Source organism: Megasphaera cerevisiae DSM 20462 (assembly GCF_001045675.1).
GTDB lineage: Bacteria > Bacillota > Negativicutes > Veillonellales > Megasphaeraceae > Megasphaera > Megasphaera cerevisiae.
This window is the reverse complement of sequence record NZ_LEKT01000008.1, coordinates 1-55081: the sequence shown is the minus strand read 5'-3', so window position 1 is coordinate 55081 and position 55081 is coordinate 1. Positions and strand designations below refer to the sequence as shown.

Genomic DNA, 55081 nt, shown 5'->3' with positions numbered 1-55081 from the left:
AAGTCAATAATTTTAAAAGCTCTCCATCCAATATATCTTTCAAAAAAACTATTAATTTTTATTATGGTTTTTAGATCAAATTGATCATTAAAATAAAACGACTCTGTAGAATTTAATAGGTTTTTATTTATATTTTGGATTTGACCTATGATTTCCTCTACCTGCGACGTAGTATAAATCTTGTGATATCTATACAGAAAACGTATATAATTAACAAATCCCGCTAATTGTGTAACAGTATTATATAAATCACTTTTAAATTTTTTCTTATACTGTCTTCGATTAAAAAGATACACCATAACAGATGCCGCTACAGAAAAACAAGCCGCGATAGCTGAATATACTGCTGGTTCCCAAGAACAAACAATGTTCCATATAAAATTAACCATGATATATGATCACCCCAATTGCATTATATCAGAAAAAAAAAATATTTTCACAAAAACATAAATTTCCCCTGCACCGGAATATCCCCAGGCCCAAACATCATGCCGGACAGTACCTTCAATATATTTTCACTGCGCTTCCGGCAGTATCCCTCTGAGCAATGTGCCGCTCGCGCCGTGATATGCCATGAGAAGGCTTCCACATACTTGCTCCATATGATTGCCCTGTCCGTCTCTCCTAAAGCGTCAAGCGACCGATTGAGGCGATTCATGACCGGTTCTATTTGAGTGAGCTCTGCCTGCAGCATCCTGATTTTCTTTCCCATTTCTTCCTTGCTAAAATAGTCCCGTTCCTGTTGGCTTATAGTATCCCCACTGCCACCGGGGGCAAAAGATAGGCTGGGAACCTTGGGCGCAGCACTCAGCGGCAGCCGGGCCTCATAGTCTGCTATATCAGCCTTGATATTGTCTATATAGGTCGTAATCTCCCGGTACCGTGTCAGATATTCTTTTACCGCTGCTGCCTGTTTGTTTAAGTCCATATCCTATCTCCTCCGCTCTCCCTATCTATCGTAATCGTATCGCCTTCCGGTATGCCGCCTCCGCTGCTGATCGGCGTTGCTGGTAGCAATCCCGTTCGTCATTGCACTTCCGGACACGCTGTCCAAACTCGTCCCATATCCAGTGCCATTCATAAGCGCCCAAAAGCCGCCCACAAAATGCGCAGCGGCTCCGGTCGTCATGCCGGCCTTGATTCGTATTTACTTTTATTGACGGCAACTTTTTAGGCTTGCCGCGAATCCTCCTATTTTTTCGGCTCATATCGTTGCCACCTTTACGTAATTTCTACAAAATTGATATCCGGATGCTTGAATAGCAGCAGCTTCCGCCGCAATACATAGTCCCGTGTCTTAAATCCTTTTACTTCAATGACTTCTTTCCTGCCGTTTGCATACAGCACCATAAAATCGGCTTTATACGTAATGGCCCGCTGCTTTTTACCTTTGTACGTAAATGCCGGCTGTAATTCAAATTGGGGCTGCAGCATAATCGTCTTGATTTCCCCGGCTTGCTGTAGAAGCATGAGCCGCTCGTATTCCCGCAGCTCCTTATGGCTATCCCATATATGGCCGTGCTTTTCGATTTTCCGGGCGTGATACTTAGAGCGATTGATAGGCTTGACCGGCCTGTGAATAGAGGCCCTGCGCTGTACATAGGCTTGGTAGTCTTCCTCTGTCCAATTCATGAACGTCCTCCTTACTCATGTATTTTTCCTGTCCGCCGGTTTTTCAACGCGATTCTTCCGATTACCTCAAAACCAGCAATAGAAAGAGTCCGCTTTGCACTTTTGATCGCCTTGTCCATACGACGGGCATCATCAATATCGGCTTGGCTGATTTTAGGCCGCAGCGCTTCATATGGCGTCAAATCCGCATACCCTTCTATGTTTCTCTTATCCATGCCCTCACCTCGATGCAATGTATGCCAAATATCCTACCGTGATCCAAAATCCTATACACCATACAATGATCACACGCCATACGATGGCTCTTGTTCTGTTCATTTCTTACGCTCCTTTTAATCGTTCATTTTCCCCCTCGACCTTTAGGCCATATGGTTCAACCATTTCAAATATTCGGCTGCCGATTGCCCCATCCACTTTTGAAATATCCCCTACCGTGTATTCACTACTAAAAAATGTGGTAGCATGGTTGAGATACCGGGCATTGATAATATCAAACATCACTTTCAAATCGTCCTGGTCAATATTAACTAAACGGCCATTTTGCACCTTCCCGGAAAATTTAAAAAGATCATCAATATACAAATTTTTACAGGTTTTCCATTTTTCTATCTGCTTACCGTATTCAGCAGTAAAAGATCTCATGCTTTTAATCAATTCTGGCATTTCTGCCCGATACGAAAAATAATAATGTGGTTCATCGTATTTCCGTGTCAAACTCTGGCAAATAGCAATGCATATATGCGTCTTTCCCATTCCGGAACTGCCAAATACGCCAAAACCATGCCCATTGGTTACGTGTTCATGTAAATATTTCTCCGCAAGTGCTTTCATTCTGGCACTCATTTCACTTCTACCGCCGTCAAAGCTGGCAAGAGTATATCTGTCATAATCTTGTGGTGAAACCCCACTGTGCCGTAATCGGCGTGCAATTTTCCGTCGTTCATAGCATAAAGGGCAAGGTTCCATTATTTCATATCCTTCAGGATGCACGCCTTCAATGTATCCGGTATTACCACATTTTTCACATTTGATTCCATCCGGCGGTGTAGACAACGTCCGTACTGCATTTGGTCGAACCTGATTCATTTCCGATTGAGACAAATGATGAATATATCCTACTTTTTGCAGTATCCGTTCCTTATCTGTTATTGCTTTTTGCATGATTTTTTTCACCTCACATCAAAAATCAATCTTATCGTATTGGCTTATTTCCATATGATTCCCATTGTCTGGATCAAATCCGGATGGATCATCATACCCATTCTCCTGCCAGCGTCGCAGAATACCGCCAATATATCCAATATTCATCAGTCCCCGTAGTACAGCCCGTTCAATAGCTTTTAGACATGCATCTAGTCCATAAGTTTTCAACAAATCCAGTAATTTATCTTTTTCAATATCATTGGCAATTGGGTGAACATTATTTTGATAAGACTTAACCAGTTTTCCAAAGTCGGCAGCCGTTTTTTTCGTACTGCTGCTACTTTCCTCTACTTTACTTTCCTTTACTTTACTTTGTGTATTATCGTCCTCATTAATGGAGTTATTGCATGCATTAATGAGGTTGTTGTATGCAGAAACGTTTATAAGCAGAAATCTTGCGTCGTAACGGACTGCACTTCTGCGGGTTACTGCATCAAAAAAACGATGTTGTATTCCTTCTGAAGTTAGTACGCTGTGTTTTTGAAACATATTGGCGTTAAAGAAATCCACCTGCACCGCCTTATCGACAGTCGCGGTAACTGCGCCCTCACTAACCCCAAGTTCGTCAGCAATTAGAAAAGGCATATCGTTGCCCCACCGAAGGAAATACCCGTCATTGCGATAGATATTAGCCAGCAGGCTGATTAGCACCGGGATGGATTGTATTCCGCACGCTCTCATTATTCTACGTATCTTTACGTCCTGCAAAAAACCGACATCTAAAGGAAAATAATCCAATCCTTGCTTTATCGGCCTTGCCATAGCATCACCACCTTATAGGGACTGGGGAGCAGCCTCTGCCACTCCCCGCGTCACCAAAACTTATAAATTCAGTGATGCTTCCAAAATCTTGTCATCTTCCGACTGCGGTTGGTCGCCGTGATCAGCCGGCAGTACTTCCCCGGTTTCCATATCAATCGTTTGCTTAGGTGTCAAATCTTCATCGTCAAACTGCCCTTGTGCAATAGCCGTAGCAGCCGCAATTGTTGAGGAATCTGCCGTTTGATAATTGACCGACATGATACCCCATTTACCGATTAATTTCCGAAATACGGTTTTGCAGGCCATTGAATCGTAATCTTCCCGCCAGACTTTGCCCATATACTGACCTTTCCGGAATTTCTTTTCGTGCTGCTCAATCTGCTTTTTTGTCATGTAAATCGTTTTCTCCATGCCGTTGATCAGCTGGAAATATCCGCAATACCCAATAATGGCCCGCTTTTCTCGCTCGTCATCATCTTCAATGAAATCAAATTCGATTTCTTCCGTAAGACGGTTATAAGACTTCAATTCGCCGTCCCGAACATCAATGACATTGATTTTTTTATAGGCTCCGGAACGCAAAGCTAACTGATTCATCCCCTTATATCCCATAATAAAGGTCGCCTCATATCGGGATGAACCATCCTTCTGTTTGTTTTTAAAGGGAACGATATACGCATATCCCAAGCCCGGATCAATAGGTAAATCATAGGCCGCTGCTTTCAATGCGGCCTGAATGATTGTGATCGGTGCATCATAAAATACATGCTGTAAATTAGAATCTCCATTCATCATGGCCACAAGAGAGCCGATAAACTGCGGCACCCGTTTTCCTAACAACTCATTAAACCGCTTCTGATACCCGTCTTTACTCAACATCACATTAAATAACGCTGCAATATTCTTCTGAGTTCCATTTGTTTCTGCTGAATGATTTTTACTGGCAACAATAACGCCGCCTTTAACATTTGCCATAATATAAAACCTCCCTTATTTATACCTGAAATCCCTCTGGATACGTTGTCTGTAACGGGCGATATTCTTTATTTCCGTCAATTTCACGCTTGCCACATTCCTTGCAAGGTAATTCTGGAATGACGTTCTTATGATAATTTGCATCGTCATATCCTTTTATCTTTTCCTCATGCCCACAAAAGGGACATATAAATTCTGCTTCAAAATCTCTTCTATTTTGCCAAATAATTTTTTTTATCCTCATATTAATTTTCTCCCTATACCCGTAATACACGTGTCGGTTTACCGACTTTTTTATATTGATCGAAAATATCCGGTAGTTCTGACTTTAATTTTTTACTGTCCAGCGTGACACGGCCATTCTGCAGCTTCCATGTCACTTTACGTTCACCGGCATAGCCGATTTCATTATCACCCAGCAGCAGACAAAGTTTGTTTTCCGCTTCTTTCAAACTCGTTTCAACGATTTTCTTCTCTGTTTTATATGTATCAATCAAACTCAACAAATCCTCCGATTCGGGCGGTAAATCCACTGCTTCCAACTGTCCACCGGGAAACCGTTCTTTAAGAGCCGATTCGCAGCTTTTAGAGCCATCCACCGGCGGTATTTCGTCTCCCAGGACGTACCGAGTCCAAAAGGCCAATTCATCTTCCCGGAGTGCCCGGATATCTTTCTCGTTTCGGGGTATTTCCTTCCATACAAAATGATTTCCACCGATAAGGCAGGCAATATACCACGTTTCACACCCGGTCACCATCATATAGTGCTGGCACTGCACGTAGTATTGCGTCGGAACTTGATCATCTACCCATTCCTTGGCAACAAAACCGTTCGCCGTTTTGCATTCTAAGCCGGCATTTTCACCAACAATCATACGATCCACATTAGCCAAAATGTACGGATAGTCTGCGCTCTGCAGCATCCCCTGTTTGCGGACCTTCTTCCCTGTTACTTCACAAAACCGATCTGCTACCGCCTGTTCAAGGACCGTCCCCCAGTAGACATATTCATTGTCACTGAGATCTTCCGGCTGCACTTGCCCGGTCTTTTCCATCCACACCTGAAAAGGTGATTTCCATCGGCTCAGCCCGATTACGGCTGCTGCGTCGCTGCCACCAATCCCCGCAGTCCGCATTTTTAGCCAGTTTTCATGATTTTTCATTTCTTCAACGGTCATAATCAATTTAGCGTCCATGTCTGCTGTCCTCCTCCACTACATCCCAATGTTTATCCAAAAATGCGATAACCCAGGTTAGTACTTTTTCTTCCTTCTGGTGCCGTTCCATCGTGGCCCGATTGCGCAAATCATATAATGTAACCATATTCTTCTGTTCTTGCGTCATTGTCTTCTCCTATTTTCTATGCTATACTTTACGCATAACCTTTTTAAAAATCATTTTTCACCTCTAGGGTCTTACGGTGGCAGCCGTAAGACTCTTTTTTGTTTGCTTACATCGCTGTAATTTAATGGCCATACTAGCCGATATCAGACTTTCCAATCTTGTACAGTAGCGGTTGTACTCATCCGCTTCCTCTTTAGCAATAACATCATCCGCACATATTGTTTCAAGAGAATCATAAGCATTGCATACATTCCGGAGATTAACCCGAAGCTGCATCGCACTTGATGCAATCCCTGATAACTGAACCTTTGGCAATAGTAGCTGTCCTGTTGCCGATGCTGTTGATAAATAGGCATATCCTAGATATTTAGACCCATAAACCTGCATCATCTTTGCCACGACCTCATCGCAAGGAAGTATCTCTCCTGCCTCGTAGTAAACAAGTACTCTCCTGGAAAGACCCAGTGCTTCTGCTGCACATTCTTGAGTCAAATGCGCATTTTTGCGAGCTAAACTAATTGCTTGTGCGAAGTCCCCTTTCATGGACATTTTTCTCACCTCCTGTAAAATAAAAGAGTAATTAAAAATGTATAATCAGTTGTTGTCCTGGCTGAATTACCGCATCTCGATCAATGTCATTGTCTTCCATGATCTGATAGTAAAATTTACGGATATCGGCATTTTTATCAACGAACTGTGTAGAAATACTCCACAGCGTATCGCCTTCATGTACGGTGTAAGAAGCTGCTTTAACTTCTGCACCATTGATCTGTCCTACATAGATTCCAATAGCACTTGCCAGTAAAAATGCAACAAATATTAGTTTTTTACTTCGAACCCGCAGCATTTTTTTTGATTTGTCGACTACTTTACGCCGACAAGTAATCCTGTCGTACTGATAGACTACCTGCTTCTTCATGTTGCACATCTCCTTTTAAGTTCATCAAGGCTAATGCCAAGATATTCTGCAAGCTGGTTCGGATTAATAAAATAGTCAAACCGGGAACTTCCTTTTTGTTTCATGGCAATTCCAAACGGCAATAGATTCCGCTGAACACCGATGCGAACGAACTGCGGACCTTTGTTCATGATCTTCGCTGCCATAGTAACAGTTATTTTCATAGTCTCACCTCCCCGTAGCGTTAAGCTGCCAATAAATTATGCTATAATCATCTCTGGAAGGAGGTGATTATAATGCCAAAAAATAATAAAGTTACGTCAAGGAAAGCAGCCACAGCTGCTTCTAAAGTTCTCCGCGATGGTCGTACAAGCAAAACATCTAAAACTGCTGCCGGCAGTGCATTAGCTCAACGACCTAGCAAGAAAAAGTAACTTGTTTTCCGGCTCTGGAAGGTATTTACTTTCCAGAGTTTCGCATTTGTATTACTTTCAAGTTATTTAACCTTTTAACAATACTGACCCCATCAGTATCAATGGTGATACATGTGTCATCATTAAGTTCATCACCTAACAATGAGATAATTTCACAAGATAAATCAATTAATTTTTCTTCCACTGCTTTTTCCATCCTCTCGCCTCCTCGTGTTAATATTTTATTTTTGTATCTTTTAAAGATACTTCGTTGGCATAAAAAATATTCTCTATAGTATATCCTAAAATATCAGATACTTTTTTAGCTTCTGCTAAAGTAAACTTAGTCTGCCCTAGTTCTTTTTTATTATAACCTCCTTTGGTTTCTAACCCCATTAATTCTGCCATTTGTTCACAAGTAAGTCCTTTTTTTCTCCTTAGATCTTTTAGCCGTTCAAACATTCTATCACCTCTCATTTATGTATCTTTTTAGGATACATAAAGTATATCTCCATTTATGTATCCTGTCAAGATACATAAATAATATTTTTTAAAATAAATTTCCTATTGAGATACTTTTATTGAGTATCCAATTAAGATACTATATGATATGCATAGATGAGGTGGAAAAAATGAATAGAATCCGAAAATTAAGAGTAGATAAGGGTATTACACAAGAGGAACTTGGAAAAATACTCAATGTTCAAAAGGCTGCCGTATCAAAGTACGAATTAGGAAAGGTTACGCCCAGTCCCGATGTATTAAAGAAATTATCGGAATATTTCAACGTGTCAACAGACTATCTTTTATGTATAGATGACACATCTACTAATTCCAACACTCTTCCTGTCCTCACCCCAAAAGATGAACGTGAAATAGCCAGAGACTTAGAAAACATGATTGAGTCCCTTAAAGGCTCTGCCGCTATGGGCGACGTTGAAGATGAAGAAGACAAAGAATTATTACGCGCATCGCTTGAAACGGCGATGAAATTATCCAAACGGATCGCCAAGAAAAAATTCACTCCCAAGAAATACCGGAAGGAGTAATCGGCTGATGGATCAAGATAATCAAATACAGCTGTTTGAAAATAAGAAAATACGCTCTGCTTGGGATGAATCGCAACGAGAATGGTATTTCTCAATTGTTGACATCATCAATGCACTCGTCTCTCCTACGTCTCCGCGGAGATATTGGAGCGATTTAAAACGAAAACTAAAAAAAGAAGGCGCTAACCAGTTGTACGAAAATATCGTACAACTGAAATTACCATCAGAAGATGGAAAAAATTATAAAACAGATGTTGCTAATACATCCCAAATATTACGTATCATCCAGTCTATTCCTTCTCCAAAAGCCGAACCTTTCAAGCAATGGTTGGCTCAAGTCGGCACTGAAAGAATTGATGAAACTATTGATCCTGAGCTTGCTATCGACCGCGCTTTGGCAACCTATCTGCAAAAAGGATACAGTCGCGAATGGATTAATCAGCGATTGCAAGCCATACAAGTACGAAAAGAGCTTACGGATGAATGGCAAAACCGTGGTGTAAAGCAAGGCACAGAGTATGCCATTTTAACTAATGAAATAACTCATGCTTGGTCTGGTATGACTGCACGGCAATATAAAAACCTCAAGGGATTAAAAAAAGAAAACCTACGTGACAATATGAATACTACGGAACTTGTATTGAATATGCTGGCAGAAACCTCTACCACGGATATATCCAAAGAAGAGCAGCCTAATACCTTTGAAGAAAGCCGTCATATTGCCCGTCGAGGTGGTCATGTAGCCGGAATCGCACGTAAAGCACTGGAATCAGAAACGGGGAAACCCGTTATCACCTCTATGAATGCCATTGATTTTGCAAAACTTATCAGTGGAGTCGCTAAAAAAGAAGACTCTAAAAAGGAGTGATGCCTATGAATGTAAAACAAATCGCCACGATGACAGCTGACAAATATCATACTCATAGTCCTTTTGATATTGCCGATCGGCGTGGCGTGCGTATCATTTATTCTCCATTAAAGTCTGTATTGGGATATTACACAAGATATAAAAGAATTCAATGCATTATTTTGCAGGAAGGCCTGCCCTACCCACTACGGCGTTTTGTTTGTGCTCACGAGCTGGGGCACTCTATCTGTCACGCTGATCTCAATACCCAATGGCTTAAAGTCAATACGCTTGTATCCACAGACCGTATTGAACGAGAGGCCAGTACCTTTGCCGTTGAATTATTACTTCCAGATCAAATTCTTCTGACATATCCGGATTCATCCGTGGAATTCATGGCAAAATTATCTGGCATTCCTTTGGCTCTCATGGAGCTAAAAAAATTTATTCAATATTAAGAACGTTTGTTCCAATTGACAAAGAATAGGTAAAGATTTTAAAAATTAATGTTTATTCTAATTATAAAGAGGAGGAGTCTGCACAATGTTCGTCGTGTTTGGTTTGCTATTTTTTGCATCTATTATTGCTTTAATTATCGGACTTATTAATCCCCATCTAATAATTCGCTGGGGTCCTGAAGACAAAAGAACTCGTAAAAGAATTATGCTTGTAGGACCAATTATAATTATTATTTTATTTATTTGCACTCTAATATTTACGCCCACTATGACAGCTGAACAAAAGTCAGCCTCGCAACAAAAAAGACAACAGGAAACAAAGCAAGAGGAATTAATCACTGATGAAAATAAAAAGCAAGAATCCGACAATAAGAGTTCTTCAATATGTCCTAATGTAGGCATTGGCGATGATGTAAACATTTTCTCAGAAAAATTTGGGAACCCAAAAGAAGGTGCATTTAAGCAATATAAAAATGGTACTATATTAGTAATTGACGATGGAAAACGTGCCATAAACATCACTATTCAAAATCTCCAATATAGTGCTTCTCCTAACTTAAAAAGCATAGAAGATTTCTTGCCTAAAGACAAAAAGATAATTAAAGAATACGAAGATGAATCGCAAGGATACTTACGTTTTATAACCTTAGGGGAAAGTGAATCCTTAAAAGAAGCAGTTCCCAAAAGTGAGGGAAAATTTGTTGTTATTACTAAGCCATCAAAAAATGAAAATAAAAATACTATAATCATTAGCATTGGTGAAAGACCATAAATATAGGCAACACAAACTCACTATAAAGATTTTAAAAATTAAAAGGAGTGATTCAAATGAACGTACTAAGAAAAATTTTACCACTTACCCTGATATTTACATTGGCAATTGCCGCCATGGCCTGGGCTTATGTTGGTAATGCTAGGTCTCACATTTTTCATACTGATGACTGTCGTTATGTGTACCGCATGAATGATTCTAACAAGGTGTATTTTGATGATCGAGATGAAGCCATTAATGACGGGTATCGCCCATGTAAGGTGTGCCAGCCGTAACATTGTAGCTGGTGAAAAGGAAATAAATACTACCTAAGACATAGCCAATCACAAAAAGTAGAAAAATCCCCTGTCGAAAATGACAGGGGAACTATTTGACCTTATTTTAAGAACATTAGTTCGGAAAGGATTGTAATGCGATTACCCACAAGCTACGGATCTATTATTAAACTGAGCGGCAAACGTCGTCGCCCTTTTGCTGTCCGAATAACCACAGGTTGGACAGACGAGGGAAAACAAATTTATAAATATATTGATTATTTCCCGACACGGAAAGCAGCATTATCCTGCCTAGATGAATATAATAAAAAGCCTTACGATTTAAATAACCGCCATATTACCTTTTCAGAGTTATTCAGTAAATGGTCCGAATGGAAATATACCAGTCATGATAATGATGTGCCGAAAAGCTACAGATCTGCTTACAAATGGTGTCAGCCCCTCTATGATCGAATATGGATAGATCTGCGGGCCGACGAAATACAAAACGTTATTAATACTTGCCCCAAAGGATATTCAACAAAAAAGAATATCCGCATATTCATTGGATTGCTCTACCAGTATGCCCAACGTATAGAAATATCAGTAACCAATTATGCAAAAATGACTGATTTACCTACACCAACATTAAGCCGAATGCACAGACCATTTACTCCGAATGAAATAGATACATTATGGCAGCATACCGACCTTGACGGCGTTCGTTTGGCTCTCATATACATTTACACTGGTTTGCGCCCAACAGAGCTACTACGGACCAAAACAGCGAATATTCACCTGACGGAACGTTATCTCAGAGCTGGAATGAAAACAGCTGCTGGGAAAAATCGTATTATTCCTATTGCCAACAAAATTATGCCGTTTATATCTGAAATGTTTGACTCAAAAAATGAATATCTTTTAATCGACAAAAAAGATGGCAAGCCGGTGCTCACCTATGACCGACTACGTGAACACTACTGGGAGCATAACCCCGTCTTGAAAAAGATGAATCATTTGCCCCATGACTGCCGACATACTTGTGCAACATTACTCTCAAATGCCGAAATAAACAAAAAAGTCATACAATTAATACTAGGTCACAGCAGCAAAGACATTACGGATAAAGTCTACACTCACAAGACAGTTCAACAGTTAATTGATGCGGTAAACCTATTATAGTTTGTATATTGCGTGTATATTGTTCGTATATTTCATTGTTAATCAATATGAATTTTATTTAACTTTAAAGAAAATTTATACAACAAAAACCGGCATAAACACTGGGTTTATGCCGGATATTTGTGCATAGGTATGAAAAAGAATTAACGCTTCGAGAACTGAGAAGCTTTGCGGGCTTTTTTCAAGCCATACTTCCGACGTTCTTTTTCACGGGGATCACGTGTTAAGAGTCCTGCTTTTTTTAGAGACTGACGGAAATCTTGATCTACTTCCAAGAGAGCCCGGCTGATGCCGTGACGAATTGCACCGGCCTGACCGGACGGTCCGCCGCCCTTTACATCAGCAATAATGTCATATTGTTCAGTTACGCCTGTAAGAACAAGCGGCTGCTTGATGATCAATTCCAGCGTTTTACGACCAAAATAATCATTCAAGTCTTTTTTATTTACTGTAATATTTCCCTGACCCGGAACCAGACGAACTCTGGCAACGGATGTCTTTCTACGGCCAGTGCCGTAGTATTGTGCTACTGCCATGAAATCTTCCTCCCGGTATGATTAACGAATATCCAATGCTAACGTTTCAGGTGTCTGAGCCTGATGCGGATGTTCTGCACCAGCATAAACATTCAGTTTACGATACATCTGTTCACCTAATTTATTTTTCGGCAACATGCCACGGACAGCCATTTCCACAACCCGTTCCGGGCGTGTTTCAAGCATATGTCCCGCCTGTGTAAATTTTGCGCCGCCTGGATAACCGGAATGATGAAAATATGTCTTCTGAATCATTTTTTTGCCTGTCAACTTGACCTTTGCTGCGTTGACTACGATTACATAATCGCCTGTGTCTACATGCGGCGTAAACGTAGGTTTATGTTTTCCCCGAAGAACTTTAGCAACTTCGGCAGCAAGGCGGCCTAATGTCTGACCTTCAGCGTCAACAACAAACCATTTCCGTTCAATATTGCCCGGATTGGCCATAAATGTAGTTTTCATGCTGTATAATTCCTCCCTGATATAACTAACGAACCTAAGCTTTTAGGTCTTTTTCTCCGGGGCTAAGTGGAGTCCAAGTGAAAAGCTTACCTACTTATTTTACAGATTCTCCCTTTCTTTGTCAAGTTTTTTTTACAGAGATAGTGTCAAATTATTGTGGGTATCTTTTTTGAAGGCATTCTTTTTTTGTTCAGCTTACATCAATTCATAAAACCACTGTGTTCTTATCACACATCCAACGATGCAATGCTGATGCACTTCCCGGCATACTATACCGCTTAACCGCCTGGCTGCAATACAAATGACTGTGACTGGAAATCTTTTTTTCAATACAGCTTCCCATACTGTCGGGAGGGGGATTGATGGGTACGCACTATCATTCTTTCTTCGACGTATGCCGCTATATTGCCGCCATTGCAATCGCATCGCCCGCAGCTCTGCGATCTGTTCCGAACCTTTTTTACTCCACCCCATGCCCCGCGAGCTCAATCATTCGAATAAGAAATAGCTGACATGGCATCCCATACTGCTCGATATATTCGGATCGTGCAACGTCCATTGTATACTGTCCCAATGGGCTTCAATATATCGCTGCTCTTCTTGAATGACAGCTTTTTTCCTTTGTCGCTTCCCTTCAAATGAATGACATATCATTTTAATTTGTACCTTGCTTACATATAAAATAGCGGTCAATCAGAAACCGTTCCATCCCCCATTATTTTAAAAAAAAATTGACAAATCGTTTTTCCAGTGATACACTAGCGTCAATAACTTGATAGTGTTGCAATGAAGAGAAGAGTACACGAAAAGGATTGGCACAGAGAGTTCCCGTTTGGTGAAAGGGAATACAAGATAGTTCGTGGAAGATGGACTCCGAGCAGGCTGGCCGAATAATTAGGCCGCCCGGGTGCACCCGTTATCGTGCTATGGTATTTAAGGCATATGCCTGCGTACCTGAAGAGATCTGATCTGCGAAGATTAGGTAAAATTGGGTGGTATCACGGTGCTTCCGTCCCTTGTATAAGGGATGGGAGCTTTTTTTATTACAACACAGCCTTTCAAGTTTACAATTTATTTTGACTGGGAGGATTTATAATGAGCAAAAATACAAATTACAAATTCGAAACATTGCAGCAGCACGCCGGACAGGTTCCGGACCCGGCAACGGGAGCCCGGGCGGTTCCTATTTATCAGACAACGTCTTACGTTTTTAAAGATACGCAGGAAGGTGAGGATCTTTTTGGACTGCGCAAGCCGGGCTTTATTTACAGCCGTCTGACCAATCCCACACAGGAGGTACTGGAAAAACGCATTGCTGCTCTGGAGGGCGGTACAGCAGGATTAGCCACCGCCAGTGGTGCCTCGGCAATTGCTTACTGCATACTCAATGTAGCTGGTTCCGGTGATGAAATTGTAGCGGCTCCGACATTATACGGCGGTACGATCGAATTATTCACGGAAACATTCAAGCATCTGGGAATTGCTACCCGCTTTGCTGATCCCGACGATCCGGCATCCTTCGAACAGCAGATCAATGATAAAACCAAGGCCGTTTATATTGAAAGCCTGGGCAATCCGGCTATCAATATCCCCGACTTCGAAGGGATTGCCGCTGTCGCTCATAAGCACGGCCTGCCGGTCATCGTGGATAGTACCTTCGCCACTCCGTACCTGTTCCGTCCTCTCGAACATGGCGCAGATATTGTCGTCCATTCGGCCACAAAATTCATCGGCGGCCATGGCACAACATTAGGCGGACTAATTGTGGAAAACGGCAAATTCGATTGGGAAGGTTCGGGACGTTTCCCGGAAATAGCGTCTCCCGACGCGTCTTACAACGGCGTGAATTTTGCCACAGATGTACCGGGAGCCGGTTTTGTCACCCGTATCCGCGCCAAAGCGCTGCGAGATTTAGGTGCCTGCATCAGCCCTTTTAACGCATGGCTTCTCATTCAAGGTTTGGAATCCTTATCACTGCGTATCGAACGACATGTGGAAAATGCACAAAAAATCGCAGCGTATCTGGAAAATCATCCCAAGGTATCCAAGGTCAACTATCCGTCTCTTCCTTCTTCTCCCTATTACGCACTGGCCCAGAAATATTTTCCAAAGGGCGCCGGTTCCATTTTTTCTTTTGAATTGACCGGCGGCTACAGTGCTGCTCGTAAGTTCATTGACAGTGCCGATATTTTCTCCGATCTTGCCAATGTCGGCGATTCCAAATCCCTTCTCGTGCATCCTGCTTCGACAACACATCAGCAGCTCACGCCGGAAGCGCAGAAGGCTTGTGGAATCACCCCCGGCACTGTCCGCATTTCCGTTGGTTTGGAAAATGTCGAAGATCTGCTAACCGATATTGAACAGGCACTGGCACAGGTCTGATACCCAAAATTTTAGTATTAAAGTACATTCGTAAAGGAAGTAACGCCGTATGCCAATAAAAATCGCTGACGGATTATCCGCAAAAGAAAAACTTCATGAAGAGGGAATTTGTACGATCGATAAGGGGCAGGCTATTCATCAGGATATTCGTCCCCTGCGCATTCTCATCCTCAATTTGATGCCGTTGAAAAAGCCGACGGAATTACAGCTTCTCCGTCTGCTGGGCGACTCTCCACTGCAGGTAGAAATTGATTTCTGCCACACGACGACGCATGAATCCACCCATACAGATCCCTCCTATCTGGAACAAAACTATTATACCTTTGATGATATCAATGATAAATATTATGACGGGCTTATTATTACAGGCGCTCCTGTAGAAAAAATCGAATTTGAGCAGGTCGATTACTGGCAGGAAATCGTGACCTATCTGGAGTGGGCCAAAACGCATGCCTATTCATCTCTTTTTTTCTGCTGGGGAGCGCAGGCTGCTTTATACCACTATTATGGTATTGAAAAGCGCCTATTGCCGGCTAAATTATTTGGCATTTACGAATACGCCCTCACACAAAAGAATCATCCCCTGCTGCGCGGCTTTGACGATCGGTATTTTATTCCACAATCTCGTCACACTGCCATCAATGACATCCAGGTTTATAACACGCCGAAACTCGATATTTTATCCCGGTCTACCCAAACAGGAATCAATATCATGGGGACCCCCGATCGCCGTCTATTCTTTGTTCTGGGTCATTTTGAATATGACCGACGCACATTGGAAACCGAATACCTCCGTGACAAAGAAAAAGGGCTTCCCATCGCGATTCCCGAGCATTATTACCCAAAAAACAATGATCAGAACACACCTGTTTTTACATGGTGCAGTTACGCACATTTATTTTATCACAACTGGCTCAATTTGGTGTACCAGGACACACCGTACCAGCTGGAAGACTTGGAGAAGACCGAATCGGCTAATCTTTGGCAGCATACAGTATCTTCTCCGTATGCCGCTACACGGCTATAACCGAAATACAAAAAAGACAGATTGCTTTGATTTACAGAGCAGTCTGCTTTTTTTGTACTTACAGCCAAATCTCTGCTGCCGAAAACAAGAGCATCATCGCCAATACAGCACTGCACCACTTTTCATAGCGGTTAAAAAGACGACTTAATCCAGCACCGGCCAAAGCCCAAAGAATATTGGACAAAGATGCTGCCAAACACATCACGGCTCCCAGTATAGCAATCATAAATATACTCGCATAGGCAGGGAGTATAAAGGATATATACCCCATGATCATGTACAAGATAACCTTTACATTAGTCAGATTGAGAAGTATTCCTGACATAAAAAGCGTACCGCTTCCGGGCTGAACTGCTGTTTTTTCTCCAGACGGCATTGCCGTTTTATATGTCAAAAACAAAATATACACAGTTCCTGCCACCTTAAGCGGTACTTCTATACGCGGTAAAATCCCCTGCAGTGACTGCAGGCACAGAACGACAAGGGCATCAATAATAAAAAAGCTAATAAAAAGGCCTGCCAAAAAAGGCAGCGCTCCGAAAAATCCCAGGCGCCGGCTTTGTGACAACGCCATAAGGTTATTGGGTCCCGGAGTAAAGGACATGGTTGCAACGAATGATAAAAAGGCGGCTAGTTCCATTGTTTCCCTCCAAGAAAGACTACCGCCGCATGCTTTCGAAACAGAAAATATGCGGCGGCAATCTATATGTATAGCAGTTTTATTTAGTGCCAAAAATGCGGTCACCGGCATCTCCGAGACCCGGTACGATATAGCCATGTTCATTTAATTTATCATCAAGAGCGGCGACATAAATACGGACATCAGGATGATCCTTATTAATACGCTGAACGCCCTCTGGTGCCGCAACAAGACACATCAGCTTGATATTTTCAATCCCTTTATTTTTCAGCAGCGTAATAGCCGCCGATGCGCTGCCGCCGGTAGCCAGCATGGGATCGACAATAATAAAATCACGATCAACAACATCGGGAAGTTTGCAGTAATATTCCACCGGCTCCAATGTTTGCGGATCCCGGTACAGGCCGATATGTCCGACCTTAGCCGTCGGGACCAAATTCAGCATGCCCTGCACCATGCCGAGGCCTGCCCGCAGGACGGGAACAATTCCCATCTTTTTGCCGCTGATTTGTTTTCCTGTCATCTTGGCTATCGGCGTTTCGATAACCACATCTTCCAGAGGCAGATCCCTCGTAATTTCATACCCCATGAGCATGGTAATTTCTTCCAGCAAATTGCGAAAATCCTTGGAGCCCGTTTCCTTTTGCCGCATCAGCGTAACCTTATGCTGAATAAGCGGATGATTCATGACTTGCACCTGCATGTCTGTAACACTTCCTTCCAATAGTTTTACTTGTCCATTTTTGTAATCATGGCAACACGTTCGGCATGACGTCCACCATCAAAACCGGTATTCAAAAAAATGCGAACTATTTCTCTAGCCAGTCCCGGTCCAATAACGCGGCCACCCATGGTTAAAATATTGGCATCATTATGACGGCGGCTATATTCCGCAGAAAACATATCATGACATAACGCCGCTCGGATACCGTGTACCTTGTTGGCCGCAATTCCAATCCCAATGCCCGTACCGCAAATCAGTATGCCACAGTCAAAAGTCCCGTCTGCAACAGCTTCTGCAACTTTTTTGGCAACTACCGGATAATCGCAGCGTTCCGGTGTCAACGTGCCGTAATCCGTAAAAGCAATCTGCTGTTCCTTCAAATATTCTTTAATATTTTCCTTCAGGTCAAATCCGCCGTGATCAGCACCAATCACTAATTTCATCGTTTTTCCTCCTTGGTGGGTTCCTAATGTAAGCTTTTGCTATCTCAATTATACCCCTTCCCATAGACGGTGAAAAGATATATTTTTCCTGTCAGTCCCATTGTCTTCTTACAAAAGGATAACCTGGCCGCCTGCCGCTTTTTTCATGCGGTTCATAATTGCCATCCCCAACCCGCTGTCATCTGTTCCTTCAGCAAGTATCAAATCGACAGGATCGGAATCAAAAAACAAAAGGCCCGTATACAGCTGACTGGCCAAGGCGGCCTTATCGTTGTGGCTGCCCCATATATACATATTTTCCTGTGGAAAATGCAGACCCACTTCACGACTCACCAGAAATCCCACCGTTTTCCCTTCTCCAACTGCTGCCGCATACAGCTCCTGCAGCTTATCTGTTACGGCCGACACCGTTCCAACGACCGCCATCATAGGTGCTGCCGGCGCATAATGGCGGTATTTCATACCCGGCGCCTTTGGAACCCCCTTGCCGGTTACAAGGCTCGTATCAATGCGGACATGCCCCACGACCTCCTGCAGCATATCGACGGTAACACCGCCTGGGCGGAGAATCGTCACCGTATCATCATTATTACATTCAACAATCGTCGATTCAACTCCGATATGGCAGGGCCCCCCGTCAAGGATCATATCTACCCGTCCATCCATATCATGAAGAACTTCTGCGGCCGTTGTTGGGCTGGGCCGCGTCGACAAGTTGGCGCTGGGACCGGCTACCGGTACGCCTGCATACTGCAGAAACGCGCGGGCCACCGCATGGTCCGGGCAGCGAAGCGCGACCGTATCCAGACCGCCGGTCGCCGCGTCCGGCACAGTTTTCTGACGAGGAAAAATAATTGTCAGCGGTCCCGGCCAAAATCGATCCATCAGCTTTTGGGCCGTCGCCGTAATAACCGCCGCAGCCTGCAGCACAGACTGCTTGTCCGGCACAGTAAGTATCAGCGGATTATCACTGGGGCGCCCTTTGGCTGTATAAATGCTGCGGCAGGCATCGGCATCCAACCCGTTGGCACCAATGCCATATACCGTTTCCGTCGGAAAAACGACAAGGCCACCGCAGCGTATGATACGGCCGGCTTCCCGAAGCACAGCAGCATCCTTTTCTATGTCTGTAATATGTACCAGATTAGTTCGTTTCATATACATCTACCCTTTTCGTGTAAATAAAATCACCCGTTCTATGCCGCCATAGTCTTTTACGGTACGAACGTGACCGTACATTCCAGTATGCGTAAAAACAGCGATTACCTCATTGGCCTGTCCGGCGCCGATTTCAACAGCAAAAAAGCCGTCTTGTTTCAAGTACGACCAACATTCTTCAGCCATGCGGCGATATATATCCAGTCCGTCTGTCCCACCGAATAGGGCTTGCGGAGGATCATACCTAACTTCCGGTTCCAGCTGCTCCATATCTGCCTGCGTCAAATACGGCGGATTCGAAACGATCCAGTCAAAAACCTGTGGAGACACACCGGATACAATATCGCTTTCAATCCACGTTACTCGCTCCGACAACTGCAGCGCCGCACCATTCTTTTTCGCAACCGCCAGCGCCTGCGGGGAAATATCCACGCCGCTGCCGCAAGCCTGAGGCATATACTGCAGAATACTGAGAATAACAGCCCCGCTGCCCGTGCCAATATCAAGAACAGATACTGCCCCGTCACGCCCGGCCTGTTCCAAAATTGTTTCCACAAGCAGTTCCGTTTCCGGTCGCGGCACCAATACATCTCGGTTCACACAGAAATCCATCCCCATAAACGCTTTTCTCCCCAAAATATGTGCGACAGAGAGCCGCCCGGCTCTTTGCTTAACCATATCCCGGTAAACAGAAAGCTCTTGCGGATTCATGGGTTCATCATAGTGAGAATATAAATAAATCCGTTCCTTCCGAAGAACGTGTGCCAAAAGAATTTCTGCATCCAGACGGGCTGAATCGATTCCTTTCTGGACAAAAAACTGCTGGGTCCACTGCAGAAGCTCCCCTATGGTCCAGATTTTAGTCATGTTCCTCTTCTTCCTTCATCAATTCAGACCGGCGGGCTTCTGCCAATGCTTGTATAAATTCATCCACATCGCCGTTGAGGATATTTTCCAGCTTGTATAAGGTCAGATTGATGCGGTGATCGGTGACGCGTCCCTGCGGAAAATTATAGGTCCGGATACGTTCACTGCGATCTCCCGTACCGACTTGGCTGCGCCGCGCTTCCGTTACTTCTGCATCAGCCTCCTGACGCGCCTTATCGAGAAGCCGTGCCTTTAGAACCCGGACAGCCTTAGCCCTGTTTTCCAGCTGTGATCGTTCATCCTGGCATTCTACGACAATCCCCGTGGGGATATGCGTCATACGGACAGCCGAACTCGTCTTGTTGACGTGCTGGCCGCCAGCACCGCTGGCCCGATAATAATCGACGCGGACATCATCCATATTCAAATCGATTTCCACATCTTCCGCTTCCGGCAGCACGGCTACCGTAGCCGTCGACGTATGAATACGTCCGCCAGCCTCTGTGACTGGTACACGCTGTACACGATGTACACCTGATTCGTATTTCAATCTGCCGTACACCCCGGCTCCCTCAACGGAAAAAATCACTTCTTTAAAGCCGCCTAATTCAGGCGCATTAGAGCTGATGATGCTAGCCTTCCATCCTGACTGCTTTTCAATGTACTTCATATACATGCGGAATAAATCTCCAGCAAACAAAGCCGCCTCGTCACCACCGGCTCCGGCACGGATTTCCATAATAACGCTTTTATCGTCCTGAGGATCTTTAGGCAGCATCAACAGATGGAGCTGCTCCTCCAACGCAGCCTGTGCTTTGACGAGATCACTCATTTCCTCCTTAGCCATGGCGATTAAATCTGCATCACTTTCAGGATCATCCAGGATTTCTTTATCCCCCCGAATCACTTCCGATACCTCTTTATACCTCCTAAAAGCTTCAACAATCGGCGACAGAGCGGCATGCTCTTTCGTCAGCCTCTGCCACTCCTCCTGCCGGGCAATGATATCGGGATCGCTGATCCGCTGCTCCAAATCCATAAATTTATTTTCTACTGCCTGCACTTTATCGATGAACACGTTCTTATCTCTCCTTCTCCTCTGTCTCTTCGCTTACTGACGGAATGCCCACCGCCGCATCTGTATGGGGTGTTTCTTCTGCCGGCTTGACTGCTTCCAGTGCCTTGATAGCGACTTCAATCTGATCGGCGTGAGGTTCTCGTGTTGTCAGATATTGCAGCCACAGTCCCGGTTTAAACAGCAACTGCACCCAGGGATTCCTCGTACGTCCGGCCAGACGTATCATTTCATAGCTGATACCAGCCACGACCGGCATTAGGATAATCCGGGATAAAACCCGTTCCACCAGAGTCGGCCATCCTAAAAATGCAAATACAAAAATGGAAACCACCATAACGATAAGAAGAAAATTCGTACCGCACCGCGGATGCAGGCGGCTATGCCTCTTAACATTTTCCACGGTTAGGGGCTGACCCGATTCATACGTCCAAATCGTTTTATGTTCCGCGCCATGATATTCAAAAACGCGCCGGATATCACTGGTAAGAGAGATCCCCCATATATACAGCAAAAATATAGCAAGGCGCAATACGCCCTCCACAATATTCAAACGCACAGGGCTATCTTCCACCCCGGGAATAAATTTAGCCCCATAGGTCGGAATAAGCAGAAAAAAAACGACTGCCAAAACAACAGAAAATGCCATCGTAAGAGCCATCTGCTTGCCTGTAAGCTGTTCGTCCTCCTCACCGGCAGCCTGGGCCGAATAGGACAAGCTTTTCATTCCGTATACAAGAGACTCACATAAAGCGACGCTCCCCCGAATAAAAGGCTTCTTTAAAATAGGATATTTTTCCGTAATCGAATGAACCGGATCCTTTTTGACTGTAATTTCTCCTGACGGTGTGCGGACGGCCGTTGCTATATATTCAGGACCGCGCATCATAACACCTTCAATCACGGCCTGGCCGCCTACATATGTTTTAGGCTTATTCACTGAACACCCCTCCTTCTATACATACAAATAGAGCAGAGCATTTCTGCTCTGCTGCTCGTTTGTACTGCTGCTTATTTAGCTTTTTTACCATAACGTTTATTAAACTGTTCGATACGGCCACGAGCCTGCTGATTACGCTGCTGTCCCGTAAAGAACGGATGGCATTTAGAGCAAATTTCAACACGCAGTTCAGATTTTGTTGAACCGGTTTCAAAAGTATTGCCGCAAGCACATGTGACTACGGCTGTACCGTACTTTGGATGTATACCTTCCTTCACCATTCACACCTCTTTCTTATCAATCATACAAATCCTATGCTAGGATAGTATAGCACAGAGCATAGTGAAATGCAAGAAAAAGGATGACCATTCTTATTAAAATTTTCATCCATCAGGCCAAACATTCCCATATCTGCCGTATAAATCTGCCTTTTAAAAATCTGGCAGTTCTAAAAGCGCACCTCACCGCATACTGCAAAAAAAAATGATATCAATCTAAATGAAGCATATCCCGGACAACGACTCCGGCCAAAATCATCCCTGCCGTCGCCGGCACAAAGGAAATACTGCCCGGGCTAGGTCGTTTTTCTTCACCGCTCGTGATGGCCCTGCGGGGCTGTTCCCTGGAATATACAACCTTGATATGATGAATATTCCTTTTTTTTAATTCTCTGCGGATAATTTTTGCCAGCGGATCGACGGAGGTCTTTTCTATTTCTGCTACCTCAAAGTATTCAGGATGCAGTTTATTTCCTGCTCCCATCGAAGATATGACAGGTATTCCCGCATGATAGGCTTCGTCGATAATAGCAATTTTAGCACTTGTCGTATCAATAGCATCTACTACATAATCGGCACCGGAACGAGAGATAAAGCCCTGCTGTGAATCGGGCAGATAAAAAATACAGTGGGTTTCGACATGCAGTTCCGGATTAATCGCCAGCAGCCTTTCCTTCATAACCTCAGTTTTATGCCGTCCGATCGACGGCACGGTAGCACCTAGCTGACGATTTAGATTAGACGCATCAAACACATCCGCATCGACGAGAGTCAAATGCCCAATCCCAGCGCGGCACAGCGCTTCAGCAACAAACGAACCAACCCCGCCCAAACCAAATAGCAATACTTTTTTTTCAGCCAGCACATCCACGTTATCCTGACCGATCAGGCGGGCTGTCCGCTGTGTATATTCTTGTTTCATGGCCTATCGTTCCGGGACGACTTCAAGCCAATAGCCATCAGGATCCGCAATAAAATAAATACCCATAGCCGGATTTTCATACACCACACAGTCCATATCCTTATGCATTGCCAAGGCCGCCTGAATATCCTTGACGGCAAAAGCCGTATGAAATTCATTTTCACCAAGATTATACGGCTCCTTACGCCCCTTCAACCAAGTCAATTCCAACCGAAAATCAGAAATACCATCACCTACATAGACAATCGTAAAATCAGGCTTTTCAATACGCCGGACCTCGGTCAATCCCAATGCTTCTTTATAAAAAGCTAAACTGCGCTGCAGATCCAGAACGTTAAAGTTCGTATGTTTAAATATAAATTGCACAGATATATCCTCCTTATACGTTTTCCTGCCAGTCTTTGGATACATCTACCCATTCTTTGGCATGCGAATATTGTTCTAATTCAGGAATTGTCAGCTCGATCGCGCTGTTAGCCGTACCGCAAGCCGGAAACACCGTATCGAATCGTTTCAGTGATTCATCTAAAAATACATCCACACCAGGTTTAATGGCAAAAGGACATACACCCCCCACAGGATGCCCAATAAGACGTTCCACATCGTCATGCTTGATCATGGATGCTTTCTGGTGAAAACGCTGCTTATACTTATGGTTATCCACCCGGGCATCGCCGGCAAAAATAACCAAAATCGGTCTATCCTCTACTAGAAAGGACATGGATTTGGCAATCCGTTTTCCTTCTGTATGCAAGGCCTCTGCCGCTTCTTGAACAGTAGCACTGGAATGATCCAGTTCCAGCACATGATTCTCCATTCCCCACTGGGAAAAATAATTTTTTACTTTCTCAATAGACATGGTCTGCTTCCTCCTACTAAAAAAGTGCATTGTTATTGTTTCATTATATTCTTTTTTGCAGGATGGTCAACTATTTTTTTAATTATAACAGCTCAAAGGCCACCGTACTGCCTCGATCTGTTTTATGAACCGCCAAGCGTGTATCGATCCGCTCCCGCAGTTCCGGCACATGCGAAATAATCCCGACAAGACGTCCCCCTTGTTTCAATTCCAGTAACGTTTGCAGCGCAAAATCCAGAGTTTCTCCATCCAGGGTTCCAAAACCTTCATCAATAAATATTGTATCAAGATGAATACCGCCGGAATAGGCCTGCACAATATCTGCCAGTCCCAGTGCCAAAGCCAGAGAAGCCAGAAATGTTTCCCCACCGGACAGCGTATTGGCCGGCCGGGCATACCCTGTATAATTATCAAACACCTCGATATCAAGACCAATCTGTCTAATCCGCTTGTCATCCCAGGTATGGGAACGCTGCAACTCATAACGATGACGGCTCATTTGATCCAGACGTCCGTTAGCTGCCGTCAGCACTTCATCGAGCAGTGCCCCCAACACATACCGTTCAAAATTAACGCCAGTCTGCCGACCGCTAATCAGCTCATAGACAGCTCCCATCGTCTTATACTGTTCTGTCAGGCCGCTCTGTTCCTGCTGCCAGTTCCTGACTCTCGTCTGGGCTTCCTCGAGCTGCTTCAGCTGGCCCGCAATACGGGCAGCTTCCTCAGAAAGACGGCGGCATTCCTCATTTTTTTCGGTCAAGGTTCGTCCGTACGCTTCCATATCCGGTTCATCTTGGCGTCCTACAGCCTGTTCCTCCTGTTGGATCTGTCCCTGCACTTGCTGAACATCTTTTTCATACGCTGCCAATACAGCCTGTTCTTCCTCAATACAGGAAATATCCTTTTGCAGTTCCCGGCATTCCTGAACCGTAGCAAAGCCCGCCTGCAGAATTCGTTCCTTCAGTACCGCAAACACCTCCGTATACTGGCAACGTAACTCTGTCACTTGCTGGGCCAGCATTCTCTCCTGTTCCCCCCAGCGGGCAAATACGGTTTCAGCAGCCAGTACATCCTGTCTTACTTGACGGAGCTGCCGCTCGTACTGTCTAAGCTGGCCGGAAAGCCGTTCTATATCGCTTCGCAAATACTCGACCTGCCGGTATGCTTCAGGAAGGTCCCGTTCTGCCTGAGCTTTGGCCTCCATGGCCCTGGCCATGGCCAGGCGATCATGCTCTGCCTGCTGCCGCGCCGCCTGTACGCTTGTTTCCATCGCAGCGGCATCCTGTTGCAACTGCAGCAGTTCTTCAGAAAGCCGTGCCGCCTGACGCACTTGGGCCTGCAAAACAGTCAGTTCTCGTTCTGCTGTATGAAGCCGCATCTGCCATTCCTGGCTCGTTCCTGCGAAGGGAGACTGCCGACGTAATTCCGCATATTGGCGCTGCTGTTCCCGGAGAGCCGCTTCCTTGGTACGAACGGCCACTTCTGCCTGCTGCCGCCTGCCTTCGCTGGCAGCGGCCTGCTGCTTGCGCCGCTCGACATCTTCTTTCTGCGGCAGGTTTTCTACTGTCACTGCCAAATGCGGATGCGCTTCAGACCCGCAGACCGGGCACGCTTGTCCATCAATCAGTCCCTCGGCCAACAGGGCCGCCTGCCCTTGTAAAAACAAAGCATGAACTGATTCATAATCCACACTGTCCTGATGGGATTGAGCCGCCGCACGGGATAAAACTGCCGACGCCTCTTTACAGGACGCTTCTGCCGCCGTAATGGTTGCATGCAGACTTTCGGCAGATAGCTCCCGCTGCAGTCTTTCCCGCAATGCCGTCAACCCCGCTTTGGCCTTTTCAAACGCCGCCGCTAAATCAGCCTGTCCAGCCGCCGCAGTCTGCCGGTCCTCTAGTTTCTGTTTATACGTATTCAGCATTTGGCTAAGTGCGTTCAGACGATCAGACGACTGGTCTGATACTGCCTGCATGGCGGCTGCCGTCCGGCACAGCTGTCCATAATTCTGCGCTTTTTCCAACAGCCCTTGCAGGCGGGCCAGCCGATCCACATCCTGTTGATAGGCATCATGTTTTTTTTCCAATTCTTCATTGCTTTTTTTTACATTCATCAGCCGTATTCTGGCCTGTTCCAATTCTTTCCCGGCTTCAACAGCTTTTTTCCCTGCTGCCGAGCCTTTTTTCTGAATCTCATCTACATGCCGGCAAGGTTCAGCCAAAAGTTGTGCCCGTCGCAGCGCTTCCAGCCGCAGACGTCGGCGTTTAAACGCATCACGCTCTGCCTCCAGAGCCACTTGCCGGCCACGACTTATTTTCAAGGCCTGCCAATGGCTGAATAAAGCCTGCGCCTGCTGCACAACCGTTTGATAGGCATCACGATCTTTTCCGGCAACTTTCAAGGCATATTCTGTATGCTGCAGATTCGTTCGCAGCTGCGCTGCCTGGCAAGACAGCATCTCTGCATCCGCAGCGCCAGCAGCCTGCAGGCATTGCTCAATATGACCGGCAATCATCTGGTATTGATCTTTGATCACATCATGCTGTTCCTTGGCAATTTCCTGCAGGCGTGCATACCGCTGTGTGCGAAACAGAGTCTGCATAATCTGCTGACGATCACTGGAATTAGCCAGCAGGAGCTTGCGAAAATCTCCCTGCGGCAAAAGTACAACTTGACGGAATTGTTCCGATTTAAAACCTAAAATCCGCTCGATTTCTATATTGACATTTTTTGTAGCAATAACAGCTGTATCGTTGCCGTTTTCGTCTACTTCGTACAAAACCGCGGCTGATGCCGCTTTTCTCAGACCTGTACCTCTTTTTTTTGCAATCTGCTGCTCTGGGCTTCGTTCGATACGATACCGCTTATACCCCACAGCAAATAAAAAGACAACATACGTCGGCTGCTCCGGCGACGCATATTCACTGCGCATATGCGTTCCTGAACGACGGTCGCCGCTTGTATCCCCATATAAGGCGTAGCACATGGCATCCAAAATCGTCGTCTTGCCAGCGCCAGTGGGGCCGTAAATCAAAAAAAGCTTGCGATCCTCCAGCACTTGAAAATCAATGGCCTGCTTATCAGCATACGGCCCAAAGGCATTCATTTCCAGATAAATCGGTATCATAACAATCCCTCACCTTCTCCAGTGAGCAACTTTCTCCACAGTCCATTGACACAAGCCCGTTCTGCCTCAGTCAGCGGCCGGTCAGGCTGCATGGCGGAGGCAAAACTTTCAAATAACTGCTGCTCCGTCGATTTTCGCAAATCAAATGAACGGGCCGATCCAGACTTGCTTTGCCGGTTTGGAGTTTCCAGCGCCAGAACCTGCGGATATTTTTTTCTCAGTTTTGCCATCCCGTCCAGGATAGGATCCGTATCCAACAGACGTATCAGGACAAAGTCATCGCGCCGCACGTCATCTTTGTTCATAATATCATCAAAAAAGCCTTCAATAATACGTACATCATGACGTGGCTCAAAGGGTAAAAAGGTTGTCGACACCAGACCGCTTTTACCAATATCTACAAGCACAGCACCTTTTTTCTGCCGGACCTCACCAAAAGAATATTTCAGCAGGCTGCCCGCATAGCGGATGGACGGACTGCCGGCCTGCTGCGGTCCATGGAGATGTCCCAGTGCGGTATATGTATAGGGTGCAAAAAGAGCCGCATCGACAGCATCGGAACCACCGATAGATAATGGACGCTCCGAATCGCTTCCCATACCGCCGGCCACAAAGGTGTGGGCAATACAGACGGATCGCACTGTTTGTTCCACCCCCCGCGATTGTTGCTGTAAAAGCCGGGCCAGTGCGGTTTCATGATCCCGTATGCTATGATCTCCGAAATGATTCCGAACAGACGCCGGTTCCGCAAATGGGGCCGCAATAAAAGCGATAGGACCGTATGTATCTTCCAAAATATATGGCCCCGATAACTTATCGAGCTCACCGGCGATATATAGGTTCTGCTTTTCCAAAAGACGGCTGCCAAAGGAAAGACGGGACGCGCTGTCATGATTGCCGCTGATAACAAAAAAAGGCACCCCCAGCTCTGCCGTCACTTTTGTCGCGATTTCATCGAATAATTCTACGGCACCGGCCGGTGGCAAACTGCGATCATATACATCACCAGCTAATACGACGGCATCGACATTTTCTTCCTTCAACATAGGCAGAAATTGCTCTGTCAATACATACGCCTGTTCCTCTGTCAAATACTCCCCATAAAACATTTTCCCCAAATGCCAGTCTGCACTATGTAAAATTCGCATGCTGTCATCTCCTTACTTTTCCATATATGCCCGACGGAGCAGCTGTATTTCTCGGGCGTATCCTTCCAGATCGTTTGGAGTTTCCAAATAAAAGGGAAGCTGCCGCAGCGCCGGATGATTGATAATACGGCCAAAAGCCTCCATGCCAATATAGCCTTCACCAATTTTTTCATGACGATCCTTATGACTTCCCATATTATTTTTGCTATCATTGATATGAACAGCCTTCAGCCGATTCAGCCCGATAATACGATCAAAGGCTTCCAATACCTCGTCAAGACGGTATACGATATCATAGCCGCCATCAAAAACATGGCAGGTATCAAGACATACGCCGAGACGGTCCGCCATGCCGACTTTATCCATAACCGCGGCCAGTTCCTCAAAGTTTCTCCCGACTTCCGTTCCCTTGCCGGCCATCGTTTCTAAAAGGACAGTCGTTCTCTGGCCCTGGAACATACACTGATTCAGCATTTCTGCTATAAGTCCGATGCCGGCTTTTGCCCCTTGCCCGACATGACTGCCCGGATGAAAATTATAACGGCAGTTATCCAGATGTTCCAGACGACGCAGATCCTCAGTCATAACTTCTACAGCAAATTGCCGTGTTCTTTCCGTTTTGGAGCAGCCGTTCAGTGTATACGGGGCATGCGCCAGAACAGGAGCAAAATGATGCGACTGCAGCAGCTCATTTAGAGCTTCCATATCCTCTATATCCAACCGCCGCACGCTGCCGCCGCGGGGATTGCGCGTAAAAAATTGAAACGTGTCAGCCCCAATAGAAAGCGCCTCTTGCCCCATATGCAAAAAGCCCTGTGAAACCGATAAATGACATCCTATATGCAGCATATGCCCACCTCATAAATGAAAAAGCTGCAGCAAAGACACATGTGGTTTTACTGCAGCCGGTAACCAAGAACTATTCTATTCCTGTTTCTGACAATCCTTACATAATCCGGTAAAAGATATGTTAACACTATCTACCTTAAAGCCAGTCTGATCTGCCGCATTTGCAGCCAGCGTCTTCTGATCTACATTGACATCCATAACACGATTGCACCTGACACAGCGAATGTGTGCGTGCGGTGACGTATTGTAATCATAACGGTGCGCGTCTTCCTCACATTGCAATACCTGCACTACGCCGATCTTTGCAAAAATTTCCATTGTCTTATACACTGTAGCCAGACTCATGGAAGGATACTTTGGCTGCAGCTTCTTATAGATAGCTTCCGCATTTGGATGAGTCATATTGTGATCAATAGCCTCATATACAGCCAGACGCTGCGGCGTGACCTTGTATCCATTGTTGCGTAACACTTCAGCAATATCCATATATATCCCCCTTTCATATAAAATATATTTCAATATATTTATAGCGAATACGATAAAAGTATTCTCTATTATATTGTAACGGTTATTAAGAGAAATTTCAACATTTTAAATATTTTTTTTCAATTTGACGGATATAAAAATTCCAAGCATAATATATAATGAGAAAGAAAGGAGCTATATATGACAGACGAAAAAACCATTCACAGCATAGCAGACACACTTCATATACAACCAAAGCAGGTGCGTACCGCGCTAGACCTGCTGGAAAACGGCAATACAATTCCTTTTATCGCCCGATACCGCAAGGAGGCGACCGGTACCCTGGACGAAGTGCAGCTGCGCCAGATCAAAGAACAGGCAGAACATGAGCAGGCACTGGCAGACCGCAGAGAAACCGTACGTCAAGCAATTACGGAACAAGGAAAATGGACCGATGAACTAGCCGCTCTTTTGGAACAAGCCCGCCGCCTTCAGGAAATAGAAGATATCTATTTGCCCTATAAACAAAAAAAGAAAACCAAAGCCTCCATAGCCCGGGAAGCTGGTCTGGCACCTCTGGCAGATCATTTTTGGGAGCAGGACTCCACGGGTATGCCGCCGGAAGCAGCTGCCTGTCCGTATCTCAACAACGCCTTCCCCAGCATTGAAGACGCCATCCAGGGTGCCGCCTATATTCTCGCTGAACGACTGTCCGAGCTGACGCCATACCGCCGCTGGCTTCGGCAGGCACTATGGAAAACCGCCAAGCTGGAATGCAGCTTGCAAACAGAGGCAAAGGAAGCTTCATCGCTGCTAACATATAAAGATTTCAGCGAACGCATCAGCACACTTCCCAGTCATCGTATTCTGGCGATCAACCGCGGCGAAGCGCGCAAGATTCTCAAGGTAACCTTAGCAGAAAACACCGATGGTCATATTGAAAAACTGGTGCAAATGGCGCTGCGCAGGTCCTCTCCGTATACCCAGATCATCAAAAATGCTGCAGCAGACAGCTACAAACGTCTCATTTTCCCTCAAATGGAGAGAGAAATCCGTGCTGATCTGACGGCACGAGCTGAAAAACAGGCTATTTCTGTATTTGCTAAAAATCTCCGCAGCCTGCTCCTGCAGCCGCCCTTCACCGGACAAATCACCCTGGGACTTGATCCAGGATACCGCACAGGATGTAAGGCTGCCGTCATTGACACTACAGGACACGTCCTGACCTACGGTACCTATCATCTGACAAGTTCGGAAAAGCAATATAAAGACAGCGCTCACGCGCTCTCCAACATAATCCGCAGCTATGGCGTATCCCTCATAGCGATTGGTAACGGCACCGCATCCTATGAAACAGAGCAATTTGTATCCAATCTCATTCAAAATGACCAGCTGGACTGTCATTATATTATTGTAAATGAAGCAGGAGCATCTGTCTACTCTGCTTCTGATTTAGCCCGGGAAGAATTGCCGGAATTGGATGTTACAATCCGCGGCGCCGTCTCTATTGCCCGACGCCTGCAGGATCCGCTGGCAGAAGCTGTCAAAATAGATCCAAAATCTATCGGTGTCGGTCAATATCAGCATGACGTAAATCAAAAATCTCTGTCGGCCACGCTCGACGAAGTTGTAGAATCCGTCGTAAACTATGTTGGTGTCGACCTCAATACAGCCTCTGCTGCGCTCCTGCAGCATGTATCCGGCCTATCCGCTGCTACAGCAGCCAATATTATTGCTTACCGCAACGAAAACGGTCCCTTCTGCAATCGTCAAGAGTTGTTATCCGTCAGCCGTCTGGGACCGGCTACGTTCACACAATGTGCCGGTTTTCTGCGCATCAAACACAGCGAAGAACCATTGGACAATACCTCTGTCCATCCTGAATCCTACAAGCTAACCAAAAAAATCGTTGAACATTACGGACTGACGATGAAAGACGTAAAGCACGCGAAAACACTGCGAGAACTACAGCGAAAGCTGCAAATGAATGCCGTGCCTATATTGGCAGAAAAGCTGCAGGCCGGAGAACCTACCATTCGGGATATCATCGAAGAACTGCGCAAGCCGGGTCGTGATGTACGCAGTGAGCTGCCACAACCCTTGACACGCAAACATATCCTATCACTGGACGAACTGAAAATAGGTGCTATCGTCCGGGGCACGGTACACAATGTTGTGGATTTCGGCGCTTTTATCGATTTTGGACTGAAAACTCCGGGTCTGATTCATCGTTCAGAACTATGCAATCATCCGTTTCATCATCCAACGGATATTATACAAGTCGGCGACATTATAGACGCCATGATTATTTCTGTCGATGCCGAACGCGGGCGCATCGGCTTATCCATGAAACGGCTGCGCGATACAGAAAACGCATAAACAATTTCATAAAAAACAAAAACGCTGCGACTTCTTTACGCCAGCGTTTTTGTTTTTTATGACTATCTATACTCATGGACTTATTGTTGACTTGAATTCCCTAATCCATTAATTTCCACATGTATTAGTCACAGGCTGCCGGTCCTGCACCCATTTCCTGATATAATCAACAAAGCGTTTCATCGCTGGTGATGCCTCCGCCAGAGACGGAATGGCAATACCCAACTCTATATACCGCGGCGGATCCATTGGCAGTATTTTTACTTTGCCCTTCCACGATGCTGTCATAAGGCGGTTATTGATGCTGACTCCCAGCCCTGCTTCTACCATTCGGTACGTTGTATAGTTATCCAGTGCCGTAAATTGTATATTACGCGTAACACCTTCCCTTTGCAGAACATGCGCCACATCGGTATCCCCGCCCGGCAATGGCTCAATAAATTTTTCCTCTGTCAATGCCGCTAACGGATAGACCTTGCCCTGCGCCAGCCGGTGATCCTCCGGCAGCCATACCACCAGTTCATCATACTGCAAAAATATCCATTCTCCCTGATATTCCCGGCGGCTGATAATGCAACAATCAACTTTCTGCTCATTCAGCAATCCGTACAGCTGTTTATTGTCGCCTTCCAGAATATGAATGCGAATCTGGGGATAGATTGCCTGAAAGGACCGAATAATATCAGGAAGCCAATTGGCAGCTACGCTGTAATAAGCCCCAATCATCAATTCGCCAACTTCCAACCCCTGTATTTGAAGACCCAATTCACGAACACTATCTCCCCGACGCACAAATTCCCGAATAATCGGCAACATACGTTGACCATTTGGCGTCACATCAATTCCCTGAGAACTTCTCGTCAACACCGGAAATCCAAATTCTCGTTCCAATGCATTCACGGCCCGTGTTACTCCTGACGGGGTATACCCTAGTGTTTGCGCCGCGGCCGAAAGACTCCCCGCGGCAATAACCCTAAGCAGTATGCGGCATTTTTCTGTATCCATCGCGCCCCCTTGTTTTGACATTTCATCACATATTCCTTGATTTTTTATCGCTTCTGTCATATCTGTTTTTATACTATACTACAGGTAAACACATTACATTGCAAGGAGGAATCGCATATGAGTTCAAAACATGCTGAACTGCTCTTACTGTTGGTCATCGCTTCCCGGAGCACGTCTTACCTGCTTTCTAAAATAGGGCTGGCCACTATCCCACCCTTGGAATTGCTGGGAATCCGTTTTTCCCTGGCTTTTATCATATTATGCCTTATATTTCACGGAAAGCTGAAGAAAATTACCCGGCAAACCATGGCGGCCGGACTCCTTTTAGGTGCCGTCCTTTTTTCCTGCATGACCCTTGAGGCCTTCAGCTTGACCATGATTGATTTGTCTATGGCTGCTTTTTTGGAAAACACAGCCGTTATTTGGGTACTTCTACTGGAGGCCGTCCTGCTGCGCAGAATTCCCAGCCGGTCTATTCTGTCAGCAGCAGCCGTCATCGTTTGCGGCGTCTTCCTGCTGACTTTGCACGGCACGACGCTCTTCTTTTCGTGGGGAATTGCGCTTTGTCTCGCCGCTTCCATCTGCTATGCGATCTGGATCATTTTGACGGATCGATTTGCCCATACGCTAAATCCTCTGATAATAGGTATACTGCAAATAGGTGTACTGGCCGTCCTCAGCTGTATCAGTACAATTTTGTGGCAGGAGCCATTCTTCCCGACACAACGTATTGAATGGGAAGTAATCCTGACCCTTGTTTTCGTATGTACAATCTTGGGTTTCACATTTCAGCCTGTCGCCCAAAAATATACAAGTGCCACTCATGCCGGCTTATTCACGGCCTTCAATCCTCTCATCGCCGCCGTATTGGGACATACCGTCTTGTCTGAAAACTTCGGCCTTTCCCAGCTTTTTGGCGGCGCCCTGATTTTATCAGGTATTCTTTTCGTTCAGCTGTGTCATCCGTCCTCATCCACTACCTCATTGACAACAGACAAGATTTCCTCCCAAACTACTCTTCCAACTAAGTACTGATAAGATGGTATTTTCTTTACCTATAGGGACTTCTCACGCAAGTGCAAAAAAGGCTCAGACGCCAGCCTGAAACCTTTTTTGATTAAACCACGTTGCCCCGAAAGAGAACCATCCTTGAAAATATTTATATTCCACGATGGCATCCCAGTTGTTCCGTATCCCTACCACTGACTCCGCATCCCCGCGTGTTCTGAACTTGTAATTCTGAAAAGGATCGTCTTGATTCTCAAGAACCGCATTACCGTAGAAATTCCCTCATCCTCCGGTATGTATCACAAATTTCATCGTAGCATATTTTTTCAAAGTTGAGATAGGAATGAACCATATTCGTATAGTTATAAGTTACAGCCCGCACCCCCCTTTCCCGCAGGCGTCTCACATAATCCTGCCCTTCATCACGGAATGGGCAGAATTGTGCTGTAAAAACAAGAGTGGCCGGCATAGCCTCTGTCAATCTGGAAAAAAGAGGCGACACCTTGACTCTATCATCTGCTGGTCTAAAATACTGGCTGAAATACCAGTGCAGCTTTTCTTTCGTAAATCCGGTCTGCTGGCTGCAGTTTTCTTGAACGGAAGCCAGTGAATGTGTCATATCCAAGCACGGATAGATCAAAATCTGATGCGTAAGAGGAACAGAGTCACTGCCCTGGAAGGCAGCACTTACAACGGTAGCCAAATATCCACCAGCGCTGTCTCCGCACACGGTGATATCTCTGGCATACGGAATATGCATTGTCTCCAATTTCGGCAGTATTCGTCTGACAACAGCTTTGGCGTCTGCTTCAGCTGCCGGATATTTATTTTCTGGTGCCAACCGGTATTCCGGTGAAACGACAATATATCCCGTCGCCCTGGCAATACGGCGGCAAACAGGATCATATACGGTCACATTATCAATAGAAAAACCACCTCCATGATAATAAATTAAAACTGGCAAGGCCTTTTCTTTAGACGGTATATATATCCTGACCGGTACATCATACTCTCCACAGCTGTCAAGCACTGTATCTTCTACCCCGGCCAGTTCCACCTTCGGCAATTCCTGGCTTTGTGCCATTACCATCGATCCTTCCCGCATCGTAATCGGTGTCATAACACATTTTTTCTTCATGTTTTTTCGAATAAACGCAGCTAACTCCGGCTTGATCGAGTACATCAAACTCCCCCTGTCCCCTTTTATATTCTCATCATTTTAACATAAAAAAGAATATCCTGCCAACAGAAACCTGCTGCATATACGAATTCATAATTTATATTTTTGAATCAGAGAAATCTTATTCCAAATGGTATATAATATACCTAAGAAAGGAAGTGATAGTATGACATTTCAATCTAAAAAATGGATGGAAGAAATTGCCAATGCCGTAACTCATGGAATTGGAGCCGCTTTATCCATTGCGGCCCTTATCATCATGTTGTATACGGTCCTCACCGATCACGAGGGAATCTGGCACATTTTATCTGCTACGGTATATGGGATCTCCTTGATCCTTTTATATGTAATGAGTACGCTATATCACAGTTTTTTTAAACTGCCGAGAGTCGCACATGTGTTCAAGATATTAGATCATTCTGCTATTTACGTCCTTATTGCGGGATCGTATACACCATTTCTCTGGATTGCTCTCCGTTATTCCTCAGGTCTTGCCGCCTCTGCCATGATATGGCTGCTGGCCGCTGTCGGCATTGTATGGCAATGCTTTAATGTACATAAATTTCATATTGTATCTACACTTTGTTATGTTGCTATGGGATGGATATCCGTCTTATTTCTTCCCCAGCTAATGCACAGCCTCTCCTGGAATGCCATGCTGTGGCTTATTATCGGCGGGCTCAGCTATACAATAGGAACCGTATTTTATCTTTGGAAACGTCTTCCCTTCCAGCACGCAATATGGCATTTATTTGTTCTGGCAGGAAGCGCAGCTCACTTTTACTGCATATATTATTTTGTTCTTCCTCTGGCAGAAGCATAATACGGTTTGCTGCCATTTTTTCAAATAATGGACTTGCACTGGTTGTGATTTAAACTAAAAAACAGTCCCGCTCTGCTGGGGCTGTTTTTTTTACAGCATGACAAACGATACACTCCGCACCGCTATTCCTGGAGATACAATGAACAGCCCCATACGTGATCATTTACTATACCGATAGCCTGTAAAAATGAATATATAATCACAGGTCCTACAAATAAAAACCCTTTTTTCTTTAAATCCCTGCTTATGCATTCTGAAAGCTCATTTTTAGCAGGAATATCTGATTCTATCTGCCAGTGATGTACGATCTGTTTATCCTGTGTATATGACCACAAATAGGAAGCAAAGCTTCCCTGCTCTTTTTGTATGCGCTGGATAGCTGCTGCATTGCCTCGAACAGAATAGATCTTTTGCCTATGTCTCACAACGGTCTGCGTACGAAGAATCTCTTCCAATTCTACATCCTTCATTCGGGCACATGTAGAAATATCAAAATGATGAAAGGCCTGCTGGTATGCTTTTCTCTTCTTTAAGACCGTAAGCCAGGAAAGACCTGCCTGGGCACCTTCCAAGGTGAGCATTTCAAAAAGATAGCGTTCATCACGGCTGGGTACACCCCATTCCTTATCATGATATGTCTGCAGCAAGAGATCTCCTTCTGCCCACGCACAACGCGGTACACTGCCGGACGGTTGCATTGGCTGCTTCATTATAGATTCAACCTCCTTCTGAAAGCTATACTGATAAGATTTTTACCTTATGAATATTGTATCATATCCGGCCACCGTCATCAAACATTCGTTCTGATTGGTAAAAACACTTTCTCCTGCGCAGTTCCGGAGCTCAAAGCGCTATCACCTCTGATGTCGTTGTAATACGACAATAGGCCGCTAAAATGCTTGTGGCTGCTTTATGCAAAATGCATTCAGTAAAATCATCAGTACGTTTCGCGTTGGAAGCATCGGCAATAAATTGAAATGCAAAGCCTTTCCCATATCCCTCAATAATCGTGGCCATACAACACATCGTCGACCCATACCCGGCAATAAAAACCGATACATCCTGCAATTCCTGCATCGCTTTTGCAAAATCTAAATTTGAAAAACAAGAAAAATCATGCTTTAGAAATACCTGTTCATGTTGCTGCGGCATAAAGTCATCTATAAACCCACTGTACGGAGAATCTGCACAAAAAACAGCACGATCTGGGGCAGACTCCAGATGCCGGACATGCCAAATTTCCCAACCGGCATATCGCGCATGATACAAAAGCTGCTTCAAATTTGCAAGGGACGACTCGTTATTCTCTAAGTAGAAAGGTCTTCCCGGTATGATATATTCTTTCTGTAAATCAATAAGCACCAATACATTTTTCATTGCCATCACTCCTAATAGCTTCTTCATTTATAGTAATTTGTTCATATCTAATTATAAATTTTTTTTGACTATATTTGCAAAAGAAATTGATCTGGCAGCTTTATTTTTCAAAGAAAACACGTTACCGATATGTATAAAATAAAACCGGAACAGGAGTGATTTTTTGGATACTATCGATCAGAATATTTTAGATATGCTGCGTCAAAATTCCCGCATACCCATCAACGAACTAGCCATGCAAGTCCATTTAACGCCGCCAGCCGTATCGGCCCGCATAAAAAAATTACAAGCAGACGGCACAATCCGCAGCTTTACAATTCAATTAAACGATGAAATTGAAAATAAAGGCACTACGGCATATATCACATTATTTATGAAATACTCCCGCCACCAGGAGCTGCGCCGTTTTATTCAAGAAAACCTCTTGATCCAAGAAGCTCATCAAATCAGCAGCTGCTAACGCTGCTGGATGCACTGTCACGCTTTGGCACGCATCAGCTTGATATATCGATTGACAAAATCAAATAGCAGCAGTACCCACCCATGTCCGCTGACAGGAAACCTCGCACGAATCCGCCCATCATATATCTTCAGTACGCAGTCGCAGCTTCATAGGCACAGTCTCTGGGATTTCTTCATGAAATCCCAACTGTTGATAGAGCGGATAGCCATCGGCTGTCGCCGTCAATTCCACATAATCCAGTTCCATGCTGCGGGCATCACAGAGAAGCATTTCCATCAGTCTCTTTCCCATACCGAATCTCCTGAACTCAGGTTCGGTATATACATTTAAAATTAATCCCGTCCGGCCATTCATAAAGGCTGGACGGGGTGGTTTCTCCAGGACTAACAGCAGCGCTACGGAACATACCCTGGCAGTTTCATCGGCCGCAATATATGCCATCATATTCTTATTCAAATGTTTTTCAAAATATGCCTGTAATTTGGGAATCAATTGTCCAAGATATCGTTCTGATAATCCCTGATGATATTCATGAAGAAACTGTATCCGTTTCTGGACAATTTCAGGAATATCCGTTTCTATTGCCTGTCTGTACTCCATATTAATCACCTTCATTCATCATGCACACTGCTATATTCTCCTGACCATCCGTTTAAAAAACACCGCAGCAAGACACTGCAGGCTCCTATCGTCCTTTTCCAGAAGATAAGCAATAACCATATATGCTGTATTCTATATCCAATATACCACATAATCATTTTTTGACAATTCCCCATTTTTTATATGTATAAATTTCATATGTAACCTATATAGCATGTTATCTAAAATAAAGCGCCAGACTCTTAATGTACCGTCCGGCGCTTTCCCATTATGCTTCAATATATGCTCACATTACGATTTTAAAAGACATACGTGACCGTACTAATGAACCTCACTGCTCTTCCACTGTTCTGCAGCACCTGTAATATTGGCTACCTTCCAAAATAATTCATCAAAGAATGCAGAATTATTAGCAGTTATATCCTTTGTAATATTTTCACCACTGCCAATTACTTTATCCACCACAATAACACGATTATGCGTACTGGTATACGTCGTGTATTTAACAATATAAGAATCCAATCCGTTAATCGGTGCGTTGGAATTAGCATCCTTGCTTGCTTTGTATATTACGCATCCCAATGCAGACACACTACTCTGCGGATTTGAAAAATAGCAGCTGGACGGATCTACATAATAATTACTATCTGCGTCAGAGCCTACATACGTATATTCTCCATACAGTGGCGCTGGCGCAGATGCGACCTGACTGGCCGGAACCAACGACGTTGCCGCAAAAGCAATGGACGACACAGGGAACAACATAGCTGCGGAAAGCAATATAGCCGCCATACCTGTTTTTCTTATTTTCATAATAATACCTCCTTAAAAAAATCATATAAATCTATTCGTTATATTACTATTTGTTATTATTTTATCACATAGTGTGTTAATAGTCCAGACAAAATGAATATAATTATTATTTATTAATAATTATTAATAAATATTTTTTAACCTTCTATTTTTTACAATTCTAACCACGGCATAAAATAATTCCCAATAAATCTTTTCATAGATTCCTATCTCCTTCAGAAGATAAACCAGATAAAAATAGGTTGAGAGAAGAACCCTTATCGTTGTAATTACAACGGCTTTATAGCACTATATATGATACACTCAAATTGAAAAAATATTATCAGTGTAAAATAAAGGAGGTACTGTATTATGACCAATCCCACTTATTTAAAAAATATTGAAGCCGAAAAGATTTTGCAGTTATCACAACTGACAGAATGCCGTGAAGGCCAGATTATAAGCCGCACTCTGGCTCAAAATCAATTTCTCAGTACTACCGTATTTGCTTTTGCCAAAGGAGAAGAACTGAGTGCACACTCATCTGCCGGAGATGCTATCCTCACTATACTGGAGGGAAAATCTCAAATAATTATAAATGGAATAACTCATCATCTAACCGCCGGGCAAACCATTGTCATGCCAGCACAAATACCGCATGCCGTCACGGCAGAAGAAGATTTCAAAATGTTTCTGATTGTAGTATTTCCACAAAACACTCTATAATTTCCATACGTGTGGATGTTATGATATCAGATTCTATAATTAAATGCGGGGGTAAGACAGACAATCCATGTCCGGTCTTACCCCCATGTTGTATAAAAGGATGTACATAACAGCATCCTTCCGATACAATCAAGCAACCAAACCCGATCAAAAAGGATGATGCCGTATATCCCTAAACGCCGCTATGGCGTTCCCACTGGCGGGCTCCCGCACTACCCTTAGCGCAGCCTTACCAACGACGCCATCAGCGGCAGCATCTCGTAAACAACGCTTTACCGATATTGCCGGCAGATGGATTTAGGGAAAGGCATACTAGCAAGATAACCGTATTAAAACGGATTTGCTTTAGCATTCATAATTTCTCCCACTTTTGAAACTTCATATTGTTTATGACTGCTGCTACACAAAGAAAAAAAGGAACATCCCATTGAATGTTCCTCTAACTTATGTTTTATGACGTCACCCCAACAGTTAACATAGAACCTTAATATATGTATCCATTCATCAAAATTAGTCATTTCTATCTTGATCACAGTATCAGCATATTTAACCCTAGGCATTTTACATATACTGCAGTTACTTTTCATTTAACTCCATCATCTCTTCGGGGCTGGTACTCCATCGATGCTGAAACCATAACCATTCTGTTGGATGTTCTTTAATGAATGTTTCTGTTAACATTGCCATTTTTCGGGTTAAGCAGGCTACATCATGATCAGAATCTCCCGTATCTTCATAATAGATTGCTTCTCCTACCACAATTCGATTATTATGAAATTCATCATGTATCGCAAAAATAGGTAAAATAGGAGAATGAAATTTTTCAGCAAATATTGCTGGTCCAATTGGCGTAGACGCCATTTTACCTAAAAACATTTGTGGTATGCCATAAAAACCGCCATCTTGATCCGCTAAAAAGCCTAATATTTTCTCTTGCTTTAATGCGCGCGCTGCACAAATCATTTCATTTCCACCACGCACAAATACTTTAATTCCCATCATTTCGCGAGTTTCATTCAAAAAACGTGTAACTTGATCATTGGGCTGTTTTTTGACAATAACGGTTACCGGATATCCAAGCAAAGAAGACGCCGCCCCTAACCATTCCCAGTTGCCGATATGCCCAGTTAAAATGATGACTCCCTTTTTTTCGTTTAATGCCGCATCTATTCGTTCCGGATGATCAATAGAAACATAATCCAGAATATTCTTCTGATTCAAATTAGGAGTATAGAGAATCTCCAATACCGATTGGCCCAAATTACGAAACATGTTATCAATAATAAACCGAGCTTGCTTTTCATCACATCCCAAGCCTCGCATAATATGAAATATGCCTCTATTACGCTGTTTTTTGAGCAATTTTTTCAAAATAAAGCCAAATTTTCTCCCAAATACTTTAATAACGGGATATGGTAATTGGCAAATAATTTTGCTTATTCCTTTGATAACATGATACTGCCATTGAACAGACACAAAAAGCCCCTCCCTTATGTACTCCCGCCTAAATTCATATCCACACGGTATGCTGTACTATGATGATCACTGTAATAAATAAAAGGCTGCTGCTGAAACTGATAGAATAATCTCAGAACTTTGAAAGTATATATCAAAATCAGTTCATTGCTATACATTATATCACGTATTACAATATATTTCTCTTTCAATAATCGATACAGTATCACTAAAAAATTGTATATCATGATTAAAGCAAAATAATAGCATTTTACTTTAATCATGATATAGTACAATAAAAAGAAAAGAAATATATACTTTTATTCTTAATTCGTAACGCAAGACAACACCCATAGTCCAACCCGCAAAGAAATCGCCAATTCTGCACAATTATAAAAAAAGTCTAACATAAAAAAAAGAACCTACCGAAGTAGGTTCCATCTCATTCATGGCGGAGAGCGAGGGATTTGAACCCTCGATAGAACGTTCGTCCTATACATGATTTCCAATCTTTTGAGATAAAAACCTATTAAAATGTGTCAATACGCATATCACTTGAAAAAGATAGTGCTTTGTCGTATTGGCACATTTTCCATATTCACTTTTATCGCTATAACATATCATATATTATGATAAATCAATTTATTATGTAGTCATCATGTAGTCAAATAATTGGACAAGACATCAAGCTATTAGGATGTCAATTGTCATATTCCTTCCCATATATAATTCATTAAGATATAAAAGCAGAGTAAATATTTTCATGAGATAAAGTAAATACTATATCATATTTTTATATAAGTTATTAATTTAATGTTTTTTACTAAACCAATTTGCGTCGTAATATAATATTGCTCTTTCGATAATATCAATTATATCGACCATATCCCCATCTTTATTTTCAACAAGGCATTTTGAAACAGATCCCCTGTCGAAATTAATAATGCTATCCATATCGTCCCACTCGTCCATAGTTTCATATTTACATGATGTTTTTTTATTTAATGTATTAAAATGCTTAGAATGGTTACATAGTTCATTAATTATTTTAAAATTACTAGTATTCGTATCTTCATCTGTATTATCATAAATATCTACATAAAATTTTTCTGCATCGGTAGTACCCTTCGCGTTATTCCTAGCGTGGAATCCTGGAGCAATCCACTCCCGCAAATGATTTAACCCCATAATCATAAAAAGCAGTTTGCACATATCTTTATTGTGTTCTTTTTTGTATTTATAAAATGTTATTTTTATCTCATTAAATAAATCCTCTGCTGTAAATAAATCAAAAACTGGTTGCATATAATAACCCCTTTTATCGAATTTAAAGGCATCTTGTAAATTTTGTGATTTATTTTTCTTTGTATTACCATATTAACACGTTGGTTTGCTTTTCCCAAGCTTAATTTGATATAAAAAAAATAAGCCCCGCTCAAAAGCGAGGCAGTTAACACATTCAATGCGTTAAAAAGGTGTTAAAACGTATTAAATTAAGCTTAATGCATCCGCGCATTCCATCATAAAACGATGGCACATAGTGCGCTTTCCTTTATTCCATTCATCCGTACAACGCAGATAATAAATGCCACAAATCAGCAGCTCTACGTCTGCATCCGTAATCTTTGTAATGTCTAAGCCAACCCACTTTGATGCCTCTTGGAATAAAGTAGGAACTTTGTATGGCGAATATTGAATCGCACAAGAAAAGATCACTGCATTTAGCGCATCATTGTCTAATGTGCAGGGAATCTTTGCAAGTTGTGCTTTGGCTATATCATAATACAAGGCTTTGGCATAATCGTACTGGGCTTGCGCGAAAGATGTCTTTTCGATTTTGGCTAAGGTTTGCCATGCCGTATTGAACAAATCCGTTGACGGCGTAAACAAAAATAGTGCTGCATAGATAACGGGATATTTTCCTTTGCACCATTTCACAAAATCAGAAACGGTTCCAGCCCCGGAATAAAATTGAAATAATCCATAGCTGCAACCGTTTTTATCGTCATCATGATGATTAATCCCGCTGGGGTCATTACCGGCTTCGTACTTTTTTACTAAATAAGCTATGTCTGACATATCATTCTCCTTAATTTATTAAAACAGCGTATATATTGGCGCGTAACGAGTCTTTATTATGTCCATGATAAAGTTATCGATAGAAAATATAAAACGTCCTTAAAACGGCACAATAATCATCATATTTTTATCGTTGCTGTCATGTCGATTTCGCTTGGTGATAATTCTACTTCCAACGACACATTTTTATTTACGTTGTGATCGATCGTGATATCGTAATTGTGTTTCATGTCCTTCAGATTGTCGCTGTCGAGATTAATTTCATCCTGTATTGATGTTTGGTCATCTATATCGTGAGAGACAATCAACTTTTTATTTATTTCCATATATACCTCCTACAAAACAGTAACAGGAAAATCCTGTATACCAAATTGGATGCATTCTTCTTCCGTTGCCATATAAATATCAAAGTCAACGGAATCCGTTCCCAGTCTGTCCGTAATGACATATTCATTGCCATTGATAATCACATGGGTTCCCAGCGGAAGCCAGTTGCAAGCTGCCATGCCAACAGATACTTTAACGCCGGATGCCGTAATTCCACCGCCGGTATATGCTGTGCAGATGTATCCCTGACATGTAACAGGGGTTATTGTGAGTAATAGCACTATGGCTATTTGTATGAGCCGTCGAATAAGACCACCTCCGTTTGTGCCCGAAATCAAATTCGGGATCAAAATAATACAGACCGGCAGAAGCGCCAGTCTGCTAAAAATAAAAGCACTCACGTTTGTGAGTGCCTTTGTATATACAATATTTAATTATTTTTCTTCAATCAATACATTATCTTTTTTAATTTTCAAATTCAACGTCAATTTTGTAAATACCTATTTCGATTATTTTAAAAATATTAAAAGAAAAGCCCCGACACAAGGCCGGGGCGAAAGGGGTGTATAGGAAACGCCCGAAGGCGTATGGTATTGAATTAAGCGTTGGTTTCGGCGTAGCTTTTCGCCCACGAAACGCCCGCTTCGGACAATGCAAGAATCGCAATCCACATAGCTTTTGTCCAGCTATGCGTGGAATTGATCTTTGCTTGAATCTTTGCTTTTAGCGTTGTCCATTCAGATTCCGCTACCGTTGCAACAATTGTCGCTGCTGCGGTTTTAACTTCCGCCGAGGTATCAGCCGTCATAGTAATGTCAGCCTCTACGACCGATGCATCAACCGGTGTTGCATTGCCAGTGCCGTTTGTATAGCCATCTAATACGGTCGTAATTGCAACCGCTGTGCCGGAAGTAAGCCCGGTGAGCGTCGCAATACCGTCTGTGCCAGTCGTGCCGGAAATAGCCCCTGCTGTGACTGCAACACCGCTCAATACATTACCGTCTGCGTCCACTACTTTTACTTTTAAATTTGCCATTGTTTTTATCCTCCTGATTGATTGATAAATCTGCCATGCCTGCACAACCGCAGGCCAAATAGCTTGAAATATTGCTTTGACTTTTTTCCAGTACGGCGCTGCCCGTACAAGGAACGATAGGATTGTATTCACTTGTCCACCTTATCCTTTGTTTTTGTCACAATGAAAGAGGCTAATGTGCTGAGAGCGGCAGGCTTTAAATACTCTTTTGAAAAGCTTGTGACAGCGTTACGAATGCGTACCCATGTACTCATACCGCACCGCCAATCACCGCATCATACAGACGTTGAGGAGCCACAAAATCAACTTTAAAGTCTGGCAAGGCAAATCCGATCGGGCCACCTGCTTCGAGTATCCGCGTCCATGTTTCGCTGCACATCATTGTCAGTTCGCCATCAACGGGCGGCTCAAGATTAAACAGCATCTGTACGCCGGCTTCTATGCAACCATGGAACGAATACGGCGTTCCCAGCAATTCACGTGCCTTTTCTTCTGCCGCTGCCAGACTGTTAATTTGCAATGTGACAAACTTACAATCCTGCCCGTCAGTGTATTTGCTAGGCGGGTGCAACCAGCATCCCGGATATTTATCTCCAGCATCACATATGCCCTGTGCTTCGAGCGTGGACCCGAGGATAAGACCGGCAACGTGAGTAATCGTACCATGTTCGACGGCTTTAATGACTTCTGAGTACCACGCATCACCAGAGCAAAATATGAGTGTTATTTTATCTGCCATAAAGTACCTCCGTATCAAATAAGCGGATGATATAGTACGGAATTATCATCCAGCGAATTACAAGATAAAATACAATTATCAAAATTATATACGCCGTCATTATACACTTCATGCCCGGCAAGAAGTTCTTTAGCTTCTCCGTACTTAACTTGTTTGCCGGAAGCTACTTTCTTTATTAATTCATTAATTGTCATGCGATCCCTCCGTTTCCTGTATTTAAGAACAAGATTTGTCGATTTCCTGTACTTAGTAATAGCTAAGTGTTAGAAAATGATATGTTCTGTTCTTAATTAGTCGCCCGCAGGCGAGATATAGGATCACCGTACCTTTCTACTGCATGTCAGCAGTCGGATGATATTGATACCAGACAATGTTACCTCTTAAATTATTACCGCCAGAATATCCTTCTTCGCCTTCCCGCAATACATACAAGTCCCAGCGTTCACAGTCTGCATTCGGCCCGTATGGATCATGCGTAGTAAGCCCGTCAAAGTTATCCGCTGCTTCAGCGTGTGTAAGAACATGCTGGATATCTGGTGGTACTTCCAAGGCGTTGCATAAGACAGCTCCCACTTGTGCCATTTTATTTAGCTGTGCTTCTGTCGGCGGTTCAGGGCCTAAATCAACGGAACTACCAAGTACGGAATTATATGCCGCACATAAAGACACGGCAACGGAACCACTATTACGCATATAGGTAGCGGCTTTGATTTCAGATAAATCTTCTGTTGTGGTATACAATTCACCATCTTTATCGATCAGCAGATGGTAATCATCAAAAAACTGTCCATAATGTCCGGCTGACCAATGATAATATGTTTTGATGCATCTGCCTTGATTGACGGCGGCTTGATTCAACGCATCTTTTGCATTTTCAGCCAAAGATCGTAATTCGCTCAATGTAATTTGTCTCATAATATTCCTTTCTCTAATTTATAAATGAAAGCAGCATAGGAATTGCCGTAGCGCAAGCGTATGTCAATATGGCCATTGCTATCCCTACGCCAAGACTGCGCAACCCGCAGTGCAGCATTTCTGCTTTGGTCGTGTGACTGGTAAAGGTGCCGACCAATAGTACAGCGCATCCGCATACCATCGCTCCGTTAAATACGGCATCGTTGAGCGGGAATATCAGTAACGGAGCGATAGGAAGCATAGCCCCGATCGCAAATGAAAACAGGGAATACAGACCAACTTTAACGGCGTCAATGCGCCTGTCTCCCATTGCCATTAATGAGTTCCATTCATTCAGTGACATAGAGAATGCCCCTGATAGGATATTGACAATGCCCGTAATTAAAATAATGCGTACCGCCATGCCGGCCCCCAATGCACCCAGTACGAATGAAAAGTTCGTACAGATACCATCATTAAAAGCTAGTACAGAAGCCCGCAGCACATTTTTATCCGTGCTTGTTCGTGTCATACGTATCCCCTTTCTGTGATAAAAGATGAATCATCAAATCATCATGGGCGGCTTGCTGCTCCATAATAATCCGCAATTCTGCTTCATTTTTCACATTCACATTGTATGTTTCCTCTGCCAGCATTCTATCTTTAGCCACCTGCCGGTTTTGCGACATAAGCATAATCGGGGCTGTAAATGCAGCTTCGACGGACATACCCAAATTCATGAGTTGGTACGGATATGGGTCAAACAAGTTCCACATAATTTGGATCGTATTTACCAGTATCCATGCCGTAAAAAAGAGAGCTTGGAAAATAAAAAATTTCCAAGTTCCCATAGATTTAACAAATATGTCAGCTGTTTTCTGCCCGAATGTGAGATTTTCTTTATATTCTCGATTGACATTTACCGGCGCATCATGCTCATGGGTGTACGCTGCCGCAGGCCCTTTGTACTGATCTAAATTCATTGGGATCACCTCTATTTGAAAAGCGACGGGAAATAATGCACGATACTAATAAATGATGTGCCAATATTTAGTACTGTCAGCAATACCCCTATAGCGATGCCGATGCCTTCCATTTTGGATATTTTTTTATCATGCGTTTGCAACGTCGTTTCAATGGTTTCAAAGCGATCGTCAGAGGTGTCCTGATATTCTTGCGCATCTTCCTTTACTCCTGTGATTTCTTGCTGAAAATGCTCCTCCCGCAGCACATATTGTTTTTCCCGTTCGGACTGTCTGACAGATAACGCGTCTATCTTAGAGTTTAGTTGTGCAACGGTGCTGAGTACCTCTGCAAGCGATTTATTTGTCTGCTGCTGCCCGTCCACTAATATTTTTGTGACATCATCCACATTGGCGCCTCCTTATTCTTTACAATAATTATGTTTTAATTAGACGCGTTTGTAGCCGTCGTAGTGGTTTCTGTCTGCTCTACATATCGTGGGCATGAGCTGTTTGTGCATGACCCGTCTTCATTTTCTTTGTGCCCACAAACAAAACATCGTTTATCCATTTGTGATCGCCTCCCGTGCTGTCGTATATTCTGATTCTAGCGTAGTATAACTTTCTTTCAGACTTGTTTCTAAATCTGTGTCACCTCGTAATGTAGCGGCTGTCATAGATTGTTGCAGTGATTCAAATTGTGGCTGATATTCTTCGTCAAGAGCCGCCAATTCTTCGTCTTGCTCAGCAGTCTTTGCTTTCGACCAGTAATAATAAAAATTATTTTTTACTTCGTCAAGCAAGCCGTCCATCGTACGCATTTGCAGTGTATAACAAGTAGCTGTAATGGATTGTGTACCATCCGAATTTGTGGTTGTAACAGCATTTTTATAGAGAGATACCAAAGATAACCCAGTCCCCATATCTGATACTTCCACACCGCTATCTGGCATTGCCGTTATTCCTATGTTCATATTGCCATCTCCTTTATCCTCTGTATTCCAATTCCCTTCACATATTTTTGGCTAAAATGATAATTGTTAAAATGCTTAATCTGCCCTAGCCGAGATAATAAGCTCCTAGCTTTACGGGGTGTTGGATTCTTCCTGTACTTCCGTATGGCTCTCATGATAGCTAAAACATTCCTTTTACGCATAAGCGTATATCTGCCGAAATAACGATAACCCAACATGTCTATGCCCCGCACTCGTACCGGAAATATCTGCCAGTTATCTTTTAAATCGAGCCCAAGAGTGCGTAGCGTGCGAATAATACTGAGAACTAATCTGTGAAGTTTGCGTTTGTTGCTGCCAAGAACAATAAAGTCATCGACGTATCGCAAATAGTGGGAGCATCCTGGACTTGATCGGGCCGTCTTGTCTAACTCTGATAGAATAAGATTTGCAAACCATCCTGATGTATAATTTCCTAGTGGTAACGATGGATGACTATATGCAATCTTTTGTATTAAGCTTAAATAACGATTATCTTTAATAAATTTTCTCATTGTTATCATGATTGTTTTTGGCTTAATACTATCGTAGCATTTTCTGACGTCTCCTTTTAAACAATACTTTGTATGTTTAACATCGTCTCGTAGCCATCTCTTAATGGTGTTGTGCCCATAATGTATTCCCTTTCCCTCGATGCCTCCAATACAATATGGATCCAGCCTTTTTAAAATCCTTCCCTTGATTAAATTTATAGCTAAATGATGTACGCATTGATCAGGGAAGAAGACCGGCTTTTCCAATATTCGAGCTTTTTTACTGGGCCTGTCGACGACATGGCATTCCTTATACGGTTTGGGTTGATATGTGCCATCTAATACCATGTTTTTTAGGAAGATGGCATGGATATCAATATTTTGTAAAATACGTTTTACTGATTTGCGGTGATGCTTGCCCTTTGCGGCATCTATAATGGCTCTCCGGCAAGCATCATCCGTGACGGTCTGTTCCGTCAATATATATCCAATTCGTTTCATTCGTGTTATGTTTCAACTCTTTTCGAGGCGTTATACCCTACTAAGCGTTCCGTTTTCAACATTTATTTTTGCCAAGGGGCATGGGCCGTATCAGCTATGTATAACATTCCAAGGGCACCATAGTTCCAATTCGCATTGCCCACATCGTTGTTGAGGTTAGCGTAGAACGGGCCTGCATTCGACCCATTGTTCAGACTCCCGCCAAACAGCACGACTGCTGATACGGCCCGTTTATCTTCTAAAAGACCGTGGGAGCTGATCGCCCCCACCGCCTCTATTACGGGATAAACACGCCAAGGGCACCAAAGTTCCAACTCGCATAGCCCACAACGCCGTTGAGGCTAGCGCAGAACGGGCCTGCACCCGACCCACTGCCCAGACACCCGCCAAACAGCACGACTTTAGCGTTCGTGTCTGTATTAGTGTAGTAATAATCTCCTACCGGAACTGCGCTTGAGCCGCCGACGGTTGCCGGCAGTAATATATGGGGATAATTACTATCATAGCCAAATGTACTGATATATCCAGATGATGAACAATATGTCCCGTCATATTTTACCCACCCTTTGGACAATGCATCACTATCAGATGATGGCCATGCATACTGCGTATCTGGTGTCGGATTGATGTATATATTGGAACCAATACGGCAAGCGCCAGATAATAATTTATAATCGTTTCCATAAAAATTTTCAATTCCCATTGTGAGGATGGAGCGTTTTCCGTCTGTGCCTGCACTTACAGCTCCGTCTTGCCCTAACACGGTATCTGTGCCGCCAGATTCAAAGCAACTTGTTTCAATAGTGGTTGAGCCGGACGTCGTATTAAAAGTAGTCCCTGAGGTTACTGTAATCGCCATATTGCTGGTATCGTATGTTGCAATGGCACTAATAGGCCACCAGTAACCCGATCCAACGGATGATATATGTACTAGCGTTCCCACAGAAAATTTAGCCGCATCTGTGTTGCTGACAATGATACGAGATGCACCGGATTCTGTCACGGTAGCTGTCCCTGTCGCGTATATATTGACAACACCTTGACCCACTGAATTTTGCCAGTTAAGGGAATTGTATTTAATGCATCCAATATGCTGTAACCATGACACGTCATTAATCCCGCCAACTCGTAATCCTTTGGCACGTGCCAACGTTTCAAAATTATTCTCCGTGATGCTGATTTTCGGCGGTTTACCTGATCGAGAGCAAATACCGCCGTTCCCATCGTCACACCACCCGTATTTTGTAATGCCAATATAATCATGCAGTACGCCGCCTCGATAGTGCATCGGAGACGGGCTAAAATTAGCGTATTCTTTTGTAGATACTAGCTTTGTCTCGGCACCCACGGAATCCGTTGCGATACGTTGGAAGTATCCTTTCGGGAACATATGGAATACATCCGCCCCGTAAGAATCGTCATTTTTGTAGGTATCAAATGCACTCGTGCCTTCGTAGGCTACAATCTTTGCTGTACTCGATGCACTGTCATATTTCACTAATACATCAAATCCGTTCCAGACGGATTTACCCGTAAATTGATCTGTCCCCGCTGCCGCATCCGTAGAAGGTGCCCATGATAGCCCAGAAGAAGCATACAAGCGTGTCCCCGTATAGTTAACTCCGTCAAAAGAAGACCCGTATATATTCTTATCTGCACCCACCAGCGCGTCTACTTCCGTTTTGGTATAGTAATTATTCCAATTCACCTGATAGCGTTCTATGACCCAATTTGTCCCATCGCTCAATAATCCACATACTACACCGGATGGTAACGACATTGCACTTAAAGAGGTTCCATTCGGCCCGTCAAAGATTCCAGACGGTGTACTTAGTGTCATAGCAACAGAACCAGCATTACGTACCAATAGCGTATGCCCTGGCGCTGTAGGAGCGGGGAGTGTTACAGTATACGTTGTGCTACCAGACAGTACCACGCAGCTTTCCAACTGATAGTCTGCGATTGTTGCCGCTGCGGATACAGAAATAATCGGCATCAGGTCATAGGCATTTTTAATCTCCCATATAACTGTACCATCCGTGACTGTTGTATTAACTGCTGTCCATGTAGGTGCTGCACTTGCTGTTGTGCCAGCTGTTTTACATACAAGCCTTAGGGATTTAGATAAGCCATCTGCACCCAATACTACGTCCCCAACGGCATAGGCTGTGGCGTTTTGACGATACAATTTAGCTACGTTTGCCGCTGCGTTCGCACTGGCAGCTGCTGCAGCAGCGGAACTTGCGGCGTTTGTAGCGTATTGACTTGCAGCTTGCTCTGCCGCCTCTATGGATGGAAAATTAACGGAATATGCAAGATTAACCCATGATGTTATTCCGTCTCCTATTTTAATGTTTACTAACGTTGTTCCGGTAAGTATTTCCGCCGCCCATTCTCCGGATGCTAATACTGGATTATTAGCTGTCCAATTCGCTGTCGTATCGCGGCGAATTCTAATCGTAACATTAGCCATTACTCACTGCGCCTCCTCCGTCTAAAATTATTTGAGTTCCCACTGTAGAATCGCCGCCATCTATATCATAAAATATGGAATCGGCATATGATTTAGCTTCTTCTGCACTATTAGCAGCATTTTGTTCCGAAGTTTGAGCCCCTGATTCGGCTTGTTGTGCTCCTGATTCAGCCTCTTCTGACCTTACTTGTGCAGCAAGAGCCGCGTCCTTTGCAAGGGATGCTACAATGTCCGATGTGTTAATTGTTAGATCAATTGTTGATCCATCCGTTAAATTAATCGTAATCATTGCGTCACTTCCCTTACCATCCGAATAAATAGGGTTTCACTGCTTATAATAATTCCATCTGTCGTTGTATATTTAAAATCAAGATATGCACCTGCCAATGGCCAGTTTTCTGTGCTATCGGGAGAAACCATTGTATATGTTCCTGCCGTAGCTGTTTCGGCGATGACAAGTGTACTTAATAAAGCACCCGCGCTATCTCTAACCTGCGCTTTTAATTGATTGGCAATGCCAGTAATAGGCGTGGATCCGTCTTGGATTGAAAAGCTGTTGGCAAGTGTAGCTCCCTGCTTTAACGTGATTTGTTTTAGACATGTCATATATGCCACCTATATTATTACGTAATACTAATTGAGATAGCAGTTACTTCAGCCGCCGTAGTGCAAGCGTTAATCTTAGACTGTAATGCCCATACTTGCGCTTTGATTGCTTTATATCGGGTAATCCAATCAGTACATAATGTAATAAGCTGTGCTGCCGTAAGGTATATTTCTTCTTTTGATGCTGTTGCAGATGCTTTGGCTCTAATTGGAAAACCGCTCGCAAACTGCGTATTAAATTCTGTCACATTGGCAGATGCTAATGCTGCCGATGTCTGTATCTCGGTCTGAGTATATGTATCGCTGTCATAAATCAATGCCGTCCCATTTGCTGACGATGTGAATCCTGATACATATGCCGTACCTGCTACTGAATTAATGCTTGCTAATGCTGTGGCTTTGGCACTTTCCAATTGTTCAGTATCAGAAGCTACGTACTCGACGGGCTTTCCGGTAGTCATATCCCTCACGCAGCCGGAAAGATACTGATTGTAAACGTCCGCTGTCACAATCTCAACTACAGCGGTGTCCGTAAACTTGTTTTTGGCACTGGCTATTATATCTGCAGCTTTGCTGTCATCCGGACCACAAGAGGATATATCGCATCCTATGCGCTTCCCGGCACTGTCAAACGCACATACATAATATTTAACGTTACTTGTAAAACCCATATCGTCATCTCCTGTATAATTAAAATAAAAAAGGTGTGTGATACTATGCGTAAGCCTAACGGCTACGGCAGCATCAAAAAATTATCCGGCAACCGGCGGCGGCCGTTTGTTTTTTGCGTGTCTGAAGACGGACGACAAAAGCCGGTGGAATATTTTACCAACCAAGTGGACGCGGAAATTTATCAGGCAGATTACAACAAAATCCATTATCATCGCTCCCTTCCAGGCCATAAAGTTACATTTGCAGAATTATATCATCGCTGGCTCCCGGCCCATATTGAACATTACAATCCATCAACCAGTGCAATTAACAGTTATCATAATGCATATCGTCACTGTCAAACCTTGCATTACATGCCCTATTCGGACATCAAATATCAGCACCTGCAGATGATTATGGATGGCATGCGAAAAAGCGGGCTCTCTTATAGTAGTTGTAAAAAAGTCCGCTCTCTAATATCTTTAATCTCAAAATATGCAATTAAACTAGAATATACAAATAAAAATTATGCAACCTTGCTTAATATTGGCCGTAATAAACCTGCTCGACCACACAAACCCTTTACCCGTCAAAAAATCAACCGTCTTTGGCAGCATGTTGATATCCCCGGCGTCGATACAATTTTAATTCTACTTTATACTGGAATGCGTTGCGGTGAATTACTGGCTCTTGAAAAGCAATATGTCAATCTACGTCAACGTTATATCCGAATTGTAAAGAGTAAAACCAAATCAGGGCTACGCATTATTCCCATTCACGATCGCATATTGCCGCTCATCGAAAAACGTATGGCAATGAGCGGATCAACTCTTATTAGTGATCCAGACGGGCAACCATACAATTATAGCCGGTACTGTACGCTTTGGAACAATGCCATGCAGGTCATCCACGCTGACAACCATACAACTCACGATTGCCGGCATACCGTTGCAACCCTTTTAGATAATGCGGGTGCTAACGAAAATGCCAAGCGGCGCATTCTCGGTCATGCCACCGGTGACGTAACAGATCGGGTATATACTCATAAAGGACTTAGACAACTCCGCAAAGCCATTACGTTACTCAAATAGTGTTACTACTGCGATACCAGTAAAGAGAGCCTATACCTGCCATTGATGCCTATTTTTTATATATTTATGGTGTTACTAATAGATACTAACAAAGACAGCCAATTTGACCTATATTTTCACTTTTCTTTATGGAGATATTGTCATACTTGGCTGTCTTCTCTTTTTCTCATTTACATAAAATAGATGAGAATGCACTGCTTTCCCCTTTCTTTGTATATGAGTTACAAATTTTATACAGTGGGTATCTACCGAAGCTCCTGCCGGAAGTGCATCAACCGCAACACTTCCCATTGCTTACACGCAATGGTATAAAATTGTCGCAACTGGAGTTGTAAGCAGTGCCGATTCGGATTTCAAACAAACTGTAGCCATCTTGAAGGACTATAACATGTCGCTGAGTGGATTTGCACTGCGCTCATCTGGGGCCGATAGGCCAGCGGCGCACTGCATAACCATCGGCATATAGACAGTGGGGAAATTACGATGCAATGCCTATTGATGCTACAACAAGAAAGATTGCTTTTAATATCTCAATGACGCATCTATGGAGTACAGTTACACCTAATTGTTATGACATTCCTAATATTGTCATTTCTCCTTATATTGGAAATGCTGATAGTTCTGGAATTTATGTTTTGATAGATTGTGAACTGGGTCAAGGATATACGTCAGGATCAGCAACATCTAACATTTTATGGATGTCCCTTGGCAAGTAAACAGTGGGGATTGTTTAGTAT

73 protein-coding genes and 1 other annotated feature (1 of these 74 cut by a window edge) are annotated in these 55081 nt (G+C 43.7%); of the genes, 15 read left to right on the top strand and 58 right to left on the bottom strand.

Going from position 1 to position 55081, the window contains the following annotated elements; translation table 11 throughout:
* The 14 genes from AB840_RS04095 to AB840_RS04035 all read right to left on the bottom strand — a co-directional run.
* A protein-coding gene (locus AB840_RS04095) for a hypothetical protein (RefSeq protein ID WP_048513559.1) crosses the window boundary here: on the bottom strand, positions 1–389 show its 5' end (the start). Its footprint begins 556 nt before the window's first position; the window shows 389 of its 945 coding nt (coding positions 1–389); its start codon is at positions 387–389; the stop codon falls past the left edge of the window.
* Positions 390–436: 47 nt separating this feature from the next.
* Complete coding sequence (locus AB840_RS04090) at positions 437–928, bottom strand: hypothetical protein (RefSeq protein ID WP_048513558.1); 492 nt, start codon at positions 926–928, stop codon at positions 437–439.
* A gap of 25 nt (positions 929–953) precedes the next feature.
* Entirely contained in the window at positions 954–1208 is a 255-nt protein-coding gene (locus AB840_RS04085) for a hypothetical protein (protein WP_048513557.1), read from the bottom strand.
* A 13-nt stretch (positions 1209–1221) separates the two neighbouring features.
* Positions 1222–1632: a DUF1064 domain-containing protein gene (locus tag AB840_RS04080; RefSeq protein ID WP_053078135.1), complete on the bottom strand. Its 411-nt coding sequence runs from the start codon at positions 1630–1632 to the stop codon at positions 1222–1224.
* A gap of 11 nt (positions 1633–1643) precedes the next feature.
* Positions 1644–1847 carry a hypothetical protein gene (locus tag AB840_RS04075; RefSeq protein WP_048513556.1) on the bottom strand — a complete coding sequence of 68 codons (204 nt, stop codon included), beginning with the start codon at positions 1845–1847 and terminating at the stop codon, positions 1644–1646.
* A 106-nt stretch (positions 1848–1953) separates the two neighbouring features.
* Positions 1954–2793, bottom strand: a complete 840-nt coding sequence (locus AB840_RS04070) for a DnaA ATPase domain-containing protein (RefSeq protein ID WP_048513555.1) — start codon at positions 2791–2793, stop codon at positions 1954–1956.
* Between the two features lie 18 nt (positions 2794–2811).
* A complete protein-coding gene (locus tag AB840_RS15760) occupies positions 2812–3597 on the bottom strand; it encodes a Lin1244/Lin1753 domain-containing protein (protein ID WP_053078134.1) in 786 nt (261 codons plus the stop codon).
* Between the two features lie 60 nt (positions 3598–3657).
* On the bottom strand, positions 3658–4572 hold the full coding sequence (locus AB840_RS04060) for a recombinase RecT (protein WP_053078133.1): 915 nt from the start codon (positions 4570–4572) through the stop codon (positions 3658–3660).
* Positions 4573–4591: 19 nt separating this feature from the next.
* Positions 4592–4816: a hypothetical protein gene (locus AB840_RS04055; RefSeq protein ID WP_048513554.1), complete on the bottom strand. Its 225-nt coding sequence runs from the start codon at positions 4814–4816 to the stop codon at positions 4592–4594.
* Positions 4817–4829: 13 nt separating this feature from the next.
* Positions 4830–5768, bottom strand: a complete 939-nt coding sequence (locus AB840_RS04050; RefSeq protein WP_048513553.1) for a YqaJ viral recombinase family nuclease — start codon at positions 5766–5768, stop codon at positions 4830–4832.
* Positions 5758–5916 (bottom strand): hypothetical protein, encoded by a 159-nt coding sequence (locus tag AB840_RS17045; protein ID WP_159445788.1) that lies wholly within the window; start codon positions 5914–5916, stop codon positions 5758–5760. Before AB840_RS17045 ends, AB840_RS04050 begins: the two co-directional genes overlap by 11 nt.
* Positions 5917–5979: 63 nt before the next feature.
* Entirely contained in the window at positions 5980–6465 is a 486-nt protein-coding gene (locus AB840_RS04045) for a helix-turn-helix transcriptional regulator (RefSeq protein ID WP_048513552.1), read from the bottom strand.
* 31 nt (positions 6466–6496) lie between these two features.
* Positions 6497–6835: a LysM peptidoglycan-binding domain-containing protein gene (locus tag AB840_RS04040; RefSeq protein WP_048513551.1), complete on the bottom strand. Its 339-nt coding sequence runs from the start codon at positions 6833–6835 to the stop codon at positions 6497–6499.
* Positions 6832–7038 (bottom strand): hypothetical protein, encoded by a 207-nt coding sequence (locus tag AB840_RS04035; protein ID WP_048513550.1) that lies wholly within the window; start codon positions 7036–7038, stop codon positions 6832–6834. Before AB840_RS04035 ends, AB840_RS04040 begins: the two co-directional genes overlap by 4 nt.
* A 72-nt stretch (positions 7039–7110) precedes the next feature.
* Between AB840_RS04035 and AB840_RS17420 the strand changes: the two genes are divergently transcribed.
* A complete protein-coding gene (locus tag AB840_RS17420) occupies positions 7111–7248 on the top strand; it encodes a hypothetical protein (protein ID WP_169749393.1) in 138 nt (45 codons plus the stop codon).
* Positions 7249–7273: 25 nt separating this feature from the next.
* Here AB840_RS17420 and AB840_RS17040 read toward each other — a convergent pair whose 3' ends face one another.
* Together AB840_RS17040 and AB840_RS04030 are read right to left on the bottom strand one after the other, a co-directional pair.
* Positions 7274–7444, bottom strand: a complete 171-nt coding sequence (locus AB840_RS17040; RefSeq protein WP_159445787.1) for a hypothetical protein — start codon at positions 7442–7444, stop codon at positions 7274–7276.
* 17 nt (positions 7445–7461) lie between these two features.
* Positions 7462–7689 (bottom strand): helix-turn-helix transcriptional regulator, encoded by a 228-nt coding sequence (locus AB840_RS04030; protein WP_048513549.1) that lies wholly within the window; start codon positions 7687–7689, stop codon positions 7462–7464.
* A gap of 170 nt (positions 7690–7859) precedes the next feature.
* Here AB840_RS04030 and AB840_RS04025 point away from each other — a divergent pair, with 170 nt between their 5' ends.
* The 6 genes from AB840_RS04025 (at position 7860) to AB840_RS04000 (ending at position 11789) form a co-directional block, all read left to right on the top strand.
* Positions 7860–8276, top strand: a complete 417-nt coding sequence (locus tag AB840_RS04025) for a helix-turn-helix domain-containing protein (protein ID WP_048513548.1) — start codon at positions 7860–7862, stop codon at positions 8274–8276.
* Between the two features lie 7 nt (positions 8277–8283).
* Positions 8284–9144 carry a BRO family protein gene (locus AB840_RS04020; protein WP_048513547.1) on the top strand — a complete coding sequence of 287 codons (861 nt, stop codon included), beginning with the start codon at positions 8284–8286 and terminating at the stop codon, positions 9142–9144.
* Positions 9145–9149: 5 nt separating this feature from the next.
* Positions 9150–9581, top strand: a complete 432-nt coding sequence (locus AB840_RS04015; protein ID WP_048513546.1) for an ImmA/IrrE family metallo-endopeptidase — start codon at positions 9150–9152, stop codon at positions 9579–9581.
* 85 nt (positions 9582–9666) lie between these two features.
* A complete protein-coding gene (locus AB840_RS04010) occupies positions 9667–10353 on the top strand; it encodes a hypothetical protein (RefSeq protein ID WP_048513545.1) in 687 nt (228 codons plus the stop codon).
* A 56-nt stretch (positions 10354–10409) separates the two neighbouring features.
* Positions 10410–10628: an Ada metal-binding domain-containing protein gene (locus AB840_RS04005; protein WP_048513544.1), complete on the top strand. Its 219-nt coding sequence runs from the start codon at positions 10410–10412 to the stop codon at positions 10626–10628.
* 135 nt (positions 10629–10763) lie between these two features.
* The gene (locus AB840_RS04000) at positions 10764–11789 is read left to right on the top strand and encodes a tyrosine-type recombinase/integrase (RefSeq protein WP_048513543.1); all 1026 of its coding nucleotides are present in this window, start codon (positions 10764–10766) and stop codon (positions 11787–11789) included.
* Positions 11790–11932: 143 nt separating this feature from the next.
* On the opposite strand, the gene rpsI is transcribed toward AB840_RS04000, so the two are convergent.
* Positions 11933–12325, bottom strand: a complete 393-nt coding sequence (gene rpsI / locus AB840_RS03995; RefSeq protein WP_048513542.1) for a 30S ribosomal protein S9 — start codon at positions 12323–12325, stop codon at positions 11933–11935.
* 21 nt (positions 12326–12346) lie between these two features.
* Entirely contained in the window at positions 12347–12787 is a 441-nt protein-coding gene (rplM, locus tag AB840_RS03990; RefSeq protein WP_048513541.1) for a 50S ribosomal protein L13, read from the bottom strand.
* Positions 12788–13564: 777 nt separating this feature from the next.
* Positions 13565–13807, top strand: a binding site (T-box leader).
* Between the two features lie 75 nt (positions 13808–13882).
* On the opposite strand from rplM, the gene AB840_RS03985 reads away from it, so the two are divergent.
* Both AB840_RS03985 and AB840_RS03980 read left to right on the top strand, forming a co-directional pair.
* Entirely contained in the window at positions 13883–15169 is a 1287-nt protein-coding gene (locus AB840_RS03985; protein ID WP_048513540.1) for an O-acetylhomoserine aminocarboxypropyltransferase/cysteine synthase family protein, read from the top strand.
* 49 nt (positions 15170–15218) lie between these two features.
* The gene (locus tag AB840_RS03980; RefSeq protein ID WP_048513539.1) at positions 15219–16196 is read left to right on the top strand and encodes a homoserine O-succinyltransferase; all 978 of its coding nucleotides are present in this window, start codon (positions 15219–15221) and stop codon (positions 16194–16196) included.
* Between the two features lie 58 nt (positions 16197–16254).
* Here AB840_RS03980 and AB840_RS03975 read toward each other — a convergent pair whose 3' ends face one another.
* From AB840_RS03975 to AB840_RS03905, 15 genes are all read right to left on the bottom strand, one after another.
* Entirely contained in the window at positions 16255–16836 is a 582-nt protein-coding gene (locus AB840_RS03975) for a LysE family transporter (RefSeq protein WP_048513538.1), read from the bottom strand.
* Between the two features lie 79 nt (positions 16837–16915).
* Positions 16916–17539: a uracil phosphoribosyltransferase gene (gene upp / locus AB840_RS03970; protein ID WP_048513537.1), complete on the bottom strand. Its 624-nt coding sequence runs from the start codon at positions 17537–17539 to the stop codon at positions 16916–16918.
* Between the two features lie 26 nt (positions 17540–17565).
* Entirely contained in the window at positions 17566–18003 is a 438-nt protein-coding gene (gene rpiB / locus AB840_RS03965; protein WP_048513536.1) for a ribose 5-phosphate isomerase B, read from the bottom strand.
* A 108-nt stretch (positions 18004–18111) separates the two neighbouring features.
* The gene (locus AB840_RS03960; protein WP_048513590.1) at positions 18112–19161 is read right to left on the bottom strand and encodes an L-threonylcarbamoyladenylate synthase; all 1050 of its coding nucleotides are present in this window, start codon (positions 19159–19161) and stop codon (positions 18112–18114) included.
* Between the two features lie 6 nt (positions 19162–19167).
* Positions 19168–20028 carry a peptide chain release factor N(5)-glutamine methyltransferase gene (gene prmC / locus AB840_RS03955; protein ID WP_048513535.1) on the bottom strand — a complete coding sequence of 287 codons (861 nt, stop codon included), beginning with the start codon at positions 20026–20028 and terminating at the stop codon, positions 19168–19170.
* Entirely contained in the window at positions 20021–21106 is a 1086-nt protein-coding gene (prfA, locus tag AB840_RS03950; RefSeq protein WP_048513534.1) for a peptide chain release factor 1, read from the bottom strand. Before prfA ends, prmC begins: the two co-directional genes overlap by 8 nt.
* Positions 21107–21110: 4 nt before the next feature.
* Positions 21111–22043 carry a DUF1385 domain-containing protein gene (locus tag AB840_RS03945; protein ID WP_048513533.1) on the bottom strand — a complete coding sequence of 311 codons (933 nt, stop codon included), beginning with the start codon at positions 22041–22043 and terminating at the stop codon, positions 21111–21113.
* Positions 22044–22114: 71 nt separating this feature from the next.
* A complete protein-coding gene (rpmE, locus tag AB840_RS03940; protein ID WP_048513589.1) occupies positions 22115–22321 on the bottom strand; it encodes a 50S ribosomal protein L31 in 207 nt (68 codons plus the stop codon).
* 211 nt (positions 22322–22532) lie between these two features.
* On the bottom strand, positions 22533–23243 hold the full coding sequence (locus tag AB840_RS03935; protein ID WP_048513532.1) for a tRNA threonylcarbamoyladenosine dehydratase: 711 nt from the start codon (positions 23241–23243) through the stop codon (positions 22533–22535).
* Positions 23244–23246: 3 nt separating this feature from the next.
* Positions 23247–23609 carry a VOC family protein gene (locus AB840_RS03930; protein ID WP_048513531.1) on the bottom strand — a complete coding sequence of 121 codons (363 nt, stop codon included), beginning with the start codon at positions 23607–23609 and terminating at the stop codon, positions 23247–23249.
* A 13-nt stretch (positions 23610–23622) separates the two neighbouring features.
* Positions 23623–24102 carry a YbaK/EbsC family protein gene (locus AB840_RS03925; RefSeq protein ID WP_048513530.1) on the bottom strand — a complete coding sequence of 160 codons (480 nt, stop codon included), beginning with the start codon at positions 24100–24102 and terminating at the stop codon, positions 23623–23625.
* 82 nt (positions 24103–24184) lie between these two features.
* The gene (locus AB840_RS03920) at positions 24185–27229 is read right to left on the bottom strand and encodes an AAA family ATPase (protein ID WP_048513529.1); all 3045 of its coding nucleotides are present in this window, start codon (positions 27227–27229) and stop codon (positions 24185–24187) included.
* Positions 27226–28377: an exonuclease SbcCD subunit D gene (locus tag AB840_RS03915; protein ID WP_048513528.1), complete on the bottom strand. Its 1152-nt coding sequence runs from the start codon at positions 28375–28377 to the stop codon at positions 27226–27228. Before AB840_RS03915 ends, AB840_RS03920 begins: the two co-directional genes overlap by 4 nt.
* Before the next feature lie 12 nt (positions 28378–28389).
* Positions 28390–29226, bottom strand: a complete 837-nt coding sequence (locus tag AB840_RS03910) for a deoxyribonuclease IV (protein ID WP_048513527.1) — start codon at positions 29224–29226, stop codon at positions 28390–28392.
* Positions 29227–29301: 75 nt separating this feature from the next.
* Positions 29302–29712 (bottom strand): Fur family transcriptional regulator, encoded by a 411-nt coding sequence (locus AB840_RS03905; protein WP_048513526.1) that lies wholly within the window; start codon positions 29710–29712, stop codon positions 29302–29304.
* A gap of 180 nt (positions 29713–29892) precedes the next feature.
* On the opposite strand from AB840_RS03905, the gene AB840_RS03900 reads away from it, so the two are divergent.
* Positions 29893–32070 carry a Tex family protein gene (locus AB840_RS03900; RefSeq protein ID WP_048513525.1) on the top strand — a complete coding sequence of 726 codons (2178 nt, stop codon included), beginning with the start codon at positions 29893–29895 and terminating at the stop codon, positions 32068–32070.
* Between the two features lie 108 nt (positions 32071–32178).
* On the opposite strand, the gene AB840_RS03895 is transcribed toward AB840_RS03900, so the two are convergent.
* Positions 32179–33075, bottom strand: coding sequence for a LysR family transcriptional regulator (locus AB840_RS03895; protein WP_048513524.1), 897 nt, complete (start codon positions 33073–33075; stop codon positions 32179–32181).
* 117 nt (positions 33076–33192) lie between these two features.
* Between AB840_RS03895 and AB840_RS03890 the strand changes: the two genes are divergently transcribed.
* Positions 33193–34110, top strand: a complete 918-nt coding sequence (locus tag AB840_RS03890; protein ID WP_072061751.1) for a DMT family transporter — start codon at positions 33193–33195, stop codon at positions 34108–34110.
* Positions 34111–34348: 238 nt separating this feature from the next.
* Here AB840_RS03890 and AB840_RS03885 read toward each other — a convergent pair whose 3' ends face one another.
* Complete coding sequence (locus AB840_RS03885) at positions 34349–35266, bottom strand: alpha/beta hydrolase (protein WP_048513523.1); 918 nt, start codon at positions 35264–35266, stop codon at positions 34349–34351.
* Positions 35267–35429: 163 nt separating this feature from the next.
* Here AB840_RS03885 and trhA point away from each other — a divergent pair, with 163 nt between their 5' ends.
* Positions 35430–36086, top strand: coding sequence for a PAQR family membrane homeostasis protein TrhA (gene trhA / locus AB840_RS03880; RefSeq protein WP_200809907.1), 657 nt, complete (start codon positions 35430–35432; stop codon positions 36084–36086).
* A 122-nt stretch (positions 36087–36208) separates the two neighbouring features.
* On the opposite strand, the gene AB840_RS03875 is transcribed toward trhA, so the two are convergent.
* On the bottom strand, positions 36209–36796 hold the full coding sequence (locus AB840_RS03875; RefSeq protein ID WP_234984850.1) for a DNA-3-methyladenine glycosylase I: 588 nt from the start codon (positions 36794–36796) through the stop codon (positions 36209–36211).
* Between the two features lie 133 nt (positions 36797–36929).
* Positions 36930–37463, bottom strand: coding sequence for a cysteine hydrolase family protein (locus AB840_RS03870; protein WP_048513522.1), 534 nt, complete (start codon positions 37461–37463; stop codon positions 36930–36932).
* A 163-nt stretch (positions 37464–37626) separates the two neighbouring features.
* Between AB840_RS03870 and AB840_RS03865 the strand changes: the two genes are divergently transcribed.
* Complete coding sequence (locus tag AB840_RS03865) at positions 37627–37923, top strand: Lrp/AsnC family transcriptional regulator (RefSeq protein ID WP_048513521.1); 297 nt, start codon at positions 37627–37629, stop codon at positions 37921–37923.
* Positions 37924–38043: 120 nt separating this feature from the next.
* Here AB840_RS03865 and AB840_RS03860 read toward each other — a convergent pair whose 3' ends face one another.
* Together AB840_RS03860 and AB840_RS03855 are read right to left on the bottom strand one after the other, a co-directional pair.
* Positions 38044–38526: a GNAT family N-acetyltransferase gene (locus AB840_RS03860; protein WP_159445786.1), complete on the bottom strand. Its 483-nt coding sequence runs from the start codon at positions 38524–38526 to the stop codon at positions 38044–38046.
* Positions 38527–38847: 321 nt separating this feature from the next.
* On the bottom strand, positions 38848–39339 hold the full coding sequence (locus AB840_RS03855; RefSeq protein ID WP_048513519.1) for a hypothetical protein: 492 nt from the start codon (positions 39337–39339) through the stop codon (positions 38848–38850).
* A gap of 351 nt (positions 39340–39690) precedes the next feature.
* Between AB840_RS03855 and AB840_RS03850 the strand changes: the two genes are divergently transcribed.
* Positions 39691–40044, top strand: a complete 354-nt coding sequence (locus AB840_RS03850; RefSeq protein ID WP_048513518.1) for a cupin domain-containing protein — start codon at positions 39691–39693, stop codon at positions 40042–40044.
* Between the two features lie 576 nt (positions 40045–40620).
* Here the strand turns inward: AB840_RS03850 and AB840_RS03840 are convergent.
* From AB840_RS03840 to AB840_RS03740, 19 genes are all read right to left on the bottom strand, one after another.
* Positions 40621–41520, bottom strand: coding sequence for a lysophospholipid acyltransferase family protein (locus AB840_RS03840; protein WP_048513516.1), 900 nt, complete (start codon positions 41518–41520; stop codon positions 40621–40623).
* 789 nt (positions 41521–42309) lie between these two features.
* Positions 42310–42804, bottom strand: coding sequence for a hypothetical protein (locus AB840_RS03830; RefSeq protein ID WP_048513514.1), 495 nt, complete (start codon positions 42802–42804; stop codon positions 42310–42312).
* A gap of 183 nt (positions 42805–42987) precedes the next feature.
* Positions 42988–43578, bottom strand: a complete 591-nt coding sequence (locus tag AB840_RS03825; RefSeq protein ID WP_048513513.1) for a VgrG-related protein — start codon at positions 43576–43578, stop codon at positions 42988–42990.
* Positions 43579–43697: 119 nt separating this feature from the next.
* On the bottom strand, positions 43698–43904 hold the full coding sequence (locus tag AB840_RS03820) for a hypothetical protein (protein WP_048513512.1): 207 nt from the start codon (positions 43902–43904) through the stop codon (positions 43698–43700).
* A 9-nt stretch (positions 43905–43913) separates the two neighbouring features.
* A complete protein-coding gene (locus AB840_RS03815) occupies positions 43914–44306 on the bottom strand; it encodes a hypothetical protein (protein WP_152669409.1) in 393 nt (130 codons plus the stop codon).
* Between the two features lie 197 nt (positions 44307–44503).
* Positions 44504–44941: a hypothetical protein gene (locus AB840_RS03805; RefSeq protein WP_048513509.1), complete on the bottom strand. Its 438-nt coding sequence runs from the start codon at positions 44939–44941 to the stop codon at positions 44504–44506.
* Positions 44942–45069: 128 nt separating this feature from the next.
* Positions 45070–45195 (bottom strand): hypothetical protein, encoded by a 126-nt coding sequence (locus tag AB840_RS18065; RefSeq protein WP_268776065.1) that lies wholly within the window; start codon positions 45193–45195, stop codon positions 45070–45072.
* A complete protein-coding gene (locus AB840_RS03800) occupies positions 45192–45680 on the bottom strand; it encodes a hypothetical protein (protein ID WP_048513508.1) in 489 nt (162 codons plus the stop codon). Before AB840_RS03800 ends, AB840_RS18065 begins: the two co-directional genes overlap by 4 nt.
* Positions 45681–45694: 14 nt before the next feature.
* A complete protein-coding gene (locus AB840_RS03795; RefSeq protein WP_048513507.1) occupies positions 45695–45874 on the bottom strand; it encodes a hypothetical protein in 180 nt (59 codons plus the stop codon).
* Between the two features lie 136 nt (positions 45875–46010).
* A complete protein-coding gene (locus AB840_RS03790) occupies positions 46011–46595 on the bottom strand; it encodes a peptidoglycan recognition protein family protein (RefSeq protein WP_053078132.1) in 585 nt (194 codons plus the stop codon).
* A gap of 13 nt (positions 46596–46608) precedes the next feature.
* Positions 46609–47106 carry a VIT1/CCC1 transporter family protein gene (locus tag AB840_RS03785; protein ID WP_048513506.1) on the bottom strand — a complete coding sequence of 166 codons (498 nt, stop codon included), beginning with the start codon at positions 47104–47106 and terminating at the stop codon, positions 46609–46611.
* Positions 47084–47557: a DUF1003 domain-containing protein gene (locus AB840_RS03780; protein WP_048513505.1), complete on the bottom strand. Its 474-nt coding sequence runs from the start codon at positions 47555–47557 to the stop codon at positions 47084–47086. Before AB840_RS03780 ends, AB840_RS03785 begins: the two co-directional genes overlap by 23 nt.
* Positions 47558–47568: 11 nt before the next feature.
* Positions 47569–47946, bottom strand: coding sequence for a hypothetical protein (locus tag AB840_RS03775; RefSeq protein WP_048513504.1), 378 nt, complete (start codon positions 47944–47946; stop codon positions 47569–47571).
* Between the two features lie 153 nt (positions 47947–48099).
* A complete protein-coding gene (locus tag AB840_RS03770) occupies positions 48100–48510 on the bottom strand; it encodes a hypothetical protein (protein WP_048513503.1) in 411 nt (136 codons plus the stop codon).
* Entirely contained in the window at positions 48507–49523 is a 1017-nt protein-coding gene (locus AB840_RS03765) for an RNA-directed DNA polymerase (RefSeq protein ID WP_048513502.1), read from the bottom strand. The genes AB840_RS03770 and AB840_RS03765 overlap by 4 nt, the downstream gene beginning before the upstream one ends.
* A gap of 277 nt (positions 49524–49800) precedes the next feature.
* Positions 49801–51996, bottom strand: a complete 2196-nt coding sequence (locus AB840_RS03755; RefSeq protein ID WP_048513500.1) for a hyaluronate lyase N-terminal domain-containing protein — start codon at positions 51994–51996, stop codon at positions 49801–49803.
* A complete protein-coding gene (locus tag AB840_RS03750; RefSeq protein WP_048513499.1) occupies positions 51989–52285 on the bottom strand; it encodes a hypothetical protein in 297 nt (98 codons plus the stop codon). Before AB840_RS03750 ends, AB840_RS03755 begins: the two co-directional genes overlap by 8 nt.
* Entirely contained in the window at positions 52282–52602 is a 321-nt protein-coding gene (locus AB840_RS03745) for a hypothetical protein (protein ID WP_048513498.1), read from the bottom strand. The genes AB840_RS03750 and AB840_RS03745 overlap by 4 nt, the downstream gene beginning before the upstream one ends.
* Positions 52603–52619: 17 nt before the next feature.
* Positions 52620–53273 carry a hypothetical protein gene (locus AB840_RS03740; protein ID WP_048513497.1) on the bottom strand — a complete coding sequence of 218 codons (654 nt, stop codon included), beginning with the start codon at positions 53271–53273 and terminating at the stop codon, positions 52620–52622.
* A gap of 45 nt (positions 53274–53318) precedes the next feature.
* On the opposite strand from AB840_RS03740, the gene AB840_RS03735 reads away from it, so the two are divergent.
* The gene (locus AB840_RS03735) at positions 53319–54344 is read left to right on the top strand and encodes a tyrosine-type recombinase/integrase (RefSeq protein ID WP_048513496.1); all 1026 of its coding nucleotides are present in this window, start codon (positions 53319–53321) and stop codon (positions 54342–54344) included.
* Positions 54345–55081: the final 737 nt, after the last annotated feature.

Coding starts and splice junctions, on each gene's coding strand:
- AB840_RS04090 (WP_048513558.1), bottom strand. CDS start 928: ATGGACTTAAACAAACAGGCAGCAGCGGTAAAAGAATATCTGACACGG.
- AB840_RS04085 (WP_048513557.1), bottom strand. CDS start 1,208: ATGAGCCGAAAAAATAGGAGGATTCGCGGCAAGCCTAAAAAGTTGCCG.
- AB840_RS04080 (WP_053078135.1), bottom strand. CDS start 1,632: ATGAATTGGACAGAGGAAGACTACCAAGCCTATGTACAGCGCAGGGCC.
- AB840_RS04075 (WP_048513556.1), bottom strand. CDS start 1,847: ATGGATAAGAGAAACATAGAAGGGTATGCGGATTTGACGCCATATGAA.
- AB840_RS04070 (WP_048513555.1), bottom strand. CDS start 2,793: ATGCAAAAAGCAATAACAGATAAGGAACGGATACTGCAAAAAGTAGGA.
- AB840_RS15760 (WP_053078134.1), bottom strand. CDS start 3,597: ATGGCAAGGCCGATAAAGCAAGGATTGGATTATTTTCCTTTAGATGTC.
- AB840_RS04060 (WP_053078133.1), bottom strand. CDS start 4,572: ATGGCAAATGTTAAAGGCGGCGTTATTGTTGCCAGTAAAAATCATTCA.
- AB840_RS04055 (WP_048513554.1), bottom strand. CDS start 4,816: ATGAGGATAAAAAAAATTATTTGGCAAAATAGAAGAGATTTTGAAGCA.
- AB840_RS04050 (WP_048513553.1), bottom strand. CDS start 5,768: ATGGACGCTAAATTGATTATGACCGTTGAAGAAATGAAAAATCATGAA.
- AB840_RS17045 (WP_159445788.1), bottom strand. CDS start 5,916: ATGACGCAAGAACAGAAGAATATGGTTACATTATATGATTTGCGCAAT.
- AB840_RS04045 (WP_048513552.1), bottom strand. CDS start 6,465: ATGTCCATGAAAGGGGACTTCGCACAAGCAATTAGTTTAGCTCGCAAA.
- AB840_RS04040 (WP_048513551.1), bottom strand. CDS start 6,835: ATGAAGAAGCAGGTAGTCTATCAGTACGACAGGATTACTTGTCGGCGT.
- AB840_RS04035 (WP_048513550.1), bottom strand. CDS start 7,038: ATGAAAATAACTGTTACTATGGCAGCGAAGATCATGAACAAAGGTCCG.
- AB840_RS17420 (WP_169749393.1), top strand. CDS start 7,111: ATGCCAAAAAATAATAAAGTTACGTCAAGGAAAGCAGCCACAGCTGCT.
- AB840_RS17040 (WP_159445787.1), bottom strand. CDS start 7,444: ATGGAAAAAGCAGTGGAAGAAAAATTAATTGATTTATCTTGTGAAATT.
- AB840_RS04030 (WP_048513549.1), bottom strand. CDS start 7,689: ATGTTTGAACGGCTAAAAGATCTAAGGAGAAAAAAAGGACTTACTTGT.
- AB840_RS04025 (WP_048513548.1), top strand. CDS start 7,860: ATGAATAGAATCCGAAAATTAAGAGTAGATAAGGGTATTACACAAGAG.
- AB840_RS04020 (WP_048513547.1), top strand. CDS start 8,284: ATGGATCAAGATAATCAAATACAGCTGTTTGAAAATAAGAAAATACGC.
- AB840_RS04015 (WP_048513546.1), top strand. CDS start 9,150: ATGAATGTAAAACAAATCGCCACGATGACAGCTGACAAATATCATACT.
- AB840_RS04010 (WP_048513545.1), top strand. CDS start 9,667: ATGTTCGTCGTGTTTGGTTTGCTATTTTTTGCATCTATTATTGCTTTA.
- AB840_RS04005 (WP_048513544.1), top strand. CDS start 10,410: ATGAACGTACTAAGAAAAATTTTACCACTTACCCTGATATTTACATTG.
- AB840_RS04000 (WP_048513543.1), top strand. CDS start 10,764: ATGCGATTACCCACAAGCTACGGATCTATTATTAAACTGAGCGGCAAA.
- rpsI (WP_048513542.1), bottom strand. CDS start 12,325: ATGGCAGTAGCACAATACTACGGCACTGGCCGTAGAAAGACATCCGTT.
- rplM (WP_048513541.1), bottom strand. CDS start 12,787: ATGAAAACTACATTTATGGCCAATCCGGGCAATATTGAACGGAAATGG.
- AB840_RS03985 (WP_048513540.1), top strand. CDS start 13,883: ATGAGCAAAAATACAAATTACAAATTCGAAACATTGCAGCAGCACGCC.
- AB840_RS03980 (WP_048513539.1), top strand. CDS start 15,219: ATGCCAATAAAAATCGCTGACGGATTATCCGCAAAAGAAAAACTTCAT.
- AB840_RS03975 (WP_048513538.1), bottom strand. CDS start 16,836: ATGGAACTAGCCGCCTTTTTATCATTCGTTGCAACCATGTCCTTTACT.
- upp (WP_048513537.1), bottom strand. CDS start 17,539: ATGCAGGTGCAAGTCATGAATCATCCGCTTATTCAGCATAAGGTTACG.
- rpiB (WP_048513536.1), bottom strand. CDS start 18,003: ATGAAATTAGTGATTGGTGCTGATCACGGCGGATTTGACCTGAAGGAA.
- AB840_RS03960 (WP_048513590.1), bottom strand. CDS start 19,161: ATGAAACGAACTAATCTGGTACATATTACAGACATAGAAAAGGATGCT.
- prmC (WP_048513535.1), bottom strand. CDS start 20,028: ATGACTAAAATCTGGACCATAGGGGAGCTTCTGCAGTGGACCCAGCAG.
- AB840_RS03935 (WP_048513532.1), bottom strand. CDS start 23,243: ATGAAACAAGAATATACACAGCGGACAGCCCGCCTGATCGGTCAGGAT.
- AB840_RS03925 (WP_048513530.1), bottom strand. CDS start 24,102: ATGTCTATTGAGAAAGTAAAAAATTATTTTTCCCAGTGGGGAATGGAG.
- AB840_RS03920 (WP_048513529.1), bottom strand. CDS start 27,229: ATGATACCGATTTATCTGGAAATGAATGCCTTTGGGCCGTATGCTGAT.
- AB840_RS03915 (WP_048513528.1), bottom strand. CDS start 28,377: ATGCGAATTTTACATAGTGCAGACTGGCATTTGGGGAAAATGTTTTAT.
- AB840_RS03910 (WP_048513527.1), bottom strand. CDS start 29,226: ATGCTGCATATAGGATGTCATTTATCGGTTTCACAGGGCTTTTTGCAT.
- AB840_RS03905 (WP_048513526.1), bottom strand. CDS start 29,712: ATGGATATTGCTGAAGTGTTACGCAACAATGGATACAAGGTCACGCCG.
- AB840_RS03900 (WP_048513525.1), top strand. CDS start 29,893: ATGACAGACGAAAAAACCATTCACAGCATAGCAGACACACTTCATATA.
- AB840_RS03895 (WP_048513524.1), bottom strand. CDS start 33,075: ATGGATACAGAAAAATGCCGCATACTGCTTAGGGTTATTGCCGCGGGG.
- AB840_RS03890 (WP_072061751.1), top strand. CDS start 33,193: ATGAGTTCAAAACATGCTGAACTGCTCTTACTGTTGGTCATCGCTTCC.
- AB840_RS03885 (WP_048513523.1), bottom strand. CDS start 35,266: ATGTACTCGATCAAGCCGGAGTTAGCTGCGTTTATTCGAAAAAACATG.
- trhA (WP_200809907.1), top strand. CDS start 35,430: ATGACATTTCAATCTAAAAAATGGATGGAAGAAATTGCCAATGCCGTA.
- AB840_RS03875 (WP_234984850.1), bottom strand. CDS start 36,796: ATGAAGCAGCCAATGCAACCGTCCGGCAGTGTACCGCGTTGTGCGTGG.
- AB840_RS03870 (WP_048513522.1), bottom strand. CDS start 37,463: ATGAAAAATGTATTGGTGCTTATTGATTTACAGAAAGAATATATCATA.
- AB840_RS03860 (WP_159445786.1), bottom strand. CDS start 38,526: ATGGAGTACAGACAGGCAATAGAAACGGATATTCCTGAAATTGTCCAG.
- AB840_RS03855 (WP_048513519.1), bottom strand. CDS start 39,339: ATGAAAATAAGAAAAACAGGTATGGCGGCTATATTGCTTTCCGCAGCT.
- AB840_RS03850 (WP_048513518.1), top strand. CDS start 39,691: ATGACCAATCCCACTTATTTAAAAAATATTGAAGCCGAAAAGATTTTG.
- AB840_RS03830 (WP_048513514.1), bottom strand. CDS start 42,804: ATGCAACCAGTTTTTGATTTATTTACAGCAGAGGATTTATTTAATGAG.
- AB840_RS03825 (WP_048513513.1), bottom strand. CDS start 43,578: ATGTCAGACATAGCTTATTTAGTAAAAAAGTACGAAGCCGGTAATGAC.
- AB840_RS03820 (WP_048513512.1), bottom strand. CDS start 43,904: ATGGAAATAAATAAAAAGTTGATTGTCTCTCACGATATAGATGACCAA.
- AB840_RS03805 (WP_048513509.1), bottom strand. CDS start 44,941: ATGGCAAATTTAAAAGTAAAAGTAGTGGACGCAGACGGTAATGTATTG.
- AB840_RS18065 (WP_268776065.1), bottom strand. CDS start 45,195: ATGAGTACATGGGTACGCATTCGTAACGCTGTCACAAGCTTTTCAAAA.
- AB840_RS03800 (WP_048513508.1), bottom strand. CDS start 45,680: ATGGCAGATAAAATAACACTCATATTTTGCTCTGGTGATGCGTGGTAC.
- AB840_RS03795 (WP_048513507.1), bottom strand. CDS start 45,874: ATGACAATTAATGAATTAATAAAGAAAGTAGCTTCCGGCAAACAAGTT.
- AB840_RS03790 (WP_053078132.1), bottom strand. CDS start 46,595: ATGAGACAAATTACATTGAGCGAATTACGATCTTTGGCTGAAAATGCA.
- AB840_RS03785 (WP_048513506.1), bottom strand. CDS start 47,106: ATGACACGAACAAGCACGGATAAAAATGTGCTGCGGGCTTCTGTACTA.
- AB840_RS03780 (WP_048513505.1), bottom strand. CDS start 47,557: ATGAATTTAGATCAGTACAAAGGGCCTGCGGCAGCGTACACCCATGAG.
- AB840_RS03770 (WP_048513503.1), bottom strand. CDS start 48,510: ATGAACATAGGAATAACGGCAATGCCAGATAGCGGTGTGGAAGTATCA.
- AB840_RS03765 (WP_048513502.1), bottom strand. CDS start 49,523: ATGAAACGAATTGGATATATATTGACGGAACAGACCGTCACGGATGAT.
- AB840_RS03755 (WP_048513500.1), bottom strand. CDS start 51,996: ATGGCTAATGTTACGATTAGAATTCGCCGCGATACGACAGCGAATTGG.
- AB840_RS03750 (WP_048513499.1), bottom strand. CDS start 52,285: ATGATTACGATTAATTTAACGGATGGATCAACAATTGATCTAACAATT.
- AB840_RS03745 (WP_048513498.1), bottom strand. CDS start 52,602: ATGACATGTCTAAAACAAATCACGTTAAAGCAGGGAGCTACACTTGCC.
- AB840_RS03740 (WP_048513497.1), bottom strand. CDS start 53,273: ATGGGTTTTACAAGTAACGTTAAATATTATGTATGTGCGTTTGACAGT.
- AB840_RS03735 (WP_048513496.1), top strand. CDS start 53,319: ATGCGTAAGCCTAACGGCTACGGCAGCATCAAAAAATTATCCGGCAAC.